General features: G+C 62.1%; 55 protein-coding genes and 2 pseudogenes (2 of these 57 cut by a window edge). 24 read left to right on the top strand and 33 right to left on the bottom strand.

Translation table 11 applies throughout. From position 1 onward, the window contains the following. Both AC07UR_RS18755 and AC07UR_RS18750 read right to left on the bottom strand, forming a co-directional pair. Positions 1 to 267, bottom strand: partial view of a dihydrodipicolinate synthase family protein gene (locus tag AC07UR_RS18755; protein ID WP_209789040.1) — the start only. The gene continues 654 nt to the left of window position 1, outside the view; the window shows 267 of its 921 coding nt (coding positions 1–267); the start codon lies at positions 265 to 267; its stop codon lies beyond the left edge, outside the window. 6 nt (positions 268 to 273) lie between these two features. Further along, positions 274 to 1,230, bottom strand: coding sequence for an alpha/beta hydrolase (locus AC07UR_RS18750; protein ID WP_209789038.1), 957 nt, complete (start codon positions 1,228 to 1,230; stop codon positions 274 to 276). Between the two features lie 194 nt (positions 1,231 to 1,424). Here AC07UR_RS18750 and AC07UR_RS18745 point away from each other — a divergent pair, with 194 nt between their 5' ends. From AC07UR_RS18745 to AC07UR_RS18725, 5 genes are all read left to right on the top strand, one after another. After that, positions 1,425 to 1,829, top strand: coding sequence for a VOC family protein (locus AC07UR_RS18745; protein WP_077501493.1), 405 nt, complete (start codon positions 1,425 to 1,427; stop codon positions 1,827 to 1,829). A gap of 105 nt (positions 1,830 to 1,934) precedes the next feature. Beyond that, positions 1,935 to 2,870: a 2-hydroxyacid dehydrogenase gene (locus AC07UR_RS18740; protein WP_209789036.1), complete on the top strand. Its 936-nt coding sequence runs from the start codon at positions 1,935 to 1,937 to the stop codon at positions 2,868 to 2,870. An 81-nt stretch (positions 2,871 to 2,951) separates the two neighbouring features. Further along, entirely contained in the window at positions 2,952 to 3,602 is a 651-nt protein-coding gene (locus AC07UR_RS18735) for a GntR family transcriptional regulator (RefSeq protein WP_077501495.1), read from the top strand. 424 nt (positions 3,603 to 4,026) lie between these two features. After that, a complete protein-coding gene (locus AC07UR_RS18730) occupies positions 4,027 to 4,959 on the top strand; it encodes a sugar ABC transporter substrate-binding protein (RefSeq protein ID WP_209789033.1) in 933 nt (310 codons plus the stop codon). 310 nt (positions 4,960 to 5,269) lie between these two features. Next, positions 5,270 to 5,974, top strand: coding sequence for an L-2-amino-thiazoline-4-carboxylic acid hydrolase (locus AC07UR_RS18725; protein WP_209789031.1), 705 nt, complete (start codon positions 5,270 to 5,272; stop codon positions 5,972 to 5,974). A 105-nt stretch (positions 5,975 to 6,079) separates the two neighbouring features. Here the strand turns inward: AC07UR_RS18725 and AC07UR_RS18720 are convergent, their stop codons facing one another. The 7 genes from AC07UR_RS18720 to AC07UR_RS18690 all read right to left on the bottom strand — a co-directional run bounded on the left by AC07UR_RS18720 (position 6,080) and on the right by AC07UR_RS18690 (position 13,788). Then, positions 6,080 to 6,841: an ATP-binding cassette domain-containing protein gene (locus AC07UR_RS18720; RefSeq protein WP_077501498.1), complete on the bottom strand. Its 762-nt coding sequence runs from the start codon at positions 6,839 to 6,841 to the stop codon at positions 6,080 to 6,082. 10 nt (positions 6,842 to 6,851) lie between these two features. After that, positions 6,852 to 8,051 (bottom strand): alanine racemase, encoded by a 1,200-nt coding sequence (locus AC07UR_RS18715; RefSeq protein ID WP_209789021.1) that lies wholly within the window; start codon positions 8,049 to 8,051, stop codon positions 6,852 to 6,854. Between the two features lie 13 nt (positions 8,052 to 8,064). Beyond that, the gene (locus AC07UR_RS18710; protein ID WP_173421341.1) at positions 8,065 to 9,042 is read right to left on the bottom strand and encodes an ABC transporter permease; all 978 of its coding nucleotides are present in this window, start codon (positions 9,040 to 9,042) and stop codon (positions 8,065 to 8,067) included. Positions 9,043 to 9,093: 51 nt separating this feature from the next. Continuing rightward, the gene (locus AC07UR_RS18705; protein WP_234941663.1) at positions 9,094 to 10,158 is read right to left on the bottom strand and encodes a substrate-binding domain-containing protein; all 1,065 of its coding nucleotides are present in this window, start codon (positions 10,156 to 10,158) and stop codon (positions 9,094 to 9,096) included. 65 nt (positions 10,159 to 10,223) lie between these two features. Then, on the bottom strand, positions 10,224 to 11,282 hold the full coding sequence (locus AC07UR_RS18700; RefSeq protein ID WP_209789019.1) for a substrate-binding domain-containing protein: 1,059 nt from the start codon (positions 11,280 to 11,282) through the stop codon (positions 10,224 to 10,226). Between the two features lie 35 nt (positions 11,283 to 11,317). Further along, complete coding sequence (locus tag AC07UR_RS18695; protein WP_209789017.1) at positions 11,318 to 12,577, bottom strand: M20 family metallopeptidase; 1,260 nt, start codon at positions 12,575 to 12,577, stop codon at positions 11,318 to 11,320. Beyond that, positions 12,574 to 13,788 carry an ROK family transcriptional regulator gene (locus AC07UR_RS18690; RefSeq protein ID WP_209789015.1) on the bottom strand — a complete coding sequence of 405 codons (1,215 nt, stop codon included), beginning with the start codon at positions 13,786 to 13,788 and terminating at the stop codon, positions 12,574 to 12,576. Before AC07UR_RS18690 ends, AC07UR_RS18695 begins: the two co-directional genes overlap by 4 nt. 356 nt (positions 13,789 to 14,144) lie before the next feature. Here AC07UR_RS18690 and AC07UR_RS18685 point away from each other — a divergent pair, with 356 nt between their 5' ends. The 3 genes and pseudogenes from AC07UR_RS18685 to AC07UR_RS18675 form a co-directional block, all read left to right on the top strand. Then, complete coding sequence (locus AC07UR_RS18685; RefSeq protein WP_209789013.1) at positions 14,145 to 15,209, top strand: IS110 family RNA-guided transposase; 1,065 nt, start codon at positions 14,145 to 14,147, stop codon at positions 15,207 to 15,209. Positions 15,210 to 15,286: 77 nt separating this feature from the next. Beyond that, the gene (locus AC07UR_RS18680) at positions 15,287 to 15,505 is read left to right on the top strand and encodes a hypothetical protein (RefSeq protein WP_209789011.1); all 219 of its coding nucleotides are present in this window, start codon (positions 15,287 to 15,289) and stop codon (positions 15,503 to 15,505) included. Between the two features lie 73 nt (positions 15,506 to 15,578). Continuing rightward, a pseudogene (locus AC07UR_RS18675) lies at positions 15,579 to 16,004 on the top strand (alpha/beta fold hydrolase); the annotation flags it as partial. On the opposite strand, the pseudogene AC07UR_RS18670 reads toward AC07UR_RS18675, so the two are convergent. Further along, positions 15,964 to 16,197: pseudogene (locus AC07UR_RS18670) on the bottom strand (MOFRL family protein); the annotation flags it as partial. The pseudogenes AC07UR_RS18675 and AC07UR_RS18670 sit on opposite strands and share 41 nt — an antisense overlap. A 274-nt stretch (positions 16,198 to 16,471) precedes the next feature. Here AC07UR_RS18670 and AC07UR_RS18665 point away from each other — a divergent pair. From AC07UR_RS18665 to AC07UR_RS18655, 3 genes are all read left to right on the top strand, one after another. Then, positions 16,472 to 18,262 carry a methyl-accepting chemotaxis protein gene (locus AC07UR_RS18665; RefSeq protein WP_209789005.1) on the top strand — a complete coding sequence of 597 codons (1,791 nt, stop codon included), beginning with the start codon at positions 16,472 to 16,474 and terminating at the stop codon, positions 18,260 to 18,262. A gap of 62 nt (positions 18,263 to 18,324) precedes the next feature. Further along, the gene (locus AC07UR_RS18660) at positions 18,325 to 19,284 is read left to right on the top strand and encodes an HD-GYP domain-containing protein (protein WP_209789003.1); all 960 of its coding nucleotides are present in this window, start codon (positions 18,325 to 18,327) and stop codon (positions 19,282 to 19,284) included. A gap of 103 nt (positions 19,285 to 19,387) precedes the next feature. After that, positions 19,388 to 19,771 carry a YciI family protein gene (locus AC07UR_RS18655; protein WP_209789001.1) on the top strand — a complete coding sequence of 128 codons (384 nt, stop codon included), beginning with the start codon at positions 19,388 to 19,390 and terminating at the stop codon, positions 19,769 to 19,771. 74 nt (positions 19,772 to 19,845) lie between these two features. Here the strand turns inward: AC07UR_RS18655 and AC07UR_RS18650 are convergent, their stop codons facing one another. Continuing rightward, positions 19,846 to 20,556: a YczE/YyaS/YitT family protein gene (locus tag AC07UR_RS18650; RefSeq protein WP_173421331.1), complete on the bottom strand. Its 711-nt coding sequence runs from the start codon at positions 20,554 to 20,556 to the stop codon at positions 19,846 to 19,848. A 167-nt stretch (positions 20,557 to 20,723) separates the two neighbouring features. After that, positions 20,724 to 22,451 (bottom strand): amidohydrolase family protein, encoded by a 1,728-nt coding sequence (locus tag AC07UR_RS18645; protein ID WP_209788999.1) that lies wholly within the window; start codon positions 22,449 to 22,451, stop codon positions 20,724 to 20,726. A gap of 193 nt (positions 22,452 to 22,644) precedes the next feature. On the opposite strand from AC07UR_RS18645, the gene AC07UR_RS18640 reads away from it, so the two are divergent. Then, positions 22,645 to 23,547 carry a LysR family transcriptional regulator gene (locus AC07UR_RS18640; protein WP_173421329.1) on the top strand — a complete coding sequence of 301 codons (903 nt, stop codon included), beginning with the start codon at positions 22,645 to 22,647 and terminating at the stop codon, positions 23,545 to 23,547. Between the two features lie 21 nt (positions 23,548 to 23,568). On the opposite strand, the gene AC07UR_RS18635 is transcribed toward AC07UR_RS18640, so the two are convergent. The 4 genes from AC07UR_RS18635 to AC07UR_RS18620 form a co-directional block, all read right to left on the bottom strand. Continuing rightward, a complete protein-coding gene (locus tag AC07UR_RS18635; RefSeq protein WP_234941662.1) occupies positions 23,569 to 24,027 on the bottom strand; it encodes a MarR family winged helix-turn-helix transcriptional regulator in 459 nt (152 codons plus the stop codon). A 20-nt stretch (positions 24,028 to 24,047) separates the two neighbouring features. Next, positions 24,048 to 25,190: an Acg family FMN-binding oxidoreductase gene (locus tag AC07UR_RS18630; protein WP_209788994.1), complete on the bottom strand. Its 1,143-nt coding sequence runs from the start codon at positions 25,188 to 25,190 to the stop codon at positions 24,048 to 24,050. 130 nt (positions 25,191 to 25,320) lie between these two features. Further along, positions 25,321 to 25,884 carry a GNAT family N-acetyltransferase gene (locus AC07UR_RS18625; protein ID WP_209788992.1) on the bottom strand — a complete coding sequence of 188 codons (564 nt, stop codon included), beginning with the start codon at positions 25,882 to 25,884 and terminating at the stop codon, positions 25,321 to 25,323. Between the two features lie 9 nt (positions 25,885 to 25,893). Next, positions 25,894 to 26,532 carry an FMN-binding negative transcriptional regulator gene (locus AC07UR_RS18620; RefSeq protein ID WP_209788990.1) on the bottom strand — a complete coding sequence of 213 codons (639 nt, stop codon included), beginning with the start codon at positions 26,530 to 26,532 and terminating at the stop codon, positions 25,894 to 25,896. A gap of 74 nt (positions 26,533 to 26,606) precedes the next feature. Between AC07UR_RS18620 and pdxR the strand changes: the two genes are divergently transcribed. Further along, positions 26,607 to 28,085 carry a MocR-like pyridoxine biosynthesis transcription factor PdxR gene (gene pdxR / locus AC07UR_RS18615; protein WP_234941661.1) on the top strand — a complete coding sequence of 493 codons (1,479 nt, stop codon included), beginning with the start codon at positions 26,607 to 26,609 and terminating at the stop codon, positions 28,083 to 28,085. A 14-nt stretch (positions 28,086 to 28,099) separates the two neighbouring features. Here the strand turns inward: pdxR and AC07UR_RS18610 are convergent, their stop codons facing one another. The 4 genes from AC07UR_RS18610 to minC form a co-directional block, all read right to left on the bottom strand. Further along, positions 28,100 to 29,200, bottom strand: a complete 1,101-nt coding sequence (locus AC07UR_RS18610) for an NAD(P)/FAD-dependent oxidoreductase (RefSeq protein WP_209788988.1) — start codon at positions 29,198 to 29,200, stop codon at positions 28,100 to 28,102. 79 nt (positions 29,201 to 29,279) lie between these two features. Further along, the gene (minE, locus tag AC07UR_RS18605) at positions 29,280 to 29,543 is read right to left on the bottom strand and encodes a cell division topological specificity factor MinE (RefSeq protein WP_077501524.1); all 264 of its coding nucleotides are present in this window, start codon (positions 29,541 to 29,543) and stop codon (positions 29,280 to 29,282) included. Beyond that, the gene (gene minD, locus AC07UR_RS18600; protein ID WP_173421323.1) at positions 29,540 to 30,355 is read right to left on the bottom strand and encodes a septum site-determining protein MinD; all 816 of its coding nucleotides are present in this window, start codon (positions 30,353 to 30,355) and stop codon (positions 29,540 to 29,542) included. The genes minE and minD overlap by 4 nt, the downstream gene beginning before the upstream one ends. Before the next feature lie 31 nt (positions 30,356 to 30,386). Further along, positions 30,387 to 31,130 (bottom strand): septum site-determining protein MinC, encoded by a 744-nt coding sequence (gene minC, locus AC07UR_RS18595; RefSeq protein WP_209789699.1) that lies wholly within the window; start codon positions 31,128 to 31,130, stop codon positions 30,387 to 30,389. A gap of 353 nt (positions 31,131 to 31,483) precedes the next feature. Between minC and AC07UR_RS18590 the strand changes: the two genes are divergently transcribed. Both AC07UR_RS18590 and AC07UR_RS18585 read left to right on the top strand, forming a co-directional pair. Next, positions 31,484 to 31,822 carry a hypothetical protein gene (locus AC07UR_RS18590; protein WP_209788986.1) on the top strand — a complete coding sequence of 113 codons (339 nt, stop codon included), beginning with the start codon at positions 31,484 to 31,486 and terminating at the stop codon, positions 31,820 to 31,822. Positions 31,823 to 32,397: 575 nt separating this feature from the next. Continuing rightward, complete coding sequence (locus tag AC07UR_RS18585) at positions 32,398 to 32,748, top strand: hypothetical protein (RefSeq protein ID WP_209788984.1); 351 nt, start codon at positions 32,398 to 32,400, stop codon at positions 32,746 to 32,748. A gap of 292 nt (positions 32,749 to 33,040) precedes the next feature. Here the strand turns inward: AC07UR_RS18585 and AC07UR_RS18580 are convergent, their stop codons facing one another. Continuing rightward, complete coding sequence (locus AC07UR_RS18580; RefSeq protein WP_209788982.1) at positions 33,041 to 33,757, bottom strand: SDR family NAD(P)-dependent oxidoreductase; 717 nt, start codon at positions 33,755 to 33,757, stop codon at positions 33,041 to 33,043. Positions 33,758 to 33,808: 51 nt separating this feature from the next. Between AC07UR_RS18580 and AC07UR_RS18575 the strand changes: the two genes are divergently transcribed. Continuing rightward, the gene (locus AC07UR_RS18575) at positions 33,809 to 34,420 is read left to right on the top strand and encodes a Crp/Fnr family transcriptional regulator (protein WP_209788978.1); all 612 of its coding nucleotides are present in this window, start codon (positions 33,809 to 33,811) and stop codon (positions 34,418 to 34,420) included. Between the two features lie 72 nt (positions 34,421 to 34,492). Beyond that, positions 34,493 to 35,062: a class I SAM-dependent methyltransferase gene (locus tag AC07UR_RS18570; protein ID WP_209788976.1), complete on the top strand. Its 570-nt coding sequence runs from the start codon at positions 34,493 to 34,495 to the stop codon at positions 35,060 to 35,062. Positions 35,063 to 35,099: 37 nt separating this feature from the next. Here the strand turns inward: AC07UR_RS18570 and AC07UR_RS18565 are convergent, their stop codons facing one another. The 5 genes from AC07UR_RS18565 to cyoA are packed head-to-tail and all read right to left on the bottom strand — an operon-like array spanning position 35,100 to position 40,111. Then, a complete protein-coding gene (locus AC07UR_RS18565; protein ID WP_209788973.1) occupies positions 35,100 to 35,840 on the bottom strand; it encodes an SURF1 family protein in 741 nt (246 codons plus the stop codon). A 22-nt stretch (positions 35,841 to 35,862) separates the two neighbouring features. Next, complete coding sequence (gene cyoD / locus AC07UR_RS18560; RefSeq protein WP_173421315.1) at positions 35,863 to 36,270, bottom strand: cytochrome o ubiquinol oxidase subunit IV; 408 nt, start codon at positions 36,268 to 36,270, stop codon at positions 35,863 to 35,865. After that, positions 36,267 to 36,881: a cytochrome o ubiquinol oxidase subunit III gene (gene cyoC / locus AC07UR_RS18555; protein ID WP_209788970.1), complete on the bottom strand. Its 615-nt coding sequence runs from the start codon at positions 36,879 to 36,881 to the stop codon at positions 36,267 to 36,269. Before cyoC ends, cyoD begins: the two co-directional genes overlap by 4 nt. Position 36,882: 1 nt before the next feature. Continuing rightward, on the bottom strand, positions 36,883 to 38,886 hold the full coding sequence (gene cyoB / locus AC07UR_RS18550) for a cytochrome o ubiquinol oxidase subunit I (RefSeq protein WP_209788967.1): 2,004 nt from the start codon (positions 38,884 to 38,886) through the stop codon (positions 36,883 to 36,885). Between the two features lie 31 nt (positions 38,887 to 38,917). Continuing rightward, positions 38,918 to 40,111: a ubiquinol oxidase subunit II gene (cyoA, locus tag AC07UR_RS18545; protein WP_173421312.1), complete on the bottom strand. Its 1,194-nt coding sequence runs from the start codon at positions 40,109 to 40,111 to the stop codon at positions 38,918 to 38,920. A gap of 264 nt (positions 40,112 to 40,375) precedes the next feature. Here cyoA and AC07UR_RS18540 point away from each other — a divergent pair, with 264 nt between their 5' ends. From AC07UR_RS18540 to AC07UR_RS18515, 6 genes are all read left to right on the top strand, one after another. Then, on the top strand, positions 40,376 to 41,698 hold the full coding sequence (locus AC07UR_RS18540) for an MFS transporter (protein WP_209788964.1): 1,323 nt from the start codon (positions 40,376 to 40,378) through the stop codon (positions 41,696 to 41,698). A gap of 142 nt (positions 41,699 to 41,840) precedes the next feature. Continuing rightward, positions 41,841 to 42,773: a LysR family transcriptional regulator gene (locus tag AC07UR_RS18535; RefSeq protein ID WP_209788961.1), complete on the top strand. Its 933-nt coding sequence runs from the start codon at positions 41,841 to 41,843 to the stop codon at positions 42,771 to 42,773. A 140-nt stretch (positions 42,774 to 42,913) separates the two neighbouring features. After that, positions 42,914 to 43,627: an SDR family NAD(P)-dependent oxidoreductase gene (locus AC07UR_RS18530; protein WP_209788958.1), complete on the top strand. Its 714-nt coding sequence runs from the start codon at positions 42,914 to 42,916 to the stop codon at positions 43,625 to 43,627. Between the two features lie 75 nt (positions 43,628 to 43,702). Next, a complete protein-coding gene (locus AC07UR_RS18525) occupies positions 43,703 to 43,942 on the top strand; it encodes a tautomerase family protein (RefSeq protein WP_209788955.1) in 240 nt (79 codons plus the stop codon). Between the two features lie 129 nt (positions 43,943 to 44,071). After that, the gene (locus AC07UR_RS18520) at positions 44,072 to 44,785 is read left to right on the top strand and encodes a DUF6065 family protein (protein ID WP_209788952.1); all 714 of its coding nucleotides are present in this window, start codon (positions 44,072 to 44,074) and stop codon (positions 44,783 to 44,785) included. A 142-nt stretch (positions 44,786 to 44,927) separates the two neighbouring features. After that, positions 44,928 to 45,221 (top strand): hypothetical protein, encoded by a 294-nt coding sequence (locus tag AC07UR_RS18515; protein ID WP_173421306.1) that lies wholly within the window; start codon positions 44,928 to 44,930, stop codon positions 45,219 to 45,221. A gap of 114 nt (positions 45,222 to 45,335) precedes the next feature. On the opposite strand, the gene AC07UR_RS18510 is transcribed toward AC07UR_RS18515, so the two are convergent. Beyond that, positions 45,336 to 46,529 (bottom strand): MFS transporter, encoded by a 1,194-nt coding sequence (locus tag AC07UR_RS18510; protein ID WP_209788949.1) that lies wholly within the window; start codon positions 46,527 to 46,529, stop codon positions 45,336 to 45,338. 132 nt (positions 46,530 to 46,661) lie between these two features. Between AC07UR_RS18510 and AC07UR_RS18505 the strand changes: the two genes are divergently transcribed. Then, positions 46,662 to 47,249 carry a TetR-like C-terminal domain-containing protein gene (locus tag AC07UR_RS18505; protein WP_209788947.1) on the top strand — a complete coding sequence of 196 codons (588 nt, stop codon included), beginning with the start codon at positions 46,662 to 46,664 and terminating at the stop codon, positions 47,247 to 47,249. Here the strand turns inward: AC07UR_RS18505 and AC07UR_RS18500 are convergent, their stop codons facing one another. From AC07UR_RS18500 to AC07UR_RS18475, 6 genes are all read right to left on the bottom strand, one after another. Beyond that, positions 47,250 to 47,606 carry a DUF2809 domain-containing protein gene (locus AC07UR_RS18500; RefSeq protein ID WP_327795818.1) on the bottom strand — a complete coding sequence of 119 codons (357 nt, stop codon included), beginning with the start codon at positions 47,604 to 47,606 and terminating at the stop codon, positions 47,250 to 47,252. A 66-nt stretch (positions 47,607 to 47,672) separates the two neighbouring features. Continuing rightward, positions 47,673 to 48,968: a hypothetical protein gene (locus AC07UR_RS18495; RefSeq protein ID WP_209788944.1), complete on the bottom strand. Its 1,296-nt coding sequence runs from the start codon at positions 48,966 to 48,968 to the stop codon at positions 47,673 to 47,675. Next, positions 48,961 to 49,719 carry an ABC transporter ATP-binding protein gene (locus AC07UR_RS18490; protein ID WP_209788941.1) on the bottom strand — a complete coding sequence of 253 codons (759 nt, stop codon included), beginning with the start codon at positions 49,717 to 49,719 and terminating at the stop codon, positions 48,961 to 48,963. Before AC07UR_RS18490 ends, AC07UR_RS18495 begins: the two co-directional genes overlap by 8 nt. Beyond that, on the bottom strand, positions 49,712 to 50,782 hold the full coding sequence (locus tag AC07UR_RS18485) for a FecCD family ABC transporter permease (RefSeq protein WP_209788938.1): 1,071 nt from the start codon (positions 50,780 to 50,782) through the stop codon (positions 49,712 to 49,714). The genes AC07UR_RS18490 and AC07UR_RS18485 overlap by 8 nt, the downstream gene beginning before the upstream one ends. Further along, positions 50,763 to 51,830, bottom strand: coding sequence for an ABC transporter substrate-binding protein (locus tag AC07UR_RS18480; RefSeq protein WP_209788935.1), 1,068 nt, complete (start codon positions 51,828 to 51,830; stop codon positions 50,763 to 50,765). The genes AC07UR_RS18485 and AC07UR_RS18480 overlap by 20 nt, the downstream gene beginning before the upstream one ends. 386 nt (positions 51,831 to 52,216) lie before the next feature. Beyond that, positions 52,217 to 55,304, bottom strand: the 3' portion of a protein-coding gene (locus AC07UR_RS18475; protein ID WP_209788931.1) for a cadherin-like beta sandwich domain-containing protein. The gene runs 1,241 nt beyond the window's last position; the window shows 3,088 of its 4,329 coding nt (coding positions 1,242–4,329); its start codon lies off the right edge, out of view — the gene reads right to left on this strand; it ends in the stop codon at positions 52,217 to 52,219.

Here is a 55,304-nt window from a genome sequence, read left to right as displayed (position 1 = left end):
CTCGATGGTTTCCTCCAGGCTGCAGGCGCCGACGCCCGGCATCAAGGACTTCGTCGGGATACCGGCCAGGACGACCGCATCGAGCAGGTCGCGCTTCTTGCGCAACGCAATCGACGCCGCTTCACTGTTGGTCCCGAAGACCGCGAGCCCGGCGCCCTGTTCGACGATCCAGCGGCAATGCTCGATGAAGCGGGGCGTGTTGCAGCTCAGATCCGCCTTGAAAGGTGTCAGGACGGGAGCGTAGACGGAGAAGAGGTCTGGATTCATGGGTTTTCACTTTCGATTTTGACAGGTGAGGCCGCAGGAAAAGAAGCCGCATTCCTGCTGGGCGAACCGGACGATCTCGCGTCCGAGCTCCTCCTCGCGCGTATCGAAATGCGCGACGATGGACGTGTGATTGTGGCGGTTCAGCTGCAGGAAACGCGGCGCCTTGCCTTTGCGGAGCGCATGGCGCTGGACGAACTCGGCACCATAGGCATCGATGTAGCGGTTCTCGTGCTCTGCAACGGCGACCATCACCGGCAGGTCGCTCGCGCCCGCATAGGTTACGGGGGAGCGCAGCTCGTAGGCGGCGAGATCATCCCCGAAATATTGGCGGACGTTGGCGGCATTGGGGTTGTCGGGCAACTGATCGGCCCGGAGCCGCGCACTGATGAACACGGCGCCCTTGACTGCGGGGCTCGCCAATCGGCCGACAGCCGGATCATAGAGATAGCCCGCGACATGGCAGCCGCCAGCGGAATGGCCGATCAGCAGGATCGATTGCGGGTCGCCGCCGTAATCGGCGATCGATCCGGTAATCCAGTCGATTGCCGCGGCGACGTCGCGCGCGCCCTCAGGATACTGCGACCCCGGCGCCAGCCGGTACTCGATGTTGACGCCGACAAAGCCCTGTCGGGCGAACCAGCGCAGCACGTTGTCGTAGATCAGCCCATCGGCGCTCTTTGAACCGCGCGTAAACGCGCCGCCGTGAACGAAGGCGACGACGTTGCGCGCACGTCCGCCGGCGCAGGCGTAAGCGCTTTCGAACACATCAAGGCGTTGGGCACCGTCTTTGCCATAGGGAATGTCGCGATGCTCGACGAGCGGCTGGCGGACAACGCTTGCCTCGACATGCGGGCGGTAGACGTCGAGCACGACCTTGCGGCTTGCCGCCAGGTCGTCGTTCCAGATGGCGCCGACGGCGTCCAGCCGTGCCTGATCCGTGACCGTCAATCCCGCAAACCTCATCCCGCGCCTCCAAGCTGCTGTGAGCGACGGTTTTCCGTGCACCGTCGGCTATGTGCATTTCGATAACATCCAAAAACACACTTGACAACCATTTTGCATACACAGATTAGTATTTGCATACACGAAACGATTTGATCTCGTGTTGCGCTCCGCATGTCGCGTCGCGCCAGTCATCGACAGAAGGAAATTGACCCATGGCAAAATTGCGCCATCTCGCTATCGCGGTTTCGGATCCGGAAGCTGCAGCCCAGTTCTTTGAAAAGGCATTCGGCATGACCCGCGCCGGCCAGGCCATGCGCGGCGTCTACATGACCGACGGCATCATGAACGTGGCCCTGCTCAACTTCGGCGAAGAGCCAGTTCCGGGCTTCGAGACCGAGAAAGACTATAACGGCCTCATCCACTTCGGCGTCTGGGTCGACTCCGTTGAGGAAACCGACCAGCTCGTGCGCGCAGCCGGCGGCTCCTACATGGCCGGCCGCAAGGAAACCAACCCGAACGTGTTCTACGAGGTCAAGTACAAGACGCCCGAAGGCATCGTCTTCGATGTCACGGAGAATGGCTGGAAGGGTGCGGTCAAGAACGTCAACGCCGCCTGATCAGGCCCGTCGCGGCCGCGCCTCCGGCGCGGCACGCCACACAGCTGAAACAATCGTCCGGCGCGCATGACCGAACGACACGACAAACGCATTGGAGAGACTGACATGGCAAGAAAGACGATTGTGGTTTCGATACCGGTTTCCGAAAAGTGCCTGTCACGCCTCTCCAGCGGCTACGATGTGATCACGCTGCCCAACGGCTTGGGCAGCGGATCGCCGGAACTGGAGCGCAGCGCCATCTGGGCGGTGGTGACCAATGGCAGCACCGGCCTGTCGCAGGCCGATATGGCACGGCTGCCAGGCCTCAATCTCGTCTGCTCCTATGGTGCCGGCTACGAAAACATCGATCTCGAAGCAGCAAGGCAGCAGGGCGTGTCCGTCACCCATGCGCCGAACACCAATATGCAGACGGTTGCCGATCACGCGCTTGCCTTGATGCTTGCTGTCTCGCGCGACATCTGCGCCCGCGACCGGGCACTGCGGGCCGGCGCCTGGGCCGCGATCCGTTCGCCCCGCCCGACGCTGTCGGGGTCAAGGCTCGGCATGATCGGACTTGGCAATATCGGCCAGGCCATTGCCCGGCGCGGCGAAGCCTTCGGCATGACGGTCACTTACACGGCGCCGGAAGACATGCCCGGTGTCGTCTGGCCCCGTGTGCCCGACGCGGTGGCGCTTGCAGCCGTCAGCGACTTTCTGGTCGTCGCCTGCCCTGGTGGACCGGCGACACGGCACCTGGTCAACCGTCAGGTGCTGGATGCGCTTGGTCAGAGTGGCTTTCTGGTCAATATTTCCCGGGGGATGGTCGTGGATACCGACGCGCTGGTCTCAGCTCTGCAACGGGGCGACATCGCCGGTGCCGGTCTCGATGTCTTCGAAGGAGAACCGGACCTGCCGGTGGCACTTTCCGGCCTCGACAATGTGGTCCTCACCCCGCACATGGCGGGACGTTCACCGGCAGCGGAGGAAGCCCAGATATCCGTGCTTTTGCACAACCTTGACGCGGCCCGTGAGGGCCGTCCCCTGACAGCTCAACTTGCATAAATCCCCGGCTGTCATTAAATCGATTCCAAGCACCTTCGGCTGAAGGTCGCTCAATGTCGTGAAGACAGGAAAGCTGCGCGCATGACAACTATCGCCTCTCAGATCTATCAGGCTCTGGCGGAAGAAATCGCCAAGGGTGTGATGACCCCTGGGCAGAAGCTTGAGGAAAAGATGATCGCCGAGAAATTCGGCGTCTCGAGAACGCCCGTGCGCGAAGCGATGCGCGAACTGGGCGCGCGCGGACTGATAGAGATGAATCCTCGCCGCGGCGGCATCGTCGCGCGCATCGATGTCGAGCAGATGGCCGACATGCTCGAGGCCGAATGCGAGATCGAGGCCTCCTGCGCCCGGCTCGCCGCCCAGCGCATGACGGGTATGGAACGCGAACAGCTCTACGAACTGCATCGGCTCTATGCCGAATGCGTTGGCAATCAGGATCTCGACGGCTGCCGCGACATCAACCGCAAGTTCCACGACGCGATCTGCCGCGGCGCCCACAACACCACGATCGCCGCCATGGCGGTCGAGCTCAGGGTCAGGCTGGCACCGTTCCGCCAGCATCAGGCAGGTCCTGCCGACGTCCGGCTGCAGCAGTCGCTCGACGAGCATCAGAAGATCGTCGACGCCATCCGCGCCAACGACGCCGCTGGCGCCTATGCCGCCCTTTCCGAGCACAATGCCCGCCTGAGCGCCGGCGTCATGCGGCGGTTTACGGCAGCAGCCAGCAAATAATCTCGCCCGCAGGCATTTTCAGACCTGAACCGGTCGCGGAGCGAACCCGCCTGCGCTGTCTTTCGCGGGTTGGCTGCCCCGTCAACGCATGGCGTTGCCTGGCTGAGTGACAACGCAGCCTCAGCCTGCCTTCATCGACAAACGGCGCCTGTTCCGGTGCTGCCTTCGTTCGTCTTCATCCCATCATCCTGAATTCCTGACGCAGCGGCCGATTGCCGGGGCATGTCGAGGGCATCACTCGAGGTGGCTTTTGGCCGTCCTGCGCCAACTTGCAGATGTGCAAATTTATGTGTTTGCATTCCTGTAGTCATCTGTGCATACATTATAGCCGTATTGAATGCACGAAGGTCGGTGCGCCACAACGCCCGACAAAATTCATGACCCGAGTTCTGGAGGAGAAATCATGGGCAGGAATGCACGATATATGACGTTGGTTCTGGCGGTCGCCGCCATGGGCGCGCTGGCCACTCCCACTTCAGCCGAAACGCAGAAGACGATCGGGGTGACGGTGCCCTATTTCGCCTCGCCGTTCTGGAAGGCCGGGTTGTACGGCGTCGAAACGGCGGGCAAGGAGAAGGGCTACGCCGTCATCAAGGGAGACGCCAAAGACAAGGCCGAACTGCAGATCGAGCAGATCCGCGGCTTCATCGACAATAAGGTTGCGGCCATCATCATCGGCGCTGCCGACGCCGTGGCCGTTGCACCGGCCGTCGAGGAAGCCATCGACAAGGGCATCCCTGTTATCGCGCTTTCGGTTCCGCCGAAGTCCGACCGGCTGACGTCGTTCGTCGGTGCCGACAATATCGGCATGGGCCGGCTCCAGGGCATCTGCCTCGGCCGGGCGATCGGCGGCAAGGGCGAAGTCGGCCTCTTTGCCGGCCCGGACGAGATCTGGGCGAAGCTTCGCGTCACCGGCTTCAAGAACACGATCGAGGCCGATTTCCCCGACATCAAGATTGTCGCGGAAAAGGCCGGCGGCACAAAGGATGCCGGCGCTGCTGTCGCCGAATGGGCCAAGGCCTATCCCGGCATGCACGGCATCTTCACCGCGGCCGACACGATGGCGGTGGAATCGATCAAGTCGCTCGATGAAGCCAAGGCCATGGACAAGTTCAAGGTATCCACCTCGAACCTGAACGACGAGGCACGCGCAGCACTCGACAATGGCACGCTGACCTGCGCGTCGCTGCAGCCGGCGGTGTCCATGGGACGCGACGCGATGCGCGAAGCCACGGCCGCGATCGAGGGCGGCAAGGTGCTCGGCCGGATCGAAGCGCCGGCGCTGTTGGTCACCCGGGAGAAGGTCGCCTCCTACGACTTCAGCAAGATCATCGCACCGGCCGACTACCAGCCCTAGAGAGCGTTTCCGATTTAGACGGAAACACAGAAACGCTCTATGTCACTGTTTTTACGCATTTCCTGACGGAAAACCGCTCCGCACTTTTCCTGGAGATGCTTGAAGCATTCGTGGTCTTTCGAAGGTAAGCACAAGATCGACAGGGCCCGGCCGAGCCGGGCCCTGTTTGCATGTGCGGCTTGGCCGCGCGCCGTCAACGTTCAAAGCCAGGAACGACTTGCGGACAAATGCAACTTATGCGCTATTCCCCCATCGAGAACGCTGGTTCGCCGGTGCGCAACCGGATGCCATCGAATGGAATTTGAGGAAAATGGACTTCGTTTCTGCCGTGGCACTCTGCCTGCCGAACGTGGCGTTCAAGCGCGCGGCCATGCGGCGTCTTACGGCACAGGTCCCGCCGGAGATCGCGAAAGCGATCTGGCGTGACACACACATCCTCCAGCGCGATCTCAATCGGCAGCGACCGAAGCATTCGGCGGGCGTCAATCTGCTGCTGCGCTATATGGAGTGGGATTGCGCGCTCTATCGCGCCGTGCGGGAACACGGCCTCGCCAGCGGCACCGCCGGGGCCTTGATCGAAGAGATCAACTGGGATCTGCTGGAAGCACCGATCGGATCGACCTTCAACATGACGCGCCTGCTCACCCGTCGGCGGCAGACCCGCATACGGTGGATGTTGGATGCCATGTTCGCGCTGGTTTTCACCGCGCCGTTCAGGCGGTCAAAAGCACCATCCGGGGAAGGGCTCGTGTTTGACGTGCTCGAGTGTCCGTTGGCGGCGTACTTCAAGCAACAGGGCGTTCCCGCGCTCACGCGCCATGCCGCCTGCAGCCTCGACCACCGGATGGCGGCGCAATGGGGCGCTGCCCTTCACCGTCAGCAGACCATTGGCGAGGGCGCGCCGCTCTGCGACTTTCGCTTCACGCTGCAAGGCAACAATGGGGCTGAGCCGGCTCGGTCGCCCGAACGTCGCGACATCGCGCGAACAGTTGGAGGCTCACGGGGTGCACAATGAACCATGCTCCCCGAGAACCACGGCGCCCGTCATCAACCGGCACTCATTCTGGCTGACCCGTCGTTGAGATCCGCGCAGCCCTGCTTATCGCCGCCGGCTTTTCGGCTAGCTGTGCTGCAGACCTGTTATCATTGCGATGATCTCGTTCTTGTCGGTCTTTGCGGTTTCGCGCACACCGATCTGCTTGCCGCGTCGCAGGACACAGATGCGGTCCGACAATTTGAACACCTGGTCGAGACTATGGCTGATGATCAGGACGCCGATGTTGCGGCTCTTCAGCGACTGCACAATTTCCTCGACCTTGGCCGTTTCGGCAACCCCGAGCGCCGCCGTCGGCTCATCGAGCAGAATGAGCTTGCTTGCCCAATGCGTGGCGCGGGCAATCGCCACGCCCTGGCGCTGTCCGCCGGAGAGATCCCGGATCGTCGCATGGGCTGACGGGATGCGAACATCCAGTTCCTTCACGAGCTTGTCGGTCTCATCGATCATCCGGCGACGGTCCAAAAGGCCGAAGCGGTTTGTCGGCTCGCGGCCAAGAAACATGTTCATGTAGACGCTCTGCTGATCGGCGAGCGCGAGGTCCTGATAGACGACCTCGATGCCGTGCGCCCGCGCCATCGTGGCGTTCGACATGGTCACCGTTTCGCCCTCGATCGTCATCGTTCCGGATGTCGGGGGATGAACGCCGGAGATGATCTTGATCAGCGTCGACTTGCCGGCACCGTTGTCACCGACAAGCGCCACGATCTCGCCGGGATAGACCTCGAGCGAAAAGTTCTCGATGGCAACGATGCCACCGAACGATTTGCGGATGTCCTGCAGCCGAAGAACCGGCGCACTCTGTGTGGCTTCTGCATTCACAGTCATGCTCGTCCTCCTAAACCGGCCAGGCGGCGGTTTCGCCGAACCCGTTTTCGATTGTTTCGACCACCGGCTCTCCCTTTGCGATGCCGGACACGCCCACGACATAGGCACGGGTAACGAATGCCTGGCCGCGGAAGCCGAACACCGCCGTGTCACCGGGCTTGGGTGCCGCAGCACCGGTCGCGTCGATCATCGCGTAGTAGTCGATGGCGGAAGGCGGCGGCACCTCCACGCTACGCTGCGCAGCGGCAGCGGCGGTGGGCTCGGCACCAACAATCGCCTTGACGTCATAGGGCGGGAACACCGGGTCGATGTAGAAGCCGCCGCCAAAACAATAGGCCTTGCCACCCGACAGGTGCGACACCTCGGTCAGGTAGAGCACCGCCGGGACTTCCGGCAGGTCCTCCATTGCGTGCAGGGCGGTCGTGCCGTGCAGGCCGTTGCCTGGCTCGCATTGCGTCGCGCCGGCCTCGGCAAGCGCGGCCAACATGACACTCGACGTGGTTCCAGGGGCATTGACTTCGATGTCCTTGCGTCCGGCTCTCGCAAGCGCCTCCGCCGCCCTCGACAGGGTGGCTAGGTTGTGCGTCGGCAGAACCTTGCGGGTGGCGAGATCAAACAGAAGGGCCGGAAAGGTGGTGATGCCTGCAAACCGACCGCCATCAAGCGCATCCAGCCGGTCGGCAACGGCCGCGACCTCGCTGGCATCGTATCCGCCTTCGTGGCCGCGATAGAACGTATCGCCCTCGGCGCGAATGCGCGCGAGCAGACCCTGCGTTCGCCCTGCCGCCTTCGCGCCCGCCGACGCTTCTTCGGCCTTGGTGTCGTTGAAGACCGTCCAGTATTCAGGTTCGAAGCGCTTGGCCGCCGCTGCCGCTTCATGGCGTGCGACCTGCTGCAGATGGCCGAGGTGGGCAAGCTTCAGGCCGGCATTGTGGGTTGCCCGCGCGCAAGCCATATCCACCGCCACGGCCCGTTCGATACCGCCACGCTTGACCGCACGGCAGAAGGAGCTGGAGCGTCCGACCTGCTTCGTCATCGCGAAGGTCTTGAGGCCCAATCGAGCCGCTTCGTCACTGAGAACACGGGCATTGCGTTCGACCGCGTCCAGGTCGAGCACGTAGGCGTTGGCAGGGATTTTACCCTGCTGATGCAGGGCCATTGCAGCCTCGATGAAGGCAGGGTTGCGGCGGCGCAAAACGTCGAGAAACATGGTGGATCTTCCTTCAGCGGGATTTTTCGCGCAGCGATACCGCGACCGCCGCAAGAATGATGAGACCACGAACGATCATCTGGTCGGAGACGGACAGGCCCATCAGGATCAGTCCATTGTTCAACATGCCCATCATCAGCGAGCCGACCAATGCCCCGATGATCGAGCCCTTGCCGCCATTGAGCAGCGTGCCGCCGACGATGACGGCTGCGATGACCGTCATGAGATCGGTCTCGCCGAGCGTGTATTTCGCCGCCTGCAGACGGCCGGCGTAGAGCAGACCGGCAAGGCCGGCGAGGCCGCCGCTGATCATCAACACGGTGAGCCGGATGCGCGGCACGCTGATGCCGGACACACCCGCTGCGCGGCTGTTGTCGCCGACGGCAAGCACATGCGCACCGAAACGGGTTTCACGGTAGATCAGATGACCGACAGCGACGGCGATCGCCGTCCACCAGATCAGCGAGGGAATGCCGAGGAATGCACCCGAGCCGAAAAAGCCGGTGAAGGTGCCATTCGTGACCGGAATCGACCGAAGATCGGTCATCGACCGCGAGACGCCGGCGAAAAGACCAAGCGTCGCCAGGGTGACAAGAAACGAGGGCAGCTTCACGTAGGCGACCAGCGCGCCATTCAACAACCCGACCAGCAAACCGGCGCCGAGCCCAGCGAGCACGCCGGCGACCAGCCCGTAGTCGTTCATCGTCACGGCCGCGGCAAGCGCCGAGACCGCGACGGTCGAACCGATCGACAGGTCGATTTCTCCAGCAGACATGACGAAAACCAGGCCAATCGCCATGATTGTCGCCGGTGCGGTCTGCAGCACGATGTTCGACAGGTTGCGGACGGTCAGAAAGCCGCTGTCTTTCAAGACGATGGCGAAGAACAGGAAAATCGCCAGAAAGCCGAAATAGACGACGTATTGTTGCAGGTTTATGCGGTTGGCAAAGCCATTCGGCCTGCCTGACGCAGCGGTATTGGCACTGGGCATCCTATTTCCTCCAGAAGGCAGCAGGGAGACAGGCGCTCCCTGCGGCAGGCATCACTTCAACGCATCGGCGATGGTCGCGGGTACGTCCTTGTTGAGGGACCTCTTCCAACCGTCGGCAACGGTGTCCTTGGTCACGGCCAGCGAATCGACCACCAGGAACGGTTGCGACGGCTTGCCGACCAGAGAACCGGCAGCGGCGCGGGCGACTGTCACGCCAATAGTGTAGGCCTCGTCGGCGACGAGCGCCGCGACATTGCCGCCCTTGACCATGTCGAGAGCCGCGGGTTCATTGAGATCCAGGGTGACGATTTTCGTATGTGTGTTCCCGGCACCCCGCAGGCTCGACAGAACACTGAGCGCGGGCTCCGCCCAAGTGACGTAGATGCCGTCGAGATCCGGGTTCTGCGTGATCATGCCCTGCGCGATCTCCTCGCTGCGGGCCGGATCAGCCATGCCGGCTTCGGCGACGATCTTCATCTCGGGATAGTCCTGCCCGATCGTCGCCTTGAACGCGCCATCGCGCTGATTGGTGACGTAGAAATCGGCGTCGTGATAGATGTAGCCGATCTTGCCCTTGTTGCCGAGCGCCTGGGCCATGGCAATCGCAGCCTTGTTGCCCATCTGGAACAGGTCGTCCGAGACGATCGTCACATAGTCCTTGCCATGCACGTAACCGGCCGGAGAGTTGTCGACAAAGGCGAGTTTGGTGCCGGCAGTCCGCGCAGGGTCGTAGACGACGGCTGCGGTTGCCGGATCCACGGGCAATGAGACGATAATCGAAGGTTTTTTTGCAAGAACCGTCTCGACATCAGCCTTCTGTCGGGCGGCATCGAAGCCCGCGTCGGTCTGCGCAACGACCTCGATGCCAAGACGCTTGAACTCGTCCTGCGCACCGTTGTTGACGGCGTTGGTGTATTCGCTCATCTCGTGCCAGACGAGCGCGGCGGTAAATTTTCCATCCTTGATCTGGGCTTCTTCCGCCGCGGTCAGTGACACGCTTGCAGCCGGTGTCGGCTTTTCACCGTGCGGACCCGTGGTGACGCCATCCGCGGCGTAGGCACTCGTCGTCGCCCACATCGTCGCTAGCAGGGCCAGCCTTGTAACTTCCTTACGCATCGATCTTCCTCCCTTAAGACAGATCCAGTGACCCCGGCGGCGGCAAGCGACGCCGGGGTCGAGAGTTATTTTGCAGCGTCGAGCACGGACTGCGGCGCATCGCGATTGAGCGACTGCTTCCAGCCGTCCGAGACGTTTTCCTTGGTGACGGTGAGAGCGGGAGCGACGACAAAGGCAGGCGTCGGCTGACCGAGCAGCGACTTCAACCCTGCGGCAGCCATGGCGCGACCGAGTTCATAGGCCTTGTCGGCCACGAGCGCGGTTACGCTGCCGCCCTTGACCATGTCGAGCGCAACCGGTTCGGCGAGGTCAAGCGTGACTATCTTGGTCTTGGTATTGCCGTTGGCACGCAGCGCCGACAGGACACCGTCTGCAGGCTCTGCCCAGGTGACGTAGATACCGTCGAGATCCGGGTTCTGCAGCAGCATCGCGCTTGCGAGTTCCTCAGCCCGCGCCGGATCGGATATGCCTTGCTCGGCAACGATCTTGATATCGGGATAGTCTTTCTCGATCGTCGACTTGAAAGCCTGATCCCGCTGGTTCGTCACATAATAGCTCGCGTCATGAAAGATGTAGCCGACCTTGCCCTTGCCGCCGATCCCCTTGGCGAGCGCATCGGCCGCCTGTTTGCCCATCTGGAAAAGGTCGTCCGTGACGATCGAGGCATAGTCGGTTCCGTGGCTGTAACCGCTTGGCACGTTGGACAAGAAGACCAGCTTGGTGCCATCCTTGACGGCCTGGCGGAACGCTTCGGCCGACGTGACCGGATCGAGCGGCAGGGCGAGGATGACATTCGGCTTGGCAGCCAGCGCCGTTTCGATATCGCTGCGCTGACGGGCTGCGTCAAAGCCGGCGTCGGTGGTTACAGCCACCTCTACACCCGCGCGCGTGAACTCGTCTTTTGCGCCGGCTGAGACGGCATTGGTGAAATCGGACGATGTGTGCCACAGGAGCGCTGCCTTGTAGCCTTTGCCGGTCAATGCGGCGATGTCGGCGTCCGACAGCGTCACGTCCGCGCTCGGCGTCGCGGCTTCACCGGATGGCCCGACCGTCTGGGCATTGGACAGGCTGGCGGCGAACATCAGCCCTCCGGCAATCGCCGCCGCAATGATCTTGTTCAGCATGCTCTTTCTCCCTTTTCTCCTCTAGGGGTGGCAGTTCAAACGGTCACGCCGCAGTAGCGGGCGATGAACGCGGCAAACCCGACGACGCCGGCGAGGTATTCCTCCACCTCGACCCGCTCCTCGTACGTATGGCAATTGCGGATATCGCCCGGCGCGCAATAGACCGCCGGCACCCCGAGACGATTGACGAAGAACGGGGACTCCGACCAGAACGGCGCGCCCTCGATCACACCTCGCCCACTCAGTGCCTCGGCCATCGACGCCGACAGCAAACCGACCTCGGCACGGCCTTCATCGATCTCGGCCGCCGTCCCGCCGAGCGCGTGGTCGCGGCCCGCCGGATAGGCGAACTCGACCTTGATTTCCGGATCGGTGATTGCGGAACGGACGGCCGCTTCGATTTCGGCTGCGGCCGTATCCAGGGATTCGCCCGGCAGAAGCTTGCGGATCAGCGACAGCGTGCAGCGCTCGGGCACGGCAATGTATCCGCCGCCGGCCAAACCGGTGATCAGCAGGAAACTGCGCCCGACAAGCTTGTGTTCGGCACGGGCGGCGACCTCGTCGGAATGTTTCCACAAGGCGCTCATCGCCGCGTGGCTGGCGCGCAGCGCATCCTTGCCGAGTTCAGGCACGCCGAAATAGGCAGACTTGCCGGTGATGGTAATGTCGGCGATGAAAAAGCCGATCTGGGCCGGATAGACCGAGAGCCGTGTCGGCTCGACATAGACGACGAAATCGGGCCGGGGGATTGCGCCCGCCTCGATGCGCGAAACGAGATCCTGGATGCCCGCCGAGACGCCGGTATCAGGCTGACCGCTCTCCTCGTCGCCGATGAAAGCGAAGGCGACATCGCCGCGAAGGTTTATCGATGCCTTGTCCAGCAACGAAAGCGCCGCAAGCGAGGCGGAGATGCCGGCCTTCAGGTCACCCGAGCCACGCCCCCAGACCGCGCCGTCGATGATCGGCGCAGCGAAAGGGTCTTCGCGTTCCGTCCCGGCCCAGTGCTCGCGCCATCCGTCGACATGCACGGTATCGGTATGGCCGACAAACAGCAGCCGAGGACCATCGCCCGCACCCTTCCGTTCGCCCCATATGTTCGGCCGACCCGGCAGGAATTCCGCCGTCTCAAGGTTGTTAAGGCCAAGGGCCGACATTTTTTCGCGCAGATAGGCAACGAAGTTGGCCTCGTTGCCGGTGATGCTCTGGCGCCCGATGGCGCCGCGGAAAAGCGCGATCGCCGCATCGCGATCCAGAGCCTCCGTCAAGCGGGTGATCAGGTCGTTCGGCACCGTCATCGTACAGCCTCCTGCAGCGCGGTCATGCTGGCCCGCGGCAATGAAATCCGGCCGTCCGGCGCATCGACGCCGAACAAGGTGTTGTGCAATTGACCGAGGCCGATGGCAGCGGCCCCAATGATGGCCGCGCGCGATCCAAGCTCCCCCGTCTCGACGTTGACGGGATAGGGGAAGCATTGCGGCAGAAACGCCTTGACCCGTTCGAGTATCTCCGGCCTGAGGCCGATCGAGCCGCCAAGAATGACTTTTTCCGGATTGGCAATTGCGGCGATCGCGCCGATGCCTCGAACGAGGTAACGGGCCGTTTCATCCAGAACGGCGAGCGCCGCTTCGTCGCCATTCTGCGCATTCTCGAATATCGCCGGCACGCTGATGAGCCTGCCCGAGAGCGCAGCGTAGCGATCCGCCATGCCATGCGATGCGACGGCGCGCTCGAATGCGCCCGTTCGCAGCGACTCCGCCTCGAACGGATCGGCGCCAAGCGGAAGAAACCCAAGCTCGCCTGCCGCGTTGATGGCACCGCGAACGAGTTGCCCGCCGACCATCAGGCCGCTACCGACGCCGGTGCCGAGGGCGACATAGGCCAGGTTGTCGATGCCCTGGCCCTGGCCGAGCCAGTTCTCGCCCAGCACCGCCAGATTGACGTCATTCTCGAGCATGGCGTCGAAACCGAACGCACGCTCGAAGGCCGCGACCACATCCATCTTGTCGAAGCCGGCGATATTGGGGGCAAGCAGAACCCGCCCGGTCTGGGCATCCGGCGCACCCGGCACGCCGACGACCGCAAGACGGATCTTGTTGCGAGCAATTCGCTGGCGTGAGGCCGCCTGAAAGGCGAGCTGTGCGATCTGGTCGACGATGAACTGGCCACCGCGCGGGTCCGTCGGCTCGGTATCTTCGGCAAAGATCTGGCAAGCCAGGTCGGTGATCGCCACCCTCACTTTCGTGCCGCCGAGATCGACCGCGACAATGTAGGCGGCATCGTAGACCAGCTCGTACGTCACGGCCGTGCGCCCGACATGGCCACTGGTTCGGCCGGTCTCCTTTACCCACCCCTCCAGCTCGAGCGTGCGCACGATTTCCGAGATTGTCTGCTTGGACAGACCCGTCTGCTTGGCGATCGAGGCGCGGGATATCGGCCCACCCTGAACAATGGCCTCCATGACGGAGCGCTGAGAGAACTTTCTGGAAATACGAAGACTGTCGCTCACGGCATCCTCTTTAATTCGTTCTATTACCGAACTTATTATCAGGCGGGACGTTTTGTCAAATGCTTTACGCAGGTGTCAACGCAAGCCGCATCATTTCTGTCGCGTCAATCCATGCACCGCGGACCGAGGCGATGGCACGAATGCCCCGTTTTTATCCAATCCGGCTCTCGTGAAGAAAATTCGGACGCCTTAGTGTCTGCCCATGCCGACGGTCGGTGTCGCAAGGGAGGTGGCATGAAAGAGGTCGCCTCTGGAGAGAACGGATCACTGAGATGTCGATGATGATCGAGGGACAGTCACGCTTCCAGCCGTTCGGCTGTTGGGGTTCGGAAAATCTCAACAGGGGAGTTGGAAGCATGACTGCCTCCTATGATTACCATATCGGCGTCGACTACCACAAATCCTATAGCCACCTCGTGGTGCAGGATTCGGCTGGCAAGACGCTGCGCTCCGGCCGGGTAAAGAACGATCGTCAATCGCTGGGCGGGTTTCTCGAACGTGATCGCGAGAACAGCCATGCGGTTGTCGAGGCGACGCGCAACTGGATGGTGATCTACGACTGGCTCGACGACATTTGTGATGATGTCGTCCTCGCCCATCCGTTGAAGGTCAAGGCGATCGCCGACGCCAAGATCAAGACCGACAAGATCGATGCGACGGTGCTGGCACATTTGCTGCGAGCCGACCTGGTGCCGGAAGCGTGGGCGCCAAGCGAGCGGTCGCGGGACCTTCGCGTCGCGCTGCGCGAGCGGATGTTTTACGTGCGGCTGCGCACGATGACCAAGAACCGCATCGTCACGGTCTTCGATCGTTATCCGGAGCAGACAGCACAGCTGAAGACGCTTGGCGATCTGTTCGGCAAGGCCGGCCGCGTCCAGCTGGCGCAGGTCAACGTCTCAGAGATCGACCGCATCCAGATCGACCGTGGCCTCGCCTTCATCGGCGACATCGATGGGCGGATCAAGCAGTCGGAAGCAACGATCCGGGCGATGACCAGGGCCAATGCCAACGTCAGGCTGCTGAAGACGATCCCCGGCATTGGCGAGTTCTTCGCAAGGCTGATCGACGCGGAGATCGACGACATAGCGCGGTTCCGTAACCCGAAGAAGCTTGCCGCCTATGCCGGGCTTGTGCCCTCGACCTATTCCTCCGGCGGCAAGACCTATCACGGCAAGATTATCAGACAGGGCAACAAGTGGCTGCGCTGGGCTTTCGTAGAGGCGGTCACCCCCGCCATCACCAGCGATGCGCAGCTTCGCGCCCAATACGAGCACTTGAAGATCAGAGGAACCAACAAGGCGCGTGTGGCCATCGCGCGCAAGCTTTTGACGATCGCCTTCCAGATCCTGCGTGACCAGCGTGCTTACGAGCGGCGCGGCACCACGATGGAAGGGGCGTCGACGATATCCCGGTTGTCCTGATGTCTTCCTAGCGAGCCCGGCAAGACTGGGCTGCGCTCATCGAGGAGAATGGGAAACCGGGAGCCGAACACCACTCTGTGACCGAAGCCAAAGCATCAGGGTCACGCATTGGAGAATGGTTCGAGAACCGAAGGACAGCAAAAGCGATCTGTCCGGCGGAAGGAACGATTGAGCCGATCGGCAAAAGCGCCGGTCAAAACACAACCGAACCCAAGGAAAGCCGCCAAATGGAGGTGTTTTGCCCCTTGAGTTCTTTCATTGGAGACGAAGATGAAAAGCACGTTGGAGATCCGTAGGACCAGCAGACGCCAGTTCCTGCTCGTGGCAACAGCCTTGGCCGCGACGGGTACAATTTCGAGGAGTAACGCCATGGCCGAAGTAAAATCAGAGAAGATCGTCAGCGCCAATGGCGTCACGATCGCCACGGAGGCCTTTGGCGATCCGGCGGCGCCGCCGGTGCTTTTGATCATGGGCGCGATGGCTTCGATGTTGTGGTGGCCGGATGCATTCTGCCGCAAGCTGGCGGCAAGCGGCCGCTACGTGATCCGCTACGACAACCGTGACACCGGGCTTTCGACCAAGTATGCCCCGGGCAATCCGCCCTATTCGATGGACGACATGGCGGGCGACGCGGTTGCCGTGCTCGATGCGTACGGCATCTCAGCCGCCAACATTGTCGGCATGTCGCTTGGCGGCATGATTGCCCAGATCGTGGCATTGTCGAACCCGGCGCGCGCGTCATCGCTGACGCTTGTCAGCACGACGCCGATTGGCCTCGGACTCGAGCTCCCGCCGACGCGAAGTCCTCTGCCTGAATGAGCACGGCACGGAAATCGTTGACGTTCGTCCTGGTCGGGCCGGTGACGATCAGATCGCCGAGCCGTTCGAAGAAGCTGTAGGCATCATTGTTGGCGAGATGTTCGGCAGCGTCGAGACCAAGCGCCGTTGCGCGCGTCACCTTCCTACGCCCGATCAAGCCGGGCTTTGCCTGTGCCATCGTGCAATTTGCATCACCCACAACCCAAGACCGTTGACCCGTAAAGAATCGGAGCGATCTTTCGATCGTCGTTTCTGGATTAACGCAGCGTTAATTTGTGAATGCAAAATATAGCCAGGCAAAATCTGGGGGTTACACATGCGCATGATGCGCCGATGGCAATCCCGGTTGCGATGATGTGCGTTTAGCTGTGCGGCAGCTCTCTCTTCGAATGAGAGCTGGCGTCGTCACGGCTGCAGGTCGTACTCTACAAAGGACATTCAAGATGAAACGTTTTTCGGTTGCCTTCGGCTCCGAGGCCAAGGCCGTGCGCGATGCTATGTCTCGCTCCCAGGCGATTATCGAGTTCGACCTCACCGGCCGGATCCTGGATGCGAACGCCAACTTCTGCGCCGTCTTGGGCTACGAGCTTGGGGAGATCGTGGGGCAGCATCATCGGCTCTTTGTCGACCCAGTCGAAGCGGCATCGGCCGACTATAGCGCCTTCTGGGCAAAGCTTGCCCGCGGCGAATTCGACCGCCGACAGTACAAGCGCTTCGGCAAGGGCGGCAAGGAGATCTGGATCGAAGCGTCGTACAATCCGGTCTTCAGAGCGGGCAAGCCCTACAAGGTTATCAAGCTTGCAACCGATATCACCGAATACAAGCGCAGGAGCGTGGAAGATGCCGGCAAGCTTGCCGCACTGTCGCGAGCACAGGCTGTCATCGAATTCACGACATCAGGTGAAATCCTGACCGCCAACGAGAACTTCCTGGCGACACTCGGCTACACGCTATGCGAAATCCAAGGCAGACACCATTCCATGTTCTGCGACCCGGCCCACACCACCAGCGAGGCTTATCGCCGCTTCTGGCAGAGGCTGGCCAGCGGCGAGTTCGTGACCGACGAATTCATGCGGCTCGGCAAGGGCGGCCGCAAGGTGTTCATCCAGGCGTCCTACAATCCGATTTTCGACGTGAACGGCAAGGTGTTCAAGGTGGTGAAGTTCGCAACCGACGTCACCGGTCGTGTCAGCAACGTGGAAGTACTTGCCCGTGCGCTGCAATCCCTCTCCGATGGCGACCTGACGCAAACCCTGGATACGGCGTTCATCCCGACACTCGATAAGCTGCGGGTGGATTTCAACACAGCCGCTGCCAAGCTGAAGAACGCCATGCAGACCGTCGCCGACAATGCGAGCGCGATTGCAGCTGGCGCGCAGCAGGTTCGCACTGCCTGCGATGATCTGTCGAAACGCACGGAACAACAGGCGGCATCGGTCGAAGAAACGGCCGCGGCACTCGAAGAGATCACCACCACGGTTAGCGATTCCAGCCGGCGCGCGGAAGACGCTGGAGAGCTGGTGCGCAAGACCCGCGAGAACGCTGAACAGTCCGGCTCGGTGATGCGCAGCGCCGTCGAGGCGATGGGACGGATAGAGAACTCATCGGCAGAGATCTCCAACATTATCGGCGTCATCGACGAAATCGCATTCCAGACCAACCTGCTGGCGCTCAACGCCGGCGTGGAAGCCGCCCGCGCTGGCGATGCCGGCAAGGGTTTTGCCGTCGTGGCGCAGGAGGTACGCGAACTCGCCCAGCGCTCGGCAAAGGCCGCGAAGGAAATCAAGGCTTTGATCACCGCATCCAACGGGCACGTGAAAAACGGCGCGACGCTTGTCGGGCAGACGGGAGCGGTGCTCGAAGAGATCGTCACGCAGGTCCTTCAAGTCAATGGCAATGTCGGAGCCATCGTCGACGCATCGAAGGAGCAGGCGACGGGATTGAAGGAGATCAATCAAGCCGTCAACGTCATGGATCAGGGCACGCAGCAGAACGCCGCCATGGTCGAGGCGTCTACCGCGGCCGCGCGTCGTCTGTCGAGCGAAGCTGACGCCCTTTTCCAGCTCCTCAGTCAGTTCAATATCGGTGCGAACACGGCGCCCCCGGAAGCCGTCCGGGGGGTCGCAGCGACCCTGTCGAAACCTGCCTTGCCCCCTGCGCGCAGTGCGGCTGCGAGAAGGACTGCGGCCGGCCGTGGCAACGTAGCACTTGCGAGCGACTGGGCAGAATTCTGATCATATCCGAGGTTCGCACCGGCCACCCCGTTTCATGATTTGACGAGCAATTCAGGAGAGGTATGCACAAGCGAATACGAAGACATCAGGTCCGGCTCGGCATGTTCGTCGAGGAGCTTGAAGGTGGAACCACCGCAGCGGGTCTGCGGCGCGGCTTCCTGTTGAGCACGGAGCAGGAGGTTGATCGTGTCCGCGCCAGCAATGTTATCAGTGTTCTCATCGACGTGCAGAAGGGTTGCGACATTGCCGGCCGAACACGGGACGCACCGCCTTTCGGCAATGCGGCCCTGGGCACGATAACCGCTGCCGAAAACAGAGCGGTTTCGCGAACGATCGATCAGACGAAACACCTGCTCGCGGGCGTGTTTACCGATGCCCGCATGGGCGGAACCGTTGCGCTCGGCCAGGCGGAAGAAGCCGTCGAGAAAATCGCTTCGGCCGTGGAGCACAACCCGATCGCCTTGATCGGCATCAGCCGCCTGAAGAAGAAGGACGAATACACCTTCCTGCACTCGATCGCCGTCAGCGGTTTGATGGTCCATTTTGGCCGCTGGCTGAAGCTCGACGAACGAGCTGTCCAGATCCTGGGGTTGAGCGGGTTGCTTCACGATATCGGCAAGCTGCTGCTGCCGAAGGGGCTGTTGAACAAGACCGAACGGCTCGACGATCAGGAGATCGCGCAAATTCGCACACACACCCGGCGCGGTTACGACCTGCTCAGCGCCAATGGCGACGTCCATGAGACTGTGCTGGATGTCTGTCTTCATCACCACGAACATGTCGACGGTGGCGGCTACCCCGACCGTCTTCGCGGCGACCAGCTCAGCACGCCCGTCCGGATTGCTGCCATTTGCGACGTCTATGATGCCATGACGACGCTTCGGCCCTACAAGCGTGCGTGGACGCCTGCCGAGACAGTTGAGATGATGTTTGGCTCGAGGGGCCATTTCGACCGCGAACTTCTCTGCGAATTCGTCGAAAGCCTTGAACCGTTCCTTCGGCTGAAACCTGCAGGCCCATAGTCTGCGCGCCGATCCGGCCATATAGTCGCGGCGAGGCTCATCCCGGACAGCATCTCACGGTTGTCTGGCTGAGCAGACGAAGGGCGCAGAAGGGAGCTGCTATATGTACTATGCCATCCTCGCCTATCACGAAGAGGGAGTGGTTGATTCCTGGTCGAAGGAAGAAGACGCCGCGTTGATGACCGACCTGCTCCAGGTCAACGATCGTCTCGTGCGCGAAAAATCCTTAGGGCCGGCAGCGCGGCTTGGCCCCACGGAGCGCGCGGTGACGCTCAGAGGCAAAGGCGAAGGCATCGTCATCGATGGTCCCTTTGCCGAAACCAAGGAGCAGCTGCTCGGGTTTTACGTCGTCGACTTTCCAACGCTTGAGGCAGCCGTTGCCGCCGCCCGCGAGCTGCGCCGCGCCAACCCGACTGCGGTCTACGAAATCCGCCCGGTTTCTCTGTATCTTCCCGGCACACCACTGGGATTCACCGAGCACAAATAGTAAGCTATGACTTACGGAAAACGACAGGGCTCTCCGGCATGGAGAGCCCTGTCTGTTGCGCCTGCGGGCCTATCCTACTTGGCGGCCGGCTCGAGCCTGTTCGATGAAGGAGCGGCTTTTCTCGCCTGCATCTTCTTGTAGAGGAAGAAATAGAGCCTGATGTACTGGCCGACCAGGACTGCGTTCAGCACCGTGCCTTCGCGGATGAAGGGGATGTCGGCCAGGAAGGCGAGACCGATGCCGGCCGACACGACCAGCAGCGCGCAGTCATAGCCGGTCTTGATATTGCCCCACTTCCAGCCCGTCCTCTTGCAGAGCGTGTTGACGAACATGTCCATCGGCATGAGCACCAGATTGGCACGGATCATCAGGAACAGGCCATAGGCCAGCGCCGCATCCGCGAACACCAGAAGGGCGACTTTCGCATAGTAGATGTCGAGCTTGACGAACTCGGTCATGCTCAAGTTGAAATCAAGGAATACCGCGAGCGCAAAGGCCGGAAGCAACGAGGCAAAGCTCTTCAGCTTGAAATCCGACGGCAGCACCAGATAGGTCAATGTCAGCATGACCAGTTCGGTGATGAAATTGTAGGTGCCCTGGCTCAAGGGCGGATAGACCAGCGTCATTGTCCGCGTCAGGCTGCTCAGCGGTGACACGCCGATACCGGCCCGGATCGCCAGGCTGACCCCAAAGGTCAGCACGTAAATGCCCACCACATACATGATCCATCGCCGGGTCAGGCTGCCGGTATCGACGATCTCGGCCTCGTCCGTCTTCTGTGCCATTGCTCATTATCCTCCCAGATTATCCTGATGCCTTTTCGCTACCGCCATATCAACGGCTGCGGGCATGTCGCGTCATGATTTCGTGGATGCCACGGACTCCTCCCGGTCGATCCACGCCCCTCGTCGACAGGCGCCGCAGCGCCTGCCTCGTTTCTCTCCGTCGGCCGTCAGGCCATCAATCGGAACCTGTGCAGCGAGATGAACAGGCTCAGAAGCTTGTTCACGACCGGCTCGCCTTCATTGCGGTTGCCCATCTCCTCAAGGACCGCATCGATGGCGCCGGCAGCAGCAGTCAGTTCGGACACGCTCATGTTCGCCATCACGCCATAGATCTCGAGCGGCATGACGGCCTTCTCGACCCTGTCCTCCGTGACGATGCAGGCTCCGGCATAGGTGTCGACCCGCTTGAGGCAGTGGCACATTTCCGCGCTGTCCTTGCCGACGACGACGAAGTATGGCTTTGGCGCCGGCCAGAAGGTGGCAACCGCGCCGCGATCCACGTGGACGCCCTTGAACAGGCCGTTGACGACATGGCGCTTGCCATCGGCATAACGCTGGACCACCGACAGCCGGCTCAGTGTCGCGCCCTCATACTCGGCAACGACCTTGCCGTCCCTTAGCGGTACCCAGACCTCCTGGTAGAACTTTGCGTGTCCGCGACCGTAGACGTCGAATAGGTAGACCTTGGCCTGGCTTCCGTCTTGCGAGACTTCCAGAGGCACGATGTCGAGCTGATCCGCCGTCAAGTCGTCAAGCCCGGGCACACCCTGCTTGCACATGCCGGAATAATCGATGTCGGCGTTCTTCAGCAGCTTGCGATCCCTGGCGACCAACTCGCCATCCTTGAAGACGTAGAGCGGGTTGATCTTCGACAGGCTGTCGGTGAGCACGATGTCGGCAAACCGGCCGGGGGTGAGCGAGCCGATCTGGTCTTCCATGTGGAACGATCGAGCGGTGTTGTAGGTCGCCATCTTGATCGCATGGATCGGGTTCAATCCCATCTCGGCGCAGAGCGAAATGATCCAGTCCATGTGCCCCATGGTCAGCAAGCGCTCGACGGAGATGTTGTCGGTGCACAGCATGAAATTGTCGGTCGGCCACTTGCGGGCGACGATGGCCCGCAGCAGGATCTTGATCACCTCGCTGCTGCCGACGCCGAACTTGATGTGCGTCGGAAAGCCGTAGCGAATGCTCTTTTCGATGTCCTTCTCGTTCCAGACGTCGTGATTGTTCGACACGCCGATCGCCGGCAGATAGTTCAGCACCATGTCGGAAAGCGCGGTCACGCCCCAGTGGCCGTTCATGAAGCCGCCCTTGGCGCGCACCCAGGCCGCCTTGCGGAAATCGTCGTCATCGCCGGAGCTGTAGGTGAAGTGCTCGAATTCGCCGAGGCCGATGACCGGCTCCATCTGCAAAACCGCCTCGGTGACGGAGGCCGATGTCTTCTTGCCCGGTGCAAAGGCATAGAGCCGATAGGGCAGCTTGTCGTAGTCTTTGAACAGGCTTTCGGCTGCCGTAGCACCCTCGTCGCCCGCCGCACTCAGGAGGTCAAGGCATTCGGCATAGATCGTCGTCGTGCCGCAGGGAACCATCGCCTCGGCCAGTGCCGTCGGATGCGCCAGCTGGGACTCGAAATGGATGTGCGCGTCGATCAGGCCGGGGATCGCGTAGAGCCCCTTGCCGTCGAAAACATCCTTCACCTTCAGGATGGTCTCATCGGGATTGAGCGCAACGATGCGCTTGTCATAGACGAGGATGGATCCCTGATAGACGGTTTCGCCGTGTACATCGAGGATGTTGAGGTTCTTCAGAAGAAGGTCTGCCTCCTTCTTTCCGTTCAGGATATCAAAGATGGCGCGCACTTTGTCGTAGTGCACGGCTTCGGTTTTGTTCACGCGTCTTTCCTCCACTTGCAAGTCTCGTCGGCATGGGCAGAGCCAGGTGTTCAAGCCCTCCTGGGGCAGCGCTCGTGCCGATCTCTCCTCGTTGTCGAAGGCCATAAGAAGTTATTGCACCGCTTCCGAAAAGCAGTATTTTCTGCGCACAGCGTACTCTTTTCGAGATCGCTTGAATTGGAGGAGACCGGGCATGTTGCACTCGCGCGTGCTGCGCTACATCGACGAAGTCGCCCGCTCGGGTTCCATCCGCGCCGCCGGCGAGCGGCTGAACGTGGCCGCGTCGGCAATCAACAAACATGTGCTGCAACTGGAGGAGATGATCGGCGAGCCGCTGTTTGAAAGGCTGCCAAGAGGGTTGCGGCTGACGCCGGCCGGCGAAATTCTCGTCGCGCATGTGCGCCGGACGATCAAGGAGTACAGCCAGGTCGAGGCCGAGATCCGCGACCTGAAGGCGCTCCAGAGCGGCGAGGTGATCATCGCCACCATGAACGGCCTTGCCGGCGGCATCGTGCCCAAGGCGGCCGCCAACTTCTGCGCCCGCCATCCACGCCTGAAAATCTCGATCCGGGTGATGTTCATTCATGACATCGTCCAGGCTGTTGTCGACGGCGAGGCCGACCTCGGCCTCGCCTTCAACCTGCCACCCACGCCGCAACTCGAAACGCTGTGGAAGATGGACACCCGGCTCGGCGCCGTGGTCTCGCCCGAACATCCGCTCGTCGGGCTCGACTCGCTGCCGCTCGCCCACTGCGAACCCTATCCGCTGATCTTTGCCGACAAGTCGATGCTGATCCACGGCATCGTCGCCGATGCCTTCGCCAATGCCGGGCTGACCGTCGAGCCGGCGTTCCTCACCAACTCGATCGAAGCGATGAAATGCCTTGCCGCCGCCGGCGACGGCATCGCCTTTCTCAGCAAGTTCGACATTGCCGAGGAACAACGCAATGGCGTGCTCACCTATCTGCAGATCCGCGACCGCACCTTCGGGAAAAACGTACTTTCCCTCGTCCAGCGCGAAAAACGCAGCCACGGCCTCGCCACATCGATGTTTGCCGAGGAAATCATGCGGGCGTTGCGGGCGACGACGGAGTGACGGGCTGCTGGGCCGGCGCTGTCAATCGCCGCCTGGGCGATTGGTTCGCTCGGCGTCGAGGATCTTGCGGACCCGCTGCAATGTGGGAAGGCTCGATTCCAGCTCGGCGCGATCGAAAAGCGATGCGACGGTTGCCATCGCGGTTGTTACCTCGCCGATCGCTTCCAGGCGGAACGCCCTCCCGGCTGGCGTCAGAAAAACCTTCTTCGAACGGCCATCCCTGGGGTTCGAGCTGATCTGCACCAGCTCACGTTTCTCCAGCACCGACAAGGTGTGCGTCATCGTGGCCTTCGTCACCTGCATGGCATTGGCGATCGCCAAGGGCGTACTGCCGTCGCCCACGCGGTAGAGGTGGTTCAGCGTCGCAAAGTGCGAACTGTGCAGCCCATCGGGAAGGTGGCGATTGAGGAATGCCTGGGACAGCTGGCTGACGATGCCGATTTCATTGAAGAACGTAAAGATAAGGGTGTCGTCGTCCAAGGCCTGTGCTCCAGCCGCGTTCAGATGATCTTGGCATCCAGCGGCCATCTCGGGCTGGGCTCAACCGGAGCAGCATAGCCGAGCCGGCCCAGCATTTGAACGGTCCCGCCTTCCGGCGACAGCATTTTGTGCGCCTGCCGGTAATACCAGCCCATCTCAGGGAATTCCTGCAGCGCCTGGCTGAGCGGCTGCAGGCCTGCTCCAAGAGCGGTGGCGGTCAGATTGATCCGGACCCAGTCGCGGCCGGCGGCAATCTGCTCGGTGCGGCTGTTGCCCGGTGTCGTCAGCCAGACATGCGCCATGGCTGTGTCGGTGTTGGCGAGCAGTGCCGCCCGTCCTTGCGCAAAGGCCGAGGACGTCGTGTCGAGTGCCTGCTCGCGGCTCAGTTGCCCGATTGCCGCGAGGCCATCGAAAAGCGGACCGCCGAGGTCGATGCCATCAGGATTGGCCTCGATTTCGGCCTTGCCGATCCTCAGGAGATCGACGCTTTCCCTGTAGGTTCGCTGCGTGTTGATCTCGAGTTCCAGGGCCACATGGGTCATCTCCCGCAGGGTCGCCACCACTGCCGGATCGTTGCTGGATCTCGCCAGCGCACCATGGCGGACGGACGCACCAAGGGCGCCAAGCACCTCCCCTGGCACGGGTTTGGTCAAATCGAACGGCTCCTTCAGCGACCGACGCCGCAAAATCTGTGCGAAGAGGGGATCTGCGCCGATTGTCGGATCCCGCTCGAAGCGGATGACGGCGACCGGACGGGCGTCGAGCACCTGCGCGTCGCGGCCTTCAGGAAAGAGGGAAACGTCCAGCCTGTAATTCTCCGTGGAGGCGGCAATGGCCATCTGCTCGATGAAGCAACCGAGCCCGATGGTGATCTGACGGTTATACGGGTCTGTCTCGGGCAGCAGGCGGGTCGTGTCGACATAGAGCGTCACCTGATCCTTGACCCCGAGATCGACGAGCCACGGTTGCCGGTTGTGCGGATTGGGCGCCAGGATCGCGTAGGATAGCGCTCGGCGCCGCGGCTCCTGGTCGGGCATTCCAGCCACCGTCCACGGCGCCAACGCGCGATCGGGCCTGCGGGTCAGCAGGAATGCCGTGGATGCACCGACAGCCGCCAGGACGACACCACCACCCAACACGGCCAAAAACTGTCTTCTCTTCATGTCTCACCCCATTTAGTTTGACATCAAACCAAATAGTATGACATCAAACTAAAGTCAATCGGAACAGCCGTTGAAGAGAAGCCTTCACATGTTTGGGGCGAGAGGAAGCCAGACCACCGTCAGAAGCGGATCAGATGCCGCCGGCCTTGGCCGCAACGACCCGGTCCCAATCATCCTGCTTCAGGCGGAAACACATCCACGGCGATGGCGTACCCGACAGGTCCAAGGTCGCGTCGTAGACATGTTCCGCACCGAGCTTTGCCGTCGCCTTTTGCGAGCGAATGTTTGTTGGCGCGATATGAAACCAGACATCGCGATAGGTGTGAAAGGCATGGCCGAGCATCAGCCGCTTCATTTCGAAATTGGTGCCACCACCCCAATAGGCGTTGTTTAGGAAGGTGAAGCCGATCGAGATGCTGTCCGGCATATCGGGGGCGACGTAGTAGCGCGAGCATCCGATGATATCGCCGGACTGCCGGTCGATGGCCACAAGCGTCGCTCCGCTTGCCAGCAACGTGGCGAAGTAGGGTTCGAATTTTTCCCGTTTGTAGCGATCCGTTGCCGGATGTCCTGCCCACACCGCAGGATCACTTGCGGCCGAATGCAGCCCCTCGAGATCGTTTGGCCCGAGCGGCCGGAGATGAATGGCCGCACCACGCAGTGTCGGCTGCGGATTGAAATCAGGTCTGAACATGCATCTGTCTCACGATGAGGATGGTGGAACGGGGATCATCCCCGCAATAGCGCGGTCAAAATCGCGATGGCTTTCCGCAAGGCCGTTCCTGACGCCCACCCGGTCCGCTTCTGAACGGTTCTGGCTGAACTTGCGCTTGCCGGTCAGGTGCGTGATCGGCATTCGGATCCCGACGATGCCACGCAATTGCGCGGCAATGAATGCCGGCGGGGCATCGCTGACGGCCCATGGGTTTGCTGCTCCCCCCTCATGGATGTCTGTCAACCGCGTGACGACATCGAGCAGTCGGCCCGGATCATCAAAGAACTCCACCGGGCCTTTTGCCTGGACGGCGGTGTAGTTCCAGGTCGGAACGACCTTTCCATGTTCGGCTTTGGTGGCATACCAGGCCGGCGTGATGTAGGCGTCGGGGCCCATGAAGACGGCAAGACCGTCGCCTATGACCGGTTTCTGCCATTGCGGGTTCGGGCGGGCGAGATGGGCGTACAACGTGCCGCCGTCGCCCTCTCCGGCGTCGAGAAACATCGGCAGCGGTGTCGCCACCGGGCCTTCAGCCGTCGCGGTGATGAAGGTGGCGATGCGGCATGCCCGCATCATCGCTTGGATTTCACTCGTGTCGTCGACCACAAAAGCTGGCGGCGTGTACATCGAACCCTCCTTGAACTCGGCAGAGCATCGGCGTTAACTGGCACAAGATAAACATCCAGTTTTGGAGATTTTCATTGGGCCAGTTGGATGGTGGGAGACCAAGCCGCACGGGAGCCGCCCGCCGCATCTACCTCGATCTGCGCGATCAGATCGGCGCTGGCGTTTACGCCCCCGGCGACCGGCTGCCATCAAGCCGGACGCTCGCGGACGAACTGGGCGTGTCGCGCACAACGGTCACGGCAGCGTTCGACCAACTCGCCTCCGAAGGCTACGTGACCAGCCGCCAGGGTTCAGCATCCGTCGTCTCCGACATGACCAGGCCCGGAACGTTGCGTGGGAGACAAGTTGACCATCGTTTGCCGTTGCCACTATCCGACTATGCCGCCCGTCTGATGGAACTTCCGATCCACTATCCGACGCGGCAGACGGGGCTGGAGTTCGATTTTCGCTACGGCGATATTGCCTCCGCCGACTTTCCGACGCTCCTGTGGCGACGGGCGATGAATGCCGCGCTGCTTCGCCGCCGCGACAGCCTTTCCTACGAACATCCGGCCGGCTCCGCCGCCCTGAGACAGCAGCTCCAGGGTTACCTCTGGCGGGGGCGCGGCATTCGCTGTGACGTCGACCAGATCATCGTCGTGTCGGGCTCGCAGCAAGCGCTCGACCTCTGTGCACGCGTTCTCGTTAATATCGGCGATCGCGTCATCCTGGAGGACCCGTGCTATGCGATGGCACGCAACGTCATGGCCGCCGCTGGTGCCGACATCGTTGCCGTATCCTGCGACAATTCCGGGCTCCTCGTCGAAGAATTGCCACATCAGGAAAAATCGGCTCTCGCCTTCGTGACGCCGAGCCACCAGTTCCCGCTGGGCGGCGTCCTGCCCCAGAGCCGGCGGGATGCGCTGCTGCAATGGGCCTACTCGGTTGGAGCCTATATCGTCGAGGACGACTACGACGGCGAGTACCGCTACGACGTGAAGCCGATACCGCCCTTGTTTCAATCGGATCAGGATCGGGTCATCTATATCGGCACGGTCTCCAAGACGCTCTCACCGACCCTCCGGCTCGGTTATCTCGTCATTCCCAGGCCACTGATCAACGTGTTCACACGATGCAAGCAGCTTGCCGACCGCCATAGCGCGAGCCTTGAGCAGGAGGCGCTCGCGATCCTTTTGGACACCGGGTCATACGAGCGACATGTCCGCAAGATGCGCCGGTCCAATGCCGAACGCCGCGCCGCCCTGATCGCGGCGCTGACATCATGCTTCGGTGAAAAGATCGACATCGTCGGCACATCGGCAGGGCTGCATGTCGTGGCCTGGTTCCGCAACATCGGTGCGCGGCATGAGGCGCGGCTGATCGAAATCGCCAGAACCGCGGGGATCGGCATCTACCCCGTGTCGCCGCTCTATCTCGAGCGCAAACCCGTCGTCGCCGGTCTGGTGCTCGGCTATGCCGCGCTGACACCGGAAGAACTGCGCCAAGGAGCCGAAAAACTGGCATCGGCCATCGACAGTTTTGCGGCACGCGCGCGCGACGAAAACAAGGGGTGAACGGAGCAAAGACGCTAGGTTTCCGCCACAATCCTCGCGAGCGCCAGAGATGCGGTGAGGCCAGGCGATTCGATGCCGAAGAGGTTGATCAGACCGGGCACCCCGTGCACGCTTGGCCCTTGCACGACGAAATCCTGGCTTGCCACTTCGGGCGGCACGATCTTCGGCCGGATACCGGAATAGGCCGGCACCAGTGCGCCGTCCTTCAGATCGGGGAAATAGCGGCGGACACCGGCATAGAACGACGTGGCCTTCGCCGGATCGACGTCATAGTTCAACGTGTCGATCCACTCGATATCGGGTCCGAAGCGGGCCTGACCGGCCATATCGAGCGTCAGATGAATGCCGAGACCGCCCTTAACCGGCACAGGGTAGATCAACCGCGAGAACGGCGCCTTGCCGACATGCGAGAAATAATCGCCCTTGGCATAATATTCCCTCGGCACGAGTGCTGGAGGCATCCCCTCGATCAACCGCGCCAGCTTCGGTGCGGCGAGACCCGCGGCGTTGACGAACAGGCGGCACGCTAGGCTCACAGGCTCGGCCCCGCCGACATCCACGACAACACCGCCATTGGCAACCCGGCCACGCTCGACGGGGCTGTTGAGTACCAAAACCGCGCCATCATTCTCGGCGTCGCCAAGCAGCGCCATCATGTAGGCATGGCTGTCGATGATGCCTGTCGACGGCGACAGCAATGCGCCTGTCGTGGCGAGCGCAGGCTCGAGACTGCGGGCGTCCGCAGCCGAGATCTGGCGCAGATCCGTCACGCCGTTTTCCGTCGCCCGGGCGGCGATAGTAGGCAAATGCAGCAGTTCGGCAGCCGAGGTCGCGACGATAAGCTTGCCGCACTGCCGGTGACCAATGCCGCGTTCGCGGCAATAATCATAAAGGAGAATTCTGCCTTCGACACACAGTCGCGCCATCAGGCTGCCGGGCGGGTAATAGATGCCGGCGTGGATGACCTCGCTGTTGCGCGACGATGTCCCGCTGCCGATGCGATCGGCCGCTTCGACGAGGATCACCTCGCGGCCGGCTTGCGCCAGCGCACGCGCGACGGCTAGGCCGATGACCCCGGCGCCCGCAACGATGCACTCCACTTGCTCGACCGACATGGCAGACCCCGATACCGGCGCGCATCACGGATGACGCGCGCCGCAAGGACGATGCAGTAGCACGGAACCGGCCGAAGGGTCAGGCGGCCCGAGCGCTTGCCGCGAGCGGGATCTCGATGTCGACTTCCAGCGTCGTCACGTGCTCGCCGCGGTCCATCTTGACGGTGACCTTGTCGTCGTCGATCTGGACGTGCTTGGAGATGACCGCAAGGATCTCCTCCCTGAGGATCGCAACGAGATCCGATTGGCCGACCGAGGCGCGCTCATGCGCCAGCAGCACCTGCAGCCGCTCGCGCGCCGTCGGCGCTGAGGTCTGCTTCTTGAAGAAACGGAAAATGCTCATGCTGCCCTCCGTCCGAAGATCTTGCCGAACAGGCCGCGTTTTTCACCCGGGATGGTCATCGGCACGGCTTCGCCGGCCAGCCGGCGGGCGGCGTCGAGATAGGCGAGCGCCGGGGCGGACTTGCTGTCGGCAAGCGTCACCGGAGCGCCGATGTTGGAAGCCCTGAGCACGTCCATGCTCTCGGGCACGATGCCGAGAAGCGGGATCGACAGGATTTCCAGCACATCTTCGACCTTCAGCATGTCGCCACGCTCGGCGCGCAGCGCGTCATAGCGGGTGAGCAGCAGGTGCTTTTCGACCCGTTCGCCGCGTTCGGCCTTCTCAGTCTTGGCGTCGAGCAGGCCGATGATCCGGTCGGAGTCGCGAACCGAGGAGACTTCCGGATTGGTGACGATCACCGCCATGTCGGCATGGCGCATGGCAAGCGTCGCGCCGCGCTCGATGCCGGCGGGGCTGTCGCAGATGATCCAGTCGAAATGCTTCTTCAGGTCATTGATCACACGCTCGACGCCTTCCGGCGTCAGGCTGTCCTTGTCGCGGGTCTGCGATGCCGGCAACAGGAACAGCGTGTCGAGGCGCTTGTCGCGGATCAGCGCCTGGGGCAGCTTGGCGTCGCCCTGAATGACGTTGACCATGTCGTAGACGACCCGGCGCTCGGCACCCATGACGAGGTCGAGATTGCGCAGGCCGACATCGAAATCGACGACGACGGTCTTCTCGTTGCGCTGCGCGAGCGCCGCGCCGAGAGCAGCGGTCGACGTCGTCTTGCCGACGCCGCCTTTGCCCGATGTAACAACAACTACTTTCGCCATCTTCCGCTCCTGTTTCCTGGCCGGCACCGGCTCAGTTAAGTCTCTCTGCCATGATCGAATCGTCTTCGAGCCAAAGCTGCACCGATTGTCCGCGAAGCTCGGCGGCCATGTCGTCGGCGGTCTTGTAGACGCCGTCGATCGCCAGCAACTCCGCTTCCAGGCGGCGGCAGAAGATGCGTGCCGAGGTGTTGCCCACCGAACCCGCAAGCGCCCGTCCGCGCAGCGCGCCGTAAATATGGATCGAACCACCGGCGATGATTTCCGCGCCTGACGCGACCGAGCCGATCACGGTAACGTCGCCCTCGGGAAAGATCACCGACTGGCCGGAACGCACCGGCTCGCGCACGATGATCGAGGCGGTGGCCCGCGCCGCCGGCGTTTCCTGTCCGATGACGGTCACTTGCTCGTGCGCCTTCGTCTCTCCGGCGATCAGTTCGCCCGCCGCGGCCTCGAATTCTGGCGCCGGCCGGCCGCCGCGCATCGACGGTGGCATGCCCGGCTCGAACAGCGACGGACGGCCGCCCTCGATCCCGAGAACGCGGACGTTGCGCGTGGCAAGTTCGTCGAGCAGGCCCTTCAACTGCGGCCGGTCGATCTCCAGGTCGACGATGTCGAGCACAACAGGCCGGCCGAGAAAAAACCCGGCCGAGCGGGCGGCCAGATCGTCGAGCCGCGTCAGCCACTGATCGAGCGGCAGCTCGGGCGACAGCGCCAGGCTCAGGAACGAGCGGCCCTTGATACGGATCGAACGAGGGTCTGTTAGCACTTTGATCATCTTCGTTAATTTTTCGTTGACGGGATCTAGGCGACGGATGGTTAACAAAAGGTTAACGACGACCTGTCGCTTCTCGCAGGCGGGCTCGGAGAAAGCTCGGCGATGCGTTCTCTGGCCGTGCCCGACGCCGCTCGCGCACGCTGTGAAATCCCGTTCCGATCGCCCTTTGAACACGAAGGAGCCCTGCGACGCCGGCCGGTCGGTGCCTGCAATTTTTTCTGGCTTCGAGGGCTCACTAGTGCCCGCGTGCACGCCACAGCAGCCCAGATCCTCGGGAACCGAACGCAACCCCTTGACGTTGAGCGGTGCGGCGGAGGTCGTCGCATCTTGCAAACGGAAGGTGATTCCCTCAGATGGCGCCCAAACACTTCATCGTCGCATTGATACTGTCACTCCCATGCGCTGCTGCGGCACGCGCCCAGACACCCGAGGACCCTGCGGTCACTGCCTGCAAATCGACCGGTCTTGTCGCGCTTCAGGAGCATTCCTCCGACATTACGGGGCTGGTCCTGGACCCGGAAAGCCTCGCAATCACCGCCGCCGACACCAAGGTCGAAGACGTGTCGGTCAAGACGGTGATCCTTGGAGAGGCCTATATCGAGCGCAACGGCACGGCTGGCAAGGCAGATCGGTTCGTGTGCCTGCTTGGCGAGAAGGGAAAGGTCCTCTTGACGTTCTTCACGGCGAAGTGAGTGTCCACATCCGGCGGGCATTCACAAGACCCAACCGGCCCGGGGTGGCCTGGCGATCGTAACCGGCTTTGCCAACGGCACCACGTCGCGAAAGTTCAGTTCCTGGGCGGGGTCACGGTTGCGGAGCGGTCTTGCGGCGGAGAACCCGGCGGCCGCCGACGAACCCGCCGGCATCTCAGGCCGCTCCGGTCCGAATGACGGCAGGTCGTCGGCGCCCACCACGCGAGCCGAATGGGCAAAGCGTTCCATCGATGATGGGCGTCGTGATCCGTCATTACTTCGCCTTGTCGGCCACCGATCGGTGCATAAAGAATTTGTAATTATATTCCAGTGACTTGCGCCACCAAAATGTCACGATTGGCTACCATTTTTCAGTCATCGGAACGGCACAATCCAGCACTGATTGCTGGAGAGCCCACTGTCCCGACCTTCGAAACAACCCGGCATCTTCAGTGTGGGCGAAAACGCCCGCAAAGGACCTGTGGCGACCAATGAGACCCGTTTGACGACGGCTCGCAGGGGTTCACCTCGGCCTGGCGCACATGCGGGATGCTGCACAACCAAGGAGAATGATCATGAACCGCATCGCAAAGCTCTCCCTTATCGCAGCGCTTTCCGCCATGACCTTCGGCGGCATCTCCTACGCGGCAAGCACGACCATGAATTGGCCGGCAGAAATCGAACAGACGGTGCACAGCTTCAAGGGCGACAAGTTCACGGTGGTCAATATCGACACCTTGGACAAGTTGAGCGAGACCAGAACCTGGATCGACCAGGCAACACCCGCCCAGCTGGCCGCCCTGCACAAGGCGGTCGACGGCAACAAGGATCTTGTCGCCAAGCTCAAGACCCAAAATGTCGAACTCAACAACATCGTCGGGGCTGAACAGGCAGCCGACGGCAGCCTGACCCTGTACCTCAAGTAAGACCGAAGGCACACGGCGCCATCGCTCTTCCTGTCAAGAACGATGGCGCCTGTTGCCGTTGACCCGTCACCGGTGGAACAGATGCGGGCTTCCGGCGTGCACCCGGACTGTTTGACGAAACGACATCGGATTTCGAACCGGCCAAATGGAAGAGGGCGCCAACGGACATGGTTTGGCGTCCGAGCCGTCCGTGACGTTCTGGACCGGTCGGAGCCTGATGCCTGGCTTGCATGTCGAGCGAGCCCGTGGCCGCTGGCATCGGCATCTTCGACAGGCCTGCTCAAATCAGAAATCAGAGCTTTCTGATGATCGCGGCAGCGACAGGCGGAGCGATGACTTGCAACAGTTTCAGCAGTTTTGCCTTGCCGACATGAACCCGCGACCTGCCGGGCTCCAGAGCGCGTACGATTGCTGCGGCGGCCGTGTTGGCGGTGATTTTGCCGCGGCCGCGCCCATCGGTCATGGGCGTCTCGACCAACGGCAACACCACATCCACCACTCTGACGGAGGTCTGCTCGTATTGCACCCGAAGAGCATCCGAAAACATGCGCAAGCCCGCCTTCGTGGCGCTGTAGACTGCCGAAGTCGCCTTTGGATAGCACGCAAGGGCAGAGCCGATATTGACGATCACGAACGGGCGCGCAGGCGTGTTCGGCAGAAGCAGCCGCGACAGGATGATGGGGGCGACAAGATTGGTCTCGACTTCGGCGACGATCTGGTCGATGCCGTAGTGTGACTCATCGAGCCTGACATTGTGTTGGATGGCCGCGTTGTTGATGAGACCGTCGATGACATCTGCTTCCGCCAATTCGGCACCAAAGGCGGCAACGGCCGCCTTGTCTCGGATATCCAGCACCCGCACCTCGATCCTTTGATCACGGTGCGCCAGGCCTCTCAGTCGCTCCCTGTCGCGGCCGAGCGCAACGACGCTGTGGCCTTTTGCGGCCAGGTGCAGCGCAATTTCCAGACCTATCCCGGAACTTGCCCCAGTGACGACATATCGTGCCATGTTATCTATTCCCGTTGATTGAACAATCGAGCCTGGAGCAAGAGGAAGCGGATGGCATTAACCGAGGTTAAGCACGCGAAAGGGGCGGCAATTTCACTGTTCGAGCGCATTGCGGGGCAATCGCTTGCGAATACGGAGCGCCTGGCCGAGGCAATTCATGTTCGCCCGGTGAAGCCCGGAGAGACGATTTTCGGCCAGGACGAGCCGCATCCCTACATTTATGTAATCGAGACCGGCCTGGTTAAGCTCACCTACCTTCGCGCCGACGGCGAGGAATGGATCAAATCCTTCGCTACCGAAGGGCGGTTTTTCGCAAGTCTTTCGGCCTTGCTGCCAATGGGACGCGCCACCTTTTCCGCGGTCGCCATCGAAACCTGTCGTCTGGAGAGAATTCCGTTCGCGACGCTGCAAGCGCTGGTCGACACCGATCTCGGCTGGTCGCGGATGCTGCGCAACGCCCTGATGATCCTTGCCGAACGCAAGGAGCGTCGCGAGCGCCAGTTCCTGACGCTCGATCCGGAGGAACGCTACCGGTCGCTGATCGCCGAGGAACCGGATCTGGTCTTGCGCGCACCCCAGAAGGACCTTGCAGGCTATCTCGGCATCACGCCGGTCGGCCTCAGCCGCATCGCAAAGCGCGTTCGCGAGGAAGCGGATACCTGACTTAACCCGGGTTAATGCTTGCGGCGCTGCAAGGCGCAATACCTGCTCCCGTTCAACAACGGGAGCCACACCTTGACCAATACCGCATCGGACACCCTGCTCTTCCTGCGCTCATGGCTGACAAAGCCGTTGGAAGTCGCCGCTATCGCTCCTTCGAGCACGCGATTGGCCGCAGCCATGACCACCGAAATCGGCCGGTACACCGGTGATGTCCTGGAACTTGGCCCAGGTACCGGCATTTTCACGCGCGCACTTCTGCAAAATGGTGTCCGACAGGACCAACTGGTTCTGGTGGAACGAAATCCGGCCTTTGCCGCGTTGCTGCGGGGCCGTTTTCCAGAGGCAACACTGATCGAGGGTGATGCGCAGCACTTGCGGTTGTCGAAAACACGCAAGATCGGCGCCGCCATCAGCGGCCTGCCGCTGCTCTCCATGCCGAGACAAGCGGTTCGCGATATCCTTGAGGCGGTCTTTCGACACCTTGCCGATGACGGTTGCCTCTTCCAGTTCACCTACGGACCGCGTTGCCCCGTGCCGGCAGCGCTGCTCGAAATACTTCGCCTCGAGGCGTCGTTCCTGCGCTGGGTGCCGCTCAATCTCCCGCCGGCGAGCGTCTACCGGCTGTCGCGCCGTCGAGCATGACAGGGCGATCGGACCAGCGCTCGAGGCTGTTCGCAGCTCACCTGCGCACGCGATGGACGACCACGATGCCCGCGGCGCTCATCAGGGCGAGCACGAACCAGGTCGCCGCGTAGACGAGGTGGCTGTTGCGAAAGCTGATCACGGTCAAGCCGCCGACCGGCAGGCCGCCGGGATTGGGCGTGGCGTCTGCATCGATGAAATAGGGCGCGACATCCACCAGGTCCTGCGCTCTGGCAATCGCATCGATATCGCGCGAATACCATCGGCTGGCGGCCGGGTCGTTGGCGCGCAGGAAACCGCCGTCCGGCTCGGTCATGCGAAGGAGGCCGGCGACCCGGCCAGCCCTAGGCAATTGGCTTTGCGGGCGTGCGGCAGCATCGCGTCGATCCGCTGGCACAAAACCACGGTTGATGAGGATGGTCGTATGGTCGTCAACGACCATGGGCGTGATGACCCAGAAACCGGCGCCCCGTTCGGTGACAGCCTGGACCAGGACTTCCTTGTCATGGGCGAAAAGACCCGTCGCAGTGACGCGACGATATTCGTCCTTGTCCGCGCTGATGCCGGGCCATTCCGATTGGGGTGGAGCCGGCACCGGTTCGGCATGCACCCGGGCGTCTACGCGCGCGATCAGGTCGAGCTTCCAGAAAAGCCGCTTCACCTGCCAGGTGCCGAGAACGACGAAAGCCGCCATCAGCACCGACAAGGCGACAGTCAGAACGAGACGGGAGCGGGAGGGCTCTGCCCCCCGCCTTGTCTCTGCCGAACGGTCGTCCATCGCCGTACCCGTCAACGGGCCGTCACGGCATGTTCTTCATCATCTCGTGGGTCATCGGCATCATGTTGACGTTGAGGTGATGCATGACCCAGAGCGAACCGGCGAGCGCGATACCGACGATGATGAGGGTGAAGATCAGCGCCATCATCGTCCAGCCGCCCTCCGAGCGCTGGTTCATGTGCAGGAAGAAGATCATGTGCACGACGATCTGGATGGCGCCGAGACCCATGACGACGACGGCCGTCGCCATCTTGCTGTCGAGCGCGCCGCTCATGACCAGCGCGAAGGGAATGGCCGTCAGGACGACGGACAGCGCAAAGCCGACCATGTAGCTTCGCAGCGACCCATGGCCCGCTTCATGGCCGTGGCTGTGGCCGTGATGGGCCTCATGAGCATCTTCGTGCGCAAGGCTGTGGGGCTGTGAGCTCATCCGATGACTCCGATCAGATAGACGAAGGAGAAGACGCCGATCCAGATGACGTCGAGGAAGTGCCAGAACATCGACAGACACATCAGCCGGCGGCGGTTCTCCGGTATCAGTCCGTGCATCCTGACCTGCACCATCATCGTCACGATCCAGATAATGCCGAAGGTGACGTGCAGTCCGTGGGTGCCGACGAGCGTGAAGAACGACGACAGGAAGGCGCTGCGCGTCGGGCCGGCACCCTCCTGGATCAGGTGGTAGAACTCATAGAGTTCGAGACCGAGGAAGGCGAGGCCGAACACGGCAGTGACGCCTAGCCAGAAGATCGTCTCCATCTTGGCGTTGCGCTCCATCTGGAGCATGGCAAAACCGTAGGTGATCGACGAGAACAACAGCATCGCCGTGTTGATGGCGACGAGCGACAGGTCGAACAGATCGGCAGGTGACGGGCCGGCCGCATAGTTTCGCCCAAGCACGCCATGGGTGGCAAACAGCACGGCGAAGATGAGGCAGTCGCTCATCAGGTAGATCCAGAAGCCCAGCATGGTGCTGCCTTCGGGATGGTGCTCTTCCTCAAGGTAGAACTGCGGCGCTTCGGTTTGGGTGGCGTTCGTCATCTCAGCTGCGCTCCGCCAGAAGTTCGGACCGGGCGTCCTCGGTTGCCGTCACGGTCTCGGCTGGGATGTAGAAATCCCGGTTGTAGTTGAACGTATGGCCGATCGCCACGACCAGGATGGCAACGAACGACACGACCACCAGCCACCACATGTACCAGATCAGCGCGAAGGCGAGCACGACGCTGATACCGGCGAGGATGACGCCCGTGCCGGTGTTCTTCGGCATATGGATCGGCTTGAAGCCGCCGAGCGGACGCTCGTAGCCGCGGTTCTTCATGTCGTACCAGCTGTCATGGTCGTGCACGACCGGGGTGAAGGCGAAGTTGTAGTCCGGCGGCGGCGACGAGGTCGACCATTCCAGCGTGCGGGCATTCCAAGGATCGCCCGTGGTGTCGCGCAGCTGGTCGCGCCTCAGATAGCTGACGACGAGCTGGACGACGAAGGAGGCGATGCCGAGCGCGATCAGCACCGCGCCGAAGGCGGCGATGATGAACCAGATCTGCAGCGAGGGATCCTCGAACTGGCTGACGCGGCGGGTGACGCCCATCAGGCCGAGCACGTAGAGCGGCATGAAGGCGAAGAAGAAGCCGATCTGCCAGAACCAGAAGCTCATCTTGCCCCAGAACGGATCGAGCTTGTAGCCGAAGGCCTTCGGCCACCAGTAGACGAGGCCCGCCATCAGGCCGAACACGACGCCGCCGATGATGACGTTGTGGAAGTGGGCAATCAGGAACAGCGAGTTGTGCAGCACGAAATCGGCCGGCGGGATCGCCAGCATCACCCCGGTCATGCCGCCGATGACGAAGGTGACCATGAAGCCGACGGTCCACAGCATCGGCACTTCGTAGCGGATGCGGCCGCGATACATGGTGAAGAGCCAGTTGAACATCTTCGCGCCCGTCGGGATCGAGATGATCATCGTGGTGATGCCGAAGAAGGCGTTGACCGACGCACCCGACCCCATGGTGAAGAAGTGGTGCAACCAGACGAGATAGGACAGGATCATGATCACGCAGGTGGCGTAGACCATCGAGGCGTAGCCGAAGAGGCGCTTGCCACAGAATGTGGCGACGACTTCGGAGAAGATGCCGAAGGCCGGCAGGATGAGGATGTAGACTTCCGGATGGCCCCAGATCCAGATGAGGTTCACATACATCATCGGGTTGCCACCAAGGTCATTGGTGAAGAAGTTGGTGCCGGCGTAGCGGTCGAGCGACAAGAGCGCCAGCGTCGCCGTCAGGATCGGGAAGGTGGCGACGATCAGGATGTTGGTGCAGAGCGACGTCCAGGTGAAGACCGGCATCTTCATCAACGTCATGCCGGGCGCGCGCAGCTTGACGATGGTCGCGATCAGGTTGATGCCCGACAGCGTCGTTCCGACCCCCGCCACCTGAAGGCCCCAGATATAATAGTCGACCCCGACGCCCGGACTGTAATCGGCGCCCGACAGCGGCGGATAGGCAAGCCATCCGGTGCGCGCGAACTCGCCGACAAACAGCGACATCATGATGATCACCGCCCCGGCCGTGGTCATCCAGAACGAGAAATTGTTGAGGAACGGGAAGGAAACGTCGCGCGCGCCGATCTGCAGCGGAACCACGTAGTTCATCAGGCCGGTGACGAAAGGCATGGCCATGAAGAAGATCATGATCACGCCGTGGGCGGTGAAGATCTGATCGTAGTGATGCGGATTGAGATAGCCCTCGTTGCCGTTGAAGGCGATCGCCTGCTGCAGGCGCATCATGATCGCATCGGCAAAGCCGCGCATCAGCATGACCAGCGCCAGGATCACGTACATGATGCCGATCTTCTTGTGATCGACCGACGTGAACCATTCGTGCCAGAGATAGCCCCAGAGCTTGTATTTGGTGATCAGCGCCAGGACGGCGATGCCGCCGATCGCAACGGCGATGAAGGTCGCGACCAGGATCGGCTCGTGATAGGGGATCGCCTCCCAGGTGAGCCGCCCGAAGATGAATTGTGTGAGGTTGGTGCTACCGAACATAGGGCTATCCAAATTCTCTTGAAATGCGGCTTCAGGGCTGAGTGGTGGTGCCGGAATTGTTCAACTGCGCCGGCGCCGGACCGTCCTGGCTCTCGGCGGGCGGCTTCTGATCACCGTGCATGTTGTGCATGTCGTGGTTCATCGACTGCGGTTCCTTGTCGATGCCTTCGGCCGGCTCTTCGCTTTTCGACGGATTGCCCGTTGCCGGGAAAGTCGCGCCGGGCGCAGCTTCGCCGGCATGGCCCGTCTCACCCGCATGACGGTTGTCGTGCTCGAGCTTGGCGCGGTTCTCGTGACTTTCGACGCCGCCGCCGCCCATCATGTCGATGTGCATCATGTCCCTCATGCACATCTGGCCGGGGCGCACGCACATGTTCAGCACAGCTTCAAAAAGCCCATCCTCGACGCTGGAAAAGTAGCGGACCGGTTCCTTGGTGCTCGGCTTCTCAAGCTTCAGGTAGGCGTCGCGGTTGAGCATCGTGCCGTTGCTCTTGACCCTTGCGATCCACCGATCGAAGCCGGCCTGGTCGAGCCCATGGAACTTGAAACGCATGTGCGAAAAACCGTCGCCGCTGTAGTTCGACGACAGCCCTTCATACTCGCCCTTCTTGTTGATGACGGCGTGCAGCCGGGTCTGCATGCCGGGCATCGTGTAGATCATGCCGGCGAGCGCCGGCACGTAGAACGAGTTCATCACCGAGGAGGCGGTGAGCTTGAAATTGATCGGCACGTCGACGGGTGCCGCCATCTCGTTGACGGTGGCGATGCCGTAATCCGGATAGAAGAACAGCCATTTCCAGTCGAGCGCCACCACCTCGACGGTCAGGGGCTTGATGTCGGCAGGCACCGGCCTGTCGGCGTCGATCCGGTCGAGCGGCCTGTAGGGGTCGAGCTTGTGGGTGCTGATCCAGGTGATGGCCCCGAGCGCGATGATGATTGCCAGCGGCGCGGACCAGATGACGACTTCGAGCCCGGTCGAGTGATGCCATTCCGGATCGTATTTTGCAGCCGTGTTGGACTGGCGGTAGCGCCAGGCGAAGAACAGCGTCAGGAAAAGCACCGGCACGATGATGATGAGCATGAGGATCGTCGAAACGACGATCAGATCTCTCTGCTGTGCCGCGATATCGCCGGAGGGCGACATCACGACCATGTCGCACCCGGCAAGGACCAGGGTCGATAGAAGAACGGCCGATCGTCCGGCGAGCTTCAATGGAGTGGGCATTTCGGGCTCCATTTGCGTTTTGTCTATTCGGCACTAGTCGCGTATCGGGCTCGGCGGAATGAGGTTGTTCGTCGCACTGCAGCATTCTGTCGCATCGCAGCAGAATAGACAGCGACGTCCGCAAATGCCCAATCTAGTGCATCCTCGCCGGCTGACCATTGGGAAGATCTCGGTGAGTCCACGTTTTTTTTCGCCGCTTCCTTGATCTCGGGCGTTGATTGATCAACATTTCGACGAGGCGGCATAAATCGCCGGGAGGAATTCATGAGCTCGGTCGTAAATCCTACGTCTTCAGGCCTTGAGCGGGACGCCCGTCGCATCCATGACGACAAGCCCTTGTCACCGGGCAGCATCGCCATCGGCGTTGTCATTGGCCGCATGTCGGAGTTCTTCGACTTCTTCGTCTACGGCCTCGGCTCGATCCTGGTTTTTCCAAAGCTCATCTTCCCGTTTGCGCCCAATCCGGTCGCGGCCACATTGTTGTCGTTCGCGATCTTTCCGCTGGCCTTCATCGCGCGCCCTGTCGGCTCGCTGGTTTTCATGTGGATCGACCGCAACTACGGCCGCGGCACCAAGCTGACGATTGCCCTGGTGATCCTTGGCGGCTCGACCGCATCGATCGCCTTCCTGCCGGGCTTTGAGACCATAGGCTTCTGGGCGGTGGCGCTGCTGGCGCTGTTCAGATTGGGCCAGGGTTTTGCGCTCGGCGGCGCTTGGGATGGGCTGGCGTCGCTGCTCAACCTCAACGCGCCCCCGAACCACCGCGGCTGGTATGCAATGATCCCGCAGCTTGGCGCGCCCATCGGCTTTGCGCTCGCTAGCATCATCTTCTGCTATTTCGTCGCCAATCTCTCCGAGGAGGACTTCCTTTCCTGGGGCTGGCGCTACCCCTTCTTCGTGGCATTTGCGATCAACGTCGTGGCGCTGTTTGCGCGCCTGCGTATCGTCGGCAGCAAGGAGTTCGGCGCGGCGATGGACGCGCAGGAGCTGCAGGCCCGCCCGGTGTTCGAAATGCTGAGCAAACATGCGGTCGACGTGGTACTCGGCGCTTTCGTGCCGCTCGCCAGCTTTGCGATGTTCCATCTGGTGACGATCTTTCCGCTCAGCTGGGTCATCCTCAATGGCGGACAGTCGGCGGCCCGGTTTCTCATGGTCCAGGTGGCAGGTGCCGGCGTCGGCGTCGTCGGCATCGTGGTGTCGGGTCTGATCGCCGACCGGATCGGCCGCCGCAACGAGCTGATGCTCGGCGCGACGCTGATCGCGATCTTCAGTTTCTCCGCCCCCTTCCTGCTTGACGCCGGTGGGGCTGGACAGGATGCCTATATCCTGATCGGCTTTGCCGTTCTCGGCCTGACCTTCGGCCAGGCCTCCGGTGCCGTGTCCTCGCGCTTCACCCAGTACTACCGTTACACGGGGGCAGCGCTCACCTCGGATCTGGCCTGGCTCGTCGGTGCGGCGTTCGCGCCGCTGGTGGCGCTTGGGCTTGCAACTAGCTTCGGCATCGTCTTCATCGGCGGTTATCTGATCTCCGGCGCGATCTGCACGCTGGTGGCACTGAGCCTCACGAAAGCGCTCGACCAGAATTAACGGCTTCGCGGCTTCAGAGAGCTTTCTCCCGCATCCTCAGCGGCAGCGACGATCGCTCGCCGTTGCTGCGCAGGCCTTTACTCCGGCCGCTCGCCGGGGGAATAGTTGCCCTTTAGCAGCTATTACTCCGGAGATCGGCAGAATGGACCGCATCGACGCCATGAAGGTCTTCGTCACCGCTATCGACGAGGGCAGCCTCGCCGGTGCCGCAAGGCGGCTGAACCGCTCACCGACGGCGGTCAGCCGGGCATTGGGATTCCTCGAGGCGCATGTCGGCGTCGAGCTCTTGCATCGCACGACGCGCAGCCTGAAACTGAGTGAAGCCGGCGAACGCTATGCGGCTGCGTGCCGGCGCGTGCTCACCGATCTCGAGGAAGCAGACTTGCTTGCCGGCGGCGAACGCTCGGCACCGCGCGGCACGCTGACGATCTCGGCGCCACCGATCGTCAGCGAGGAGGTGTTGCGCCCGATCGTCGATCGTTTCCTCGATCTCTACCCGGATGTCTCGGTCCGGCTCCTTTTGCTCGATCGCTTCGTCAACCTCGTCGACGAGGGCATCGATATCGCGCTGCGCATTGGCCGACTGGCCGATTCATCCGATATCGCCACCCGCCTCGGCGGTGATGTCAGGCGCGTCGTCGTCGCGTCACCCGATTATCTCGCCAATCACCCGCCGATCGAGGAGCCGGCGGATCTCGCCAACCATCGCATCGTCGCCTTCAGCAACTTCGGTCTTGAAAGCTGGACCTTTACGCCGGCGAAGGGCTCGACCATCCCTCGAACGGTTCACCTGCAACCACGTTGCATCGTCAACAGCGTGCGCGCCGCGGCCGATTCGGCCGCGGATGGCAAAGGGCTGACAAGGCTCTATTCCTACCATGTCGCCGAGCACATGCGGAACGGCCGGCTGAAGATCGTGCTGGCTTATGCCGAGCACCCACCCTTGCCCGTCCATCTGCTGGCGCCACCGGGCCGCATGTCCGTTCCGAAAGTGCGCGCCTTCGTCGATTTTGCCGCTCCGACCCTGCGCGCGGAATTTGCGCGCCTGGCCCGCGAGGCCGGAACGCTTGGTTGATTGTACCGATTTTCGCACGGATGTCCGCCAACTGGCGATTATTCTGCCGGATCGAGAATGGATCTAAAACAGCTGCACCAACGCCGAGGGCGTAGGGCGATTGCCAATGGCGGTCGCTGCAACTGAAAAGGATCGAGATCATGAGCCAGGAGCAGAAAGTCGTCATCATCACCGGCGCATCGCAAGGCATAGGCGCTGCGTTGGTGCAAGCCTATCGCAGCCGTAACTATCGCGTCGTCGCCACGTCCCGGTCGATCGGGGAGAGCGGTGACCCCGACGTCGCAACCGTCCAGGGTGACATTGCCAAGCCGGAAACGGCAGATCGGATCGTGGCCGTGGCTCTGGAGCGCTTCGGCCGCATCGATTCGCTGGTGAACAATGCCGGCGTCTTCCTGTCGAAGCCGTTTACCGAGTTCACCCTGGCGGACTACGAACACAACCTGGCTGTGAATGTCGCCGGCTTCTTCCACATCACACAGCGTGCCGCCGCCGAAATGCTGAAACAAGGCTCAGGCCACATCGTCAGCATCACCACGAGCCTCGTCGATCAGCCGATCGCCGGCCTGCCGGCGGCGCTTGCCTCTTTGACCAAGGGCGGACTGAACGCCGTGACCCAGTCGCTCGCCATGGAGTTTTCAAAAGCCGGAGTACGCGTCAACGCCGTCTCGCCGGGGATCATCAAGACCCCGATGCATGCGCCCGAGACCCACGCCGCACTGGCGACACTGCATCCGGTCGGCCGGATGGGCGAGATCGACGATATCGTCGATGCGGTGCTCTATCTGGAGGCGGCCAATTTCGTCACCGGCGAAATTCTCCACGTCGACGGAGGCCAGCACGCCGGACGCTGGTGACCCCGTCGATCCTGGCTCGGCCGCTGGTCGAGCCAGTCATTTTAGACTTTCCACCTTAACGCAAAGGAGACTGCCATGCCTATCGTCACCGTCCAGGTCACCCGCGAAGGAACGTCCGCCGATCGCACTTCGGTATCGCCAGAAGAAAAGGCGGCCATCATCAGCGGCGTCAGCGAAGTGCTGCTCAACGTGCTCAACAAGCCGCTTGATTCCACCTATGTGATCATCGAGGAGGTCGAACTCGATAATTGGGGCTGGGGCGGCGTTCCGGCCGCGCAGTACCGGGCTCAACGCTCCGCGAAGGCGATTTCCTGACGTCCGACACCGGATCCCTCGGCACTCTCCGAAAAGCGCCGAGGGCGGCAACGGCGCCGGCGTTTTTCGAGGCCATGGAATAAACGCCGGCAGCATCCGTTCTTCCGTCCACCCGAACGGAGAACGGACATGTTGCACTTCTGGAAGAAAGACCCGTCAAACATCCAATTCCTCTGCGATCCACAGGACCTCGGAATAATCGCGCCACCGCTGGCAGCAAAGAGCAGCCTGCCCGACTGGTATCGCAAGCTTCCGGCGGTCGACCCTGAGCATCTTTCCGCCAGGGACAATGGTCTTACCATCAAGCGCTGCATGCCCTTCCTCGACGCCATGACGACAGGGTGGATCCTGCCTCTGGCAGCCACGGTGCGCCTCGAAATCCGCGACGACGGGCAGAATGTCGAGGCCGGCTGGGAATTCGACCGGGTGATGGTCAGCAATCATGGTGCCCATCAGGTAGCCGGCAATCCGAAGGCGCCGAGCCCGCCCTGCAAGTTTCACAATTACTGGTCCATCCGCACCCCGCCCGGTTGGAGTTGCTTGTTCGTGCCGCCGCTCAACCGGCCGCCCCAGCCGTTCGAGTGCGTGGCCGGCGTCGTCGATACCGACACCTACAGCGCCAACATCCACTTCCCGTTCTTCGCGACGGCAGCGGATGGCGTGCATGTGATCGAGAAGGGCACGCCATTGGTTCAAGTCATTCCTTTTCGTCGGGACGATGCCGCAATCCGGGCGGAGATCCGGGCGGAAACGGGCGAAGAGGCTGCAAGCCGGGACGTGGTCTACCGCAACACGATCGCAAGCTCCGGCTGGTATCGAAAGATCGCGCGCGCCGCGCGCTGATTTGCTGCCGACAACAGGAAGCGGGGACCGGTTGCCCGGTCCCCGCTTTGTCTTGTTTGTCGTGCGACCTCAGCGCGTATGCCACACCTTGCCCGGGCGATAGGAACGGTCCGAGCCATTCGACGAGGAATTGGAAGAGCTGTTGGAGGACGAGTTCGAACTGGAGTTCGAACTCGAATTGGATGAACTGTTCGACGAAGAATTGGAGCTTGAATTCGACGAACTGTTCGATGAGGAGTTGCTCGACGAATTGGAGGAACTGTTGCCGGCAACCATGATGGAGCCGTCGTTATGGCCACCCGCCTGCCTGTGGACGGATTGCGCCGGCACTGTGCTTTGTTTTGCCTGTGCCTGCGCACCGGCAAAGGCGGCAACGCCGGCGACGAGGGCGGCGCTCAGTTTCCAGTGGTTTTTCATGCCCGTAACTCCTTGTTGAGAACGAACCGGCATTTCCGGTCCGAAGGAATAACGGGCGTCACGAGACCTTATTCCACCGGGAACAGCTTTCTCCGCTCGAACGTCGACGAGGCGCACCGTCGACGTTCGGTCATCACGCCGGCAACACACCTGCCCGGCGCTCCCGGCTTGCCAGCAGCCCTCCGACCGCAGTGACTATGATGACGGCCGCGTAGGTGTCGGTCGTCGCCTGGTAGCCGAGCTCCTTTGCCAGAAAGCCTGCTGCCATTGCCGGCAGGCTGAAGGCGAGATAGCTCTGGATGTAGAAGGCGGACAGCAGCCCGGCCCGTTCATCAGCCTTGGCGAGCGGCATGATCGACCCCATGATGCCGAGAAAGCTGGTGCCGAAGCCGGCGCCGGTCAAAAGCGTGCCGACGATCATCACCGGAACGTTGGCAAGGTGCGTGCCGGCAACCACGACCAGCATGCCCAAGGTCGTTGCCGCGACGCCGAAGGTTACGTTGGCCCGGGCACCGCGTGCGCGACGCAGGAAAACGCTGACGGCACCGGCTGCCATCAACGCCGCGACGACGGCTCCGCCCGTCAGCGGCGCACGGCTTCCGGTCACGGATGCGACAAGCGACGGCATCAGCGAGAGATAGAAGCCGCCAAGCGCCCAGTTGGCGATGTTGATCGGGGTCGCCTGCGCCAGCGGCCGCTTGATCTGAGGCGGTATGGCGATCATCGGCCTGAGTGAAGACAGGGCGCCCGGCCGTTTGCCGCCGGTCTCCGGCGTCAGCCATATCACCGCTGCCAGCACGACAAAGCCGATCAAGAGCAGCCCATAAACGAGATGCAGCGGAAATGGCCCGTATTGAATGAGCGCACTGGTTCCCAAGGCGCCGACGGCCATGCCGATCAGCGGCGCCAGCGAATTGACGAGCTGGCCCTTCACGCGATCGACGTCGACCAGCGCTGCGCCGATCGATGCGCCGGCGATGCCAGTCGCAAGTCCCTGAACGATGCGCGCTGCGATCAGCCAGGACGGTGCATCGGCAACGACGAAGAGCGCCATCGCCACGATTTCGAGCAGCAGCGCACCAAAGATCACCGGTTTCCGGCCGAGATGATCCGATATCGAGCCGGCCACCAGCAGCGCGGACAGAAGCGCAAAGGCATAGACCGCGAAGATCCCGGTCATCATCACAGGCGAGGCAGCAAAGCTCTCCTGATAGATGCGGTAAAGCGGCGTGGGTGCCGCCGATGCGCCGAAGAATGTGGCAAGCGTGACTGCGTGGAAGGCGATGGGATTGGCGCCAGCCCGACTGGATTTGGTAGAGGAGACCATCTATATCATCCTTAACGCTAAATCATTGCGTTTACGCGATGTAAGGGCGAAGCGTCACAAAAGCAAATAATTTGCGTTTATGATGCAGTGAAAGTTTCTGATCCATGTGCAACGGGAAAGGACACGTTGAAAATGGCAGGCAGGGAAGGTCCACGCCCGGGCGGGCGCAGCGCCAGAGTGCAGGCATCGGTGCACGCAGCCGTGCAAGCGCTGATGACAAGGATGGAGCGCGCCGCAATCACCATTCCGGCGATCGCGGCGGAGGCGGGCGTGACGCCCTCGACCATCTATCGCCGGTGGGGCGACATCCAGGAATTGCTGGCCGATGTCGCAGTCGAACGCCTGAAGCCCGACATGGTACCGATCGATACCGGAAATGGCGGCAACGACCTTCTGGCCTGGGCGGAACAATATGCCGAGGAAATGTCGTCAAAGCCGGGGCGCGAGATGATACGCGATGTGTTGGCGTCCCAGGATGGCAGCGGGGCCTATCAGTGTTGCAACTTCACTAGGCAGCAGATTGAGGTGATTACCGCGCGAGCGCAGCTTCGTGGCGAAGGGTTTCCGGACGTCGACACGGTCATGGACCGCGTCGTCTCGCCGATCATGTACCGAATCCTCTTTGGCGAGGCGCCGGATGCGGCACATGTTGCACGTCTGGTTGCGGGCGCAATGGAACTGGTTTCGCCAGCTCGCGCTTCGGTCGACGAGCCCGCCTGATCAGAGTTTGGTGGCCACGATCGAGCGGCGCTGCCAAAAACGGCCGCGCGTCGCCAGCCCGAGCACGATGACGGCACCCAGCCCATAGGCGAGCACATCCCACCAGTCCGGGGTAGCGCCGACGACGATCCGCAGGATCCGATTGGAAATGCGAAGGCCAAACGTAGCCGCCAGATACTGTGCAAGTTCAATCGCCACGCCCAGCAGGAAGGCGACACCGGCAAGCAGTGACGGACGGCGAATAGCAGGACGGAAAACAAGGATGCGGTGCGGTCGAAGCGAAATTGCATGGCAAGCGATGTAACGGGACACAACCAGCCTGTCGAGCGGCGAAACAGCGCCATAACGCCATCGCACGCAGCAAGCCCGCCGCCTCACTCCGCCCGAGGTCGAAAGTCGGAATAGGACCTAAGCCCACTCCCGCTAGAACAGCAGTTCGCCGACAGAGAGCTTTCTGAGCGCGACGGCGATGTTGGCGACGAGCGCCTCCTTGTTCGGACCATGGTCCGGATAGCGGGTCATGTTATCGCCGTTATGCATGAAGACGTAACCGCCGCGCCCGGTTTGCGTCGGGTATTGCCAGATCCAGTCGGCCGGCTGCGGATCGCTCTCGGGCCCGACATCGGTCAGCCAGATCGCTCCGGGCGGCGGATCGGTCCAGCCGCGCGCATACTGGCCGAAAATGCTCTGCCAGCCATCGAAACCGTCTCCAAGGTCGGAGAAGATCCCGAAGCGGTCGTTTCGCACCCGAACCTTGATGTTGCTGAACGGCCGCGGCGAAACCGCGTGGAACGGCGCCATGAACGGCAGCCACGGCTGGCATGGTTCCGCGCAAATGACCAGGTTTCCGCCACGTTCGAGAAAGGCGATGAGATCGTCGGCCCGGCTTTTCAGGAAGAACTCGTCGTGGCTGCTCGGGATGTAAAGCGTGTCCGTCTTGTTCAGCAGTTCGGGCCCGAGCTCGTAAAGCGGAGCGAACAGCGGCTCGAAGCCCGCCTGTTTCAGGCTTTGCTCGACCCATTCGGGATGCCATTCCGACGGGACGTGCGAGCATTGCAGATAGGTGAAGCGGTTTCTCTGTGGTCGTTCGATACCGAGTTCCCGGTTCAGCCAGGGATAGAAAGACTGCAGGAAGCGTGTCGTCGCCGGCATGAAGCGCTGGCCGTTGTGCGAGTGCGGGTCGAGCGTTGCCAGCAGCAGCCGTCCGCCGCCCGAAAGCGACGGAAAGTCCAGGAACAGGCTGCCGCCGCCGTCGTCGATCTCGAGGATCGAGCGCGCACCCTCGGGCACGTTATAGGAGCCGCCCCAATGCCAGCTCATATGCGAAAGCGGCAGGCTTTCGGTGATCGGGTGATGCGGCGCGGAGAGACTGACTTCCAGCCTTTCGCCCTTGGTCCACCACAGCCAATCGCGGCAGTTGCCGGGCGCCCATTCCAGGCCGGGGATATCGAGCCAGGCGGCGTGGCCTTGCAGGCAGACGACGAGAAAACCGCCGCCATGCATGTAGGCGTTCAGTTGCCGGGCATGCGCCATCGGTACTGCCGCGTCCATCGCGTCCGGCATGACCACCGCCGCATAGGCCGAGAGGTCGACCTTGGGCAAGTCGTGGATATAGATGAGGTCGTCGAGATAGTGGCGGAAATCCTGGAAGCTGCGCAGCTGCCAGCTGTTGCCCCAGTGGATATAGGCGATGCCTTTGCCACGTCTCGTCTCAGCCATCGAAATTGGCTCCATCATGCCGGAACACCGGCGCATAGGTGTGTTTGGATAGCCCGTCGAAATCCGCCCGCGCGATCGGCAGGTCGTAAAGGGCGCTCAGGTTTTTGGCGCTGAGAGCGTCCGCGGTCGGGCCGCAGACATAGCTGTTACCGCTGGTCATCAACAGCACGTCGCTGGCAATTTCGACCGCGTGCTGCGGCATGTGGGTGGAAAAGACGATCGTCATGTCGTGCGTCTCCCTGAGGTGCTCGAGCAGCCCCAGAACCTTGTCCTGGTTCTTGTAGTCGAGGGCCGCGCAGGGCTCGTCGAGCACCAGCAGCTCGCATTCCGATGCGAGCGCTTGGGCGATCATCACCAGCTGACGCTGGCCGCCGCTCAAGGAATTGAACACCTGCGGTTCGAAATGTTCGATGCCGAGCATGTGGAAATAGTGCCGGACGACCTCATAATCCCTTTTGCCGGGCGCACCGAACAGGCCGAGATGGCGGGCTCTTCCCATCAGCGCGATATCGAGCGCGGAATAGGCGAACGGCACTTCGAACAGTTGCGGCACGAAGCCCACCTGCCCGCCGATCGACAATAGGCCGGACCGGGGCTTGATCAGGCCAATCAGCGTGTTGATCAGCGTCGTCTTCCCGACGCCATTGGCGCCGAGAACGGCGAGCGTCCGCCCGCGCGCAAGCCGCAGGCTGTAGTTCCTGAGGATGGTCTTGCCACCGCGTTCGACGGTGAGATCGCTTGCCTCAATCACTGGACCAGCCTCCCTTTGCGTGCAGGCGCCGCAGGATCACCGCGAAGACCGGCACGCCGATCAGCGCGGTAATGATGCCGAGCGGGATTTCTGCCGTCGTCACCGTGCGCGCGAGATTGTCGACCATCAGCAGATAGATCGCGCCCATGACGCCAGAGACAGGCAGCAGCCGTTGATGATCGGCGCCGACCAGAGCGCGGGCAACGTGGGGAATGACGAGGCCGACCCAGCCGATGATGCCCGAGGTTGCGACCACCCCCGCCGAAATCAGCGCCGAAGCCAAAAGGATGATCCACTGCACCAGCACGACCTTGGTGCCGAGCGCGCGCGCCTTCTCCTCGCCGAGCGACATGATGTTGATCTGGAAGCGCAAGAGGTAGATCGCGACGGCGGAAGGAACGACGGCGGCTGCGACCAGCAGAACATCGAGGTAGTTGCTCGACGCGATGCTGCCCATCAGCCAATAGGTGATGGCCGGCAGTTTCTGAAAGGGATCCGCGAGCAGCTTGGCGATGGAAATTGCCGCCGAAAAGAACGCCGATATGACCACACCGGCCAGAACCAGCGTCAGCATGCTTGTGCGCCCACGAACGGTCGCCAGCAGCTTGACCAGAAAGACGCTGCCGACACCGAAGAGAAATGCCAGCCCCAACAGCAGGTAGCCCTGCAAGCCGATAAGGATTGCCAGCGTCCCGCCGAAACCGGCACCGGACGTGACACCGATGATGCCGGGATCGACCAGCGGATTGCGGAACAGTCCCTGCAGTGCTGCGCCCGAAACCGCAAGCCCGAAGCCGACGATAACGGCCTCCATGATGCGCGGCAGGCGAACCTGCTCGACGACGACTTCCTGCACCTGATCCCAATAGGGCGTGACCAGCGGGTGGATGTTGTCGATCAGGATGTAGGCGACATCGCGGACCGACAGGTCGTAGCGCCCGATCGTTATCGAATAGAGGACGACTGCGACCAGCAGCGCAATCAGCGCCGGGAGGACGGAACCCGAAGCCAGTTTCCGGCCGACCCAGCCCGTTGATGGTGCCTCAGTCGAAGAGTTCGGCATATTGGGTCGCCGGCGCGTTGCGCTCGGATTCGAGGATCGACTTCACCTGCTCGTCTGAAAGGGCGGCGCCGTAAATCAGCTTGTAGGTCTCGCCGATCTGCTTCTTGAAATCAGGCGCGAAATCGGCGCCATGGGCAATAGCCGCCAGCCATTCCGACGTCAGGAAGATTTCCGGTGCATCGGGCGTGCGGGCGAAGACCGGCTGCTTGTAGACGCGCTTGTCCTTGACCGCCTTGAGGCTCGCCAGCACCGGATTGTCGAAGAAATCCTTGGGATTGAGGTCGTCGGCATAGGCCGGGATGATGATGATATCCGGGTTCCAGACGAGCAACTGCTCGAAATCGACCGTGCGCCACCATTCGCCGGTGCCGTCGGCCGCCGGGTTGGTAACGCCGCTCAGCGACAGGTCCTGCGAGCCGTTGGCGATGACCTGGATCTGGTCGGCCACCTTGTCGATGTGCAGCACCGAAGGAAGCTTGGCCTTGTCGAGCTTGGCGACCTTGCCGTCGAGCTCCTTCAGGATATCCGACTGCGCCTTCAGGATCGCTTGGGCGCGGTCGTTGCGGCCGGTCATGTAGCCGGTGAAGCTGACATAGTCGAGCCGGTCCTGCTCCGAGCAGCACTGCCAGCCGACGACGGTGAGCCCCACGCGCTCCAGCGGCTCGATCAGCTTTTCGTCATGGGTCCACTGGATCACCGCGTCCGGCTTCTGGGCGAGGATCGCCTCGACATTCGGCACGAAGCCGTCCTGAGCGGCACCGGCGTTGATCTTCGCCATCTCCGGCAGCATGTCGGCGTAGATGCCCTTGGTGAAATAGCGCACCAGGCTATCCTTGTTCATGCCGGCGATATTGTCCGCCTTTGCATCGACGGCGCGATAGATGATCGGCGCGGAGCGGACGATGGTGACGACCCGTTCCGGGGGCTTGGCAAACGTGATCGTCTTTCCTCTGTGATCGACAAACGCGCTTTCTGCCTGCGCTGTCGCCGGCAGAAAGAGCGACAACGACACGACCAATGCGGAGAAGGCCTTGAGACGGCTGGACATGGATCACTCCCTTGACTGGCCCGCCGGCGGGCGGGTGACCCGAGCGCCGACGACCCTGTGGCAATTTCATGAGTTTGCTAGTCAAGTTAAAGCTGTGTGTCCAGTGCAAATTGAGGGTATGAAGGCCTCTTTCGAACGGCGTTGCACGCGTTGGGCGCAAGCAGATCCAGTTGATCAATGCGCGATTGAACAGTCGCCGCACGCACCTTGACGATGGGCGATCGAGGAGCGCCGGATTTCGGAATCGCCGAACATTCCTCCATACCCTCTATCAATCAAACAGCCGCTGCCTTGACGACAGCGGCTGAAAAAAATCGACCGATCAAACCCCGCGGTGACGGGCTATGCAGGAGCTCCTTGGTGCGCTCTTCTGAACGCTCGGCGCTCTAGAACCGACCACCGACCCCGACGCGGGCGCTGACATAGGCTTCGCCATCCCCTTCGACGGTGGCGCGCAGCATTGCGTCGATGACCCAGGCCTCGTTTGCCTGCAGCGACACGCCCGCCAGCACCGAGCCGAACATGCCGCTGCCATCGAGACCGGAATAGCCGGCAGCGGCACCGACCCGCGGCTTGAGCGTCACGTCGTTCTCCATCGTAAACTGTCGCTCGATCTCCGCCCCAAGGCTCACCCGGAACTGTTCGAGGGCAAACCCCTCCAGACCAAGCTCGCCGCCGGCGTCATTCCGGACACCGTAGTCATCGACGTCCTCATTGAGATAGACGGCGCGCAGCTTGGGCGTGAGGATCGTATCCTCATCCACGTCCCATTGGCCGGTAATGGAGCTGTCCCACATCCAGCGAGTGCTATCGAAAGAGCCATCGAAGAAGGCCGTGTCGATGTCGTTGTCGGAGCCGCCATAGAGAAGGCTGGTATTGAAGAAGATGCCCTGCATGAGCTCGAGCGAGGTATATGGGCCGGCGAGCCAACCGGTACCGCGGATCTCGGCGTCGTCCTTCGTCGGATCGGTCATATGATCGATATGGAACGAGAAGCCGATCAACGCCTTTTCGTTGAGGAGATAATCCACGCCCGCCGAAAACAAGCCGAAGCCGCCCCAGCGATCGTCATTCTGTTCGCGGTTGTGGAGCATCATCGTGGCATCGAGCCAGACGTTCAGCGGCGAGACTTCGCCGCCCTCGATGCCATCTGCCGCATTTCTCGCCGCTTCGAGCTGCGCCAGGCTGGTGGCAAAACTCATGCCGACCCCATCCCTCGAAGGCGACACGCGCATTGTCACCGGATCGGTTGCGCTCAGCATCCGGCGCCGATCGAGCAACCCAGGCACCTGGATGCTCGACGCCAGCAGATTCTGCCGGGCCTGAACAAAGCCGCGCACGAGGCTATCGATCTCGCCGACGACAGCATCCGCATCGAAACTTAAATTGTAAGTGATCACGCCGACATTGGAGGCGCCGGCGGCGGCCGTCAGCTGGTACGCGATCTTGACCTGGCCCGAAAAAGCGGGGTCCGGCGTAAACTTGAGGTAATAGCCGACGGGCGCGAATGCACCGACCTGGGCGAGCTCACCCTCGATGATCTCCGCCTTGCCGGCGTTGGTCGGCGTCACGGTCAGGACCTGGGCATCGCTGAACGGTCCGCCCGTCGCCCCGCCGTTCAGATAGACGTTTGGTGGTGATGAGCCAGCGGGAACGTTGACGGTCTGGTCGGGGGCACTGACCTCGCGAGCTACGACCTTCAGCGTATAGGCGGCGCTCGCAGAGCTGCCGGCGGCATCGGTGACGGAAAGCGTGAAGCTGTAGTCCGTGACTTCGGCATCTTCGCTGAGCGGCCCGGTCAATTCGCCTGTCGAAACGTTGAGGACCATGCCCTTGGGCAGGGTGCCGCCACTGACGGCATACAGCAGTGCGCCGTTGCCGCCGGTCGCCGATATCGGCTGGGCATATTTTTCACCGGCCATGGCCTGTGGAAGGGCCCCCGCCGCCGGCGTGAATGTGAATGTGGCGGCAGGTGCTGCCCGGGTGACCATGATCGTATAGGTGTTCACGGAGCCATCCTCAGCCGTCACGGCCGTGGTCACCGTGTTCGAACCGACGGCGAGCGAAATCGGACCGGAGGCCGCACCAGACGCGACCGCCACCCCGTTGACGGTGACTGTCGCCACCGCATCGCTGACGACAGGTGTCACCGTCAGCGACGTCGTCGCATTGGAAACCGAAGCGGTGTAGGACGTAGAGCCCGCCGAAAACGCCGGCGACAGCGAGCCGCTGCTCAACGACAGGCCCGAGAGGCTGGCATCGCTCGAAGCCGAAAGGGCACGGCTCACGATAACCGTGTAGCTCGTCTGCGTCGTGCCATCCTCAGCGGTGACCACCGTCGTCACCGTGTTGGAACCGACCGAAAGCGCGATCGCTCCGGAAGCGGCACCCGAAGCGACGGCCACGCCGTTGACCGTTACCGTTGCCGTTGCGTCGCTTGTCTGCGGCGTCACCGCCAGCGACGTCGTGGAGTTGGAAACCGAAGCCGTGTAGGACGTCGTGCCGGATGCGAAAGCCGGCGACAGCGTGCCGTTGCTCAGGCTCAAGCCCGACAGCTCGGAGTTCGTCGAAGCTGCGCGGGTGACCGTCAGCGTATAGCTCGTCTGCGTCGTGCCATCCTGAGCCGTCACCACCGTCGTGATGACATTGCTGCCGACTGAAAGCGTGATGGAGGCCGATGCCGCACCCGACGCCACGGAAACCCCGTTGACGGTGACGGACGCCGTCGGATCGCTTGCGACCGGCGTCAGCGTCAAGGAGGCAGCGGCATTGGGCACAGAGGCCGTGTAGGCCAATGTGCCCGTCGCAAACGCCGGAGACAGCGTACCGCTGCTGAGCGACAGGCTGGACAGGGCTGCATTGGTCGACGGCGCGCGCGTCACTGTCACCGTGTAGGTGTTCGTCGTGCCGTCCTCTGCCGTCACGACGGTCGTCAGGGCATTCGGTCCGACCGCAAGCGTGACCGAACCGGAGGCGGCGCCTGACGGTACCGTCACGCCGTTGACCGTGATCGTTGCGGTCGTATCGCTGACCGTTGGCGTGACCGTCAGCGACGTTGTCGTATTCAAAACGGAAGCCGTATAGCTGGTCGTGCCGGAAGTAAACGCCGGCGACAGCGTGCCTGCAGACAGCGAAAGGCCGGACAGGTCGGCATTCGACGATGCGGCACGGGTCACGGTCACCGTGTAGGTGTTCACTGTCGTACCATCCTGCGCGGTAACGACCGTCGTCACGACATTGTCGCCGACGGCAAGCGCGATCGGGCCCGAGGCAGCGCCCGAAGCGACAGCCACGCCATTGACCGTGATCGACGCCGTCGTGTCGCTTGCCCCCGGTGTCAGCGTCAGCGACGTCGTCGCATTGGGCACCGAGGACGTGTAGGTCGTCGTGCCGGAAGCAAAGGCAGGAGAGAGCGTACCAGCGCTTAGCCTGAGGCTCGACAGATCCGCATTCGCTGACGCCGCGCGCGCGATT

It is taken from the genome of Ensifer sp. GW821-FHT05G01 (genome assembly GCF_059419585.1).
Note: the sequence above shows the minus strand (reverse complement) of the source record. Positions and strands in the feature narration are given on the sequence as shown.

Excerpts from the sequence above, each read along its gene's own strand:
- AC07UR_RS18750 (WP_209789038.1), bottom strand. The coding sequence starts at position 1,230 with ATGAGGTTTGCGGGATTGACGGTCACGGATCAGGCACGGCTGGACGCC.
- AC07UR_RS18745 (WP_077501493.1), top strand. The coding sequence starts at position 1,425 with ATGGCAAAATTGCGCCATCTCGCTATCGCGGTTTCGGATCCGGAAGCT.
- AC07UR_RS18740 (WP_209789036.1), top strand. The coding sequence starts at position 1,935 with ATGGCAAGAAAGACGATTGTGGTTTCGATACCGGTTTCCGAAAAGTGC.
- AC07UR_RS18735 (WP_077501495.1), top strand. The coding sequence starts at position 2,952 with ATGACAACTATCGCCTCTCAGATCTATCAGGCTCTGGCGGAAGAAATC.
- AC07UR_RS18730 (WP_209789033.1), top strand. The coding sequence starts at position 4,027 with ATGACGTTGGTTCTGGCGGTCGCCGCCATGGGCGCGCTGGCCACTCCC.
- AC07UR_RS18725 (WP_209789031.1), top strand. The coding sequence starts at position 5,270 with ATGGACTTCGTTTCTGCCGTGGCACTCTGCCTGCCGAACGTGGCGTTC.
- AC07UR_RS18720 (WP_077501498.1), bottom strand. The coding sequence starts at position 6,841 with ATGACTGTGAATGCAGAAGCCACACAGAGTGCGCCGGTTCTTCGGCTG.
- AC07UR_RS18715 (WP_209789021.1), bottom strand. The coding sequence starts at position 8,051 with ATGTTTCTCGACGTTTTGCGCCGCCGCAACCCTGCCTTCATCGAGGCT.
- AC07UR_RS18710 (WP_173421341.1), bottom strand. The coding sequence starts at position 9,042 with ATGCCCAGTGCCAATACCGCTGCGTCAGGCAGGCCGAATGGCTTTGCC.
- AC07UR_RS18705 (WP_234941663.1), bottom strand. The coding sequence starts at position 10,158 with ATGCGTAAGGAAGTTACAAGGCTGGCCCTGCTAGCGACGATGTGGGCG.
- AC07UR_RS18700 (WP_209789019.1), bottom strand. The coding sequence starts at position 11,282 with ATGCTGAACAAGATCATTGCGGCGGCGATTGCCGGAGGGCTGATGTTC.
- AC07UR_RS18695 (WP_209789017.1), bottom strand. The coding sequence starts at position 12,577 with ATGACGGTGCCGAACGACCTGATCACCCGCTTGACGGAGGCTCTGGAT.
- AC07UR_RS18685 (WP_209789013.1), top strand. The coding sequence starts at position 14,145 with ATGACTGCCTCCTATGATTACCATATCGGCGTCGACTACCACAAATCC.
- AC07UR_RS18665 (WP_209789005.1), top strand. The coding sequence starts at position 16,472 with ATGAAACGTTTTTCGGTTGCCTTCGGCTCCGAGGCCAAGGCCGTGCGC.
- AC07UR_RS18660 (WP_209789003.1), top strand. The coding sequence starts at position 18,325 with ATGCACAAGCGAATACGAAGACATCAGGTCCGGCTCGGCATGTTCGTC.
- AC07UR_RS18655 (WP_209789001.1), top strand. The coding sequence starts at position 19,388 with ATGTACTATGCCATCCTCGCCTATCACGAAGAGGGAGTGGTTGATTCC.
- AC07UR_RS18650 (WP_173421331.1), bottom strand. The coding sequence starts at position 20,556 with ATGGCACAGAAGACGGACGAGGCCGAGATCGTCGATACCGGCAGCCTG.
- AC07UR_RS18640 (WP_173421329.1), top strand. The coding sequence starts at position 22,645 with ATGTTGCACTCGCGCGTGCTGCGCTACATCGACGAAGTCGCCCGCTCG.
- AC07UR_RS18630 (WP_209788994.1), bottom strand. The coding sequence starts at position 25,190 with ATGAAGAGAAGACAGTTTTTGGCCGTGTTGGGTGGTGGTGTCGTCCTG.
- AC07UR_RS18625 (WP_209788992.1), bottom strand. The coding sequence starts at position 25,884 with ATGTTCAGACCTGATTTCAATCCGCAGCCGACACTGCGTGGTGCGGCC.
- AC07UR_RS18620 (WP_209788990.1), bottom strand. The coding sequence starts at position 26,532 with ATGTACACGCCGCCAGCTTTTGTGGTCGACGACACGAGTGAAATCCAA.
- AC07UR_RS18610 (WP_209788988.1), bottom strand. The coding sequence starts at position 29,200 with ATGTCGGTCGAGCAAGTGGAGTGCATCGTTGCGGGCGCCGGGGTCATC.
- minE (WP_077501524.1), bottom strand. The coding sequence starts at position 29,543 with ATGAGCATTTTCCGTTTCTTCAAGAAGCAGACCTCAGCGCCGACGGCG.
- minD (WP_173421323.1), bottom strand. The coding sequence starts at position 30,355 with ATGGCGAAAGTAGTTGTTGTTACATCGGGCAAAGGCGGCGTCGGCAAG.
- minC (WP_209789699.1), bottom strand. The coding sequence starts at position 31,130 with ATGATCAAAGTGCTAACAGACCCTCGTTCGATCCGTATCAAGGGCCGC.
- AC07UR_RS18590 (WP_209788986.1), top strand. The coding sequence starts at position 31,484 with ATGGCGCCCAAACACTTCATCGTCGCATTGATACTGTCACTCCCATGC.
- AC07UR_RS18585 (WP_209788984.1), top strand. The coding sequence starts at position 32,398 with ATGAACCGCATCGCAAAGCTCTCCCTTATCGCAGCGCTTTCCGCCATG.
- AC07UR_RS18580 (WP_209788982.1), bottom strand. The coding sequence starts at position 33,757 with ATGGCACGATATGTCGTCACTGGGGCAAGTTCCGGGATAGGTCTGGAA.
- AC07UR_RS18575 (WP_209788978.1), top strand. The coding sequence starts at position 33,809 with ATGGCATTAACCGAGGTTAAGCACGCGAAAGGGGCGGCAATTTCACTG.
- AC07UR_RS18565 (WP_209788973.1), bottom strand. The coding sequence starts at position 35,840 with ATGGACGACCGTTCGGCAGAGACAAGGCGGGGGGCAGAGCCCTCCCGC.
- cyoD (WP_173421315.1), bottom strand. The coding sequence starts at position 36,270 with ATGAGCTCACAGCCCCACAGCCTTGCGCACGAAGATGCTCATGAGGCC.
- cyoC (WP_209788970.1), bottom strand. The coding sequence starts at position 36,881 with ATGACGAACGCCACCCAAACCGAAGCGCCGCAGTTCTACCTTGAGGAA.
- cyoB (WP_209788967.1), bottom strand. The coding sequence starts at position 38,886 with ATGTTCGGTAGCACCAACCTCACACAATTCATCTTCGGGCGGCTCACC.
- cyoA (WP_173421312.1), bottom strand. The coding sequence starts at position 40,111 with ATGCCCACTCCATTGAAGCTCGCCGGACGATCGGCCGTTCTTCTATCG.
- AC07UR_RS18540 (WP_209788964.1), top strand. The coding sequence starts at position 40,376 with ATGAGCTCGGTCGTAAATCCTACGTCTTCAGGCCTTGAGCGGGACGCC.
- AC07UR_RS18535 (WP_209788961.1), top strand. The coding sequence starts at position 41,841 with ATGGACCGCATCGACGCCATGAAGGTCTTCGTCACCGCTATCGACGAG.
- AC07UR_RS18530 (WP_209788958.1), top strand. The coding sequence starts at position 42,914 with ATGAGCCAGGAGCAGAAAGTCGTCATCATCACCGGCGCATCGCAAGGC.
- AC07UR_RS18525 (WP_209788955.1), top strand. The coding sequence starts at position 43,703 with ATGCCTATCGTCACCGTCCAGGTCACCCGCGAAGGAACGTCCGCCGAT.
- AC07UR_RS18520 (WP_209788952.1), top strand. The coding sequence starts at position 44,072 with ATGTTGCACTTCTGGAAGAAAGACCCGTCAAACATCCAATTCCTCTGC.
- AC07UR_RS18510 (WP_209788949.1), bottom strand. The coding sequence starts at position 46,529 with ATGGTCTCCTCTACCAAATCCAGTCGGGCTGGCGCCAATCCCATCGCC.
- AC07UR_RS18505 (WP_209788947.1), top strand. The coding sequence starts at position 46,662 with ATGGCAGGCAGGGAAGGTCCACGCCCGGGCGGGCGCAGCGCCAGAGTG.
- AC07UR_RS18495 (WP_209788944.1), bottom strand. The coding sequence starts at position 48,968 with ATGGCTGAGACGAGACGTGGCAAAGGCATCGCCTATATCCACTGGGGC.
- AC07UR_RS18485 (WP_209788938.1), bottom strand. The coding sequence starts at position 50,782 with ATGCCGAACTCTTCGACTGAGGCACCATCAACGGGCTGGGTCGGCCGG.
- AC07UR_RS18480 (WP_209788935.1), bottom strand. The coding sequence starts at position 51,830 with ATGTCCAGCCGTCTCAAGGCCTTCTCCGCATTGGTCGTGTCGTTGTCG.